51 protein-coding genes, 3 tRNA genes and 1 other RNA gene (2 of these 55 cut by a window edge) are annotated in these 57,671 nt (G+C 34.4%); 26 read left to right on the forward strand and 29 right to left on the reverse strand.

Annotation, left to right across the window (positions count from 1 at the left end; translation table 11 throughout):
* A protein-coding gene (locus OO712_RS10045) for an RNA-guided endonuclease InsQ/TnpB family protein (RefSeq protein ID WP_109877792.1) crosses the window boundary here: on the reverse strand, nucleotides 1–291 show its 5' end (the start). Its footprint begins 960 nt before the window's first position; 291 of the gene's 1,251 nt are visible here — the first part of the coding sequence; its start codon is at nucleotides 289–291; its stop codon lies beyond the left edge, outside the window.
* A gap of 167 nt (nucleotides 292–458) precedes the next feature.
* Here OO712_RS10045 and OO712_RS10050 point away from each other — a divergent pair, with 167 nt between their 5' ends.
* Together OO712_RS10050 and OO712_RS10055 are read left to right on the forward strand one after the other, a co-directional pair.
* Nucleotides 459–875, forward strand: coding sequence for a hypothetical protein (locus OO712_RS10050; protein ID WP_109877793.1), 417 nt, complete (start codon nucleotides 459–461; stop codon nucleotides 873–875).
* A 32-nt stretch (nucleotides 876–907) separates the two neighbouring features.
* A complete protein-coding gene (locus OO712_RS10055) occupies nucleotides 908–1,948 on the forward strand; it encodes an mRNA surveillance protein pelota (RefSeq protein WP_109877794.1) in 1,041 nt (346 codons plus the stop codon).
* Here the strand turns inward: OO712_RS10055 and cutA are convergent.
* Complete coding sequence (gene cutA, locus OO712_RS10060; protein WP_109877795.1) at nucleotides 1,945–2,256, reverse strand: divalent cation tolerance protein CutA; 312 nt, start codon at nucleotides 2,254–2,256, stop codon at nucleotides 1,945–1,947. The genes OO712_RS10055 and cutA overlap by 4 nt on opposite strands.
* 88 nt (nucleotides 2,257–2,344) lie before the next feature.
* Here cutA and OO712_RS10065 point away from each other — a divergent pair, with 88 nt between their 5' ends.
* From OO712_RS10065 to OO712_RS10080, 4 genes are all read left to right on the forward strand, one after another.
* On the forward strand, nucleotides 2,345–3,496 hold the full coding sequence (locus OO712_RS10065) for a site-2 protease family protein (protein WP_109877887.1): 1,152 nt from the start codon (nucleotides 2,345–2,347) through the stop codon (nucleotides 3,494–3,496).
* Nucleotides 3,497–3,539: 43 nt separating this feature from the next.
* Nucleotides 3,540–4,454, forward strand: coding sequence for a TIGR00269 family protein (locus OO712_RS10070; protein WP_109877796.1), 915 nt, complete (start codon nucleotides 3,540–3,542; stop codon nucleotides 4,452–4,454).
* A 34-nt stretch (nucleotides 4,455–4,488) separates the two neighbouring features.
* An RNA gene (gene ffs, locus OO712_RS10075) (signal recognition particle sRNA) lies at nucleotides 4,489–4,800 on the forward strand.
* A 31-nt stretch (nucleotides 4,801–4,831) separates the two neighbouring features.
* Nucleotides 4,832–5,164 carry a DUF5655 domain-containing protein gene (locus OO712_RS10080; RefSeq protein ID WP_109877797.1) on the forward strand — a complete coding sequence of 111 codons (333 nt, stop codon included), beginning with the start codon at nucleotides 4,832–4,834 and terminating at the stop codon, nucleotides 5,162–5,164.
* Here OO712_RS10080 and OO712_RS10085 read toward each other — a convergent pair.
* Both OO712_RS10085 and OO712_RS10090 read right to left on the reverse strand, forming a co-directional pair.
* Entirely contained in the window at nucleotides 5,161–5,439 is a 279-nt protein-coding gene (locus OO712_RS10085) for an acylphosphatase (RefSeq protein ID WP_109877798.1), read from the reverse strand. The genes OO712_RS10080 and OO712_RS10085 overlap by 4 nt on opposite strands.
* A 49-nt stretch (nucleotides 5,440–5,488) precedes the next feature.
* Nucleotides 5,489–6,181 carry a 50S ribosomal protein L2 gene (locus OO712_RS10090; protein WP_264953694.1) on the reverse strand — a complete coding sequence of 231 codons (693 nt, stop codon included), beginning with the start codon at nucleotides 6,179–6,181 and terminating at the stop codon, nucleotides 5,489–5,491.
* A gap of 145 nt (nucleotides 6,182–6,326) precedes the next feature.
* On the opposite strand from OO712_RS10090, the gene OO712_RS10095 reads away from it, so the two are divergent.
* Genes OO712_RS10095 through gatE form a run of 3 tightly spaced genes read left to right on the forward strand, consistent with a single transcriptional unit; the run spans nucleotide 6,327 to nucleotide 11,762 of the window.
* Nucleotides 6,327–8,513, forward strand: coding sequence for a CDC48 family AAA ATPase (locus OO712_RS10095; RefSeq protein ID WP_109877800.1), 2,187 nt, complete (start codon nucleotides 6,327–6,329; stop codon nucleotides 8,511–8,513).
* A 32-nt stretch (nucleotides 8,514–8,545) separates the two neighbouring features.
* Nucleotides 8,546–9,835 (forward strand): Glu-tRNA(Gln) amidotransferase subunit GatD, encoded by a 1,290-nt coding sequence (gene gatD, locus OO712_RS10100; protein WP_109877801.1) that lies wholly within the window; start codon nucleotides 8,546–8,548, stop codon nucleotides 9,833–9,835.
* A 13-nt stretch (nucleotides 9,836–9,848) separates the two neighbouring features.
* Entirely contained in the window at nucleotides 9,849–11,762 is a 1,914-nt protein-coding gene (gatE, locus tag OO712_RS10105; RefSeq protein ID WP_109877889.1) for a Glu-tRNA(Gln) amidotransferase subunit GatE, read from the forward strand.
* Here the strand turns inward: gatE and OO712_RS10110 are convergent.
* Nucleotides 11,763–11,847 (reverse strand) — tRNA-Leu (locus tag OO712_RS10110).
* A gap of 77 nt (nucleotides 11,848–11,924) precedes the next feature.
* Here OO712_RS10110 and OO712_RS10115 point away from each other — a divergent pair.
* Nucleotides 11,925–12,089, forward strand: coding sequence for a hypothetical protein (locus OO712_RS10115; RefSeq protein WP_200829121.1), 165 nt, complete (start codon nucleotides 11,925–11,927; stop codon nucleotides 12,087–12,089).
* On the opposite strand, the gene OO712_RS10120 is transcribed toward OO712_RS10115, so the two are convergent.
* Genes OO712_RS10120 through OO712_RS10140 form a run of 5 tightly spaced genes read right to left on the reverse strand, consistent with a single transcriptional unit; the run spans nucleotide 12,086 to nucleotide 17,368 of the window.
* Nucleotides 12,086–12,625 carry a 5' nucleotidase, NT5C type gene (locus OO712_RS10120; protein WP_109877802.1) on the reverse strand — a complete coding sequence of 180 codons (540 nt, stop codon included), beginning with the start codon at nucleotides 12,623–12,625 and terminating at the stop codon, nucleotides 12,086–12,088. The genes OO712_RS10115 and OO712_RS10120 overlap by 4 nt on opposite strands.
* Nucleotides 12,626–12,629: 4 nt before the next feature.
* A complete protein-coding gene (gene dnaJ / locus OO712_RS10125) occupies nucleotides 12,630–13,715 on the reverse strand; it encodes a molecular chaperone DnaJ (protein ID WP_109877803.1) in 1,086 nt (361 codons plus the stop codon).
* A gap of 48 nt (nucleotides 13,716–13,763) precedes the next feature.
* Complete coding sequence (dnaK, locus tag OO712_RS10130) at nucleotides 13,764–15,626, reverse strand: molecular chaperone DnaK (RefSeq protein WP_109877804.1); 1,863 nt, start codon at nucleotides 15,624–15,626, stop codon at nucleotides 13,764–13,766.
* 6 nt (nucleotides 15,627–15,632) lie between these two features.
* The gene (locus OO712_RS10135; protein ID WP_109877891.1) at nucleotides 15,633–16,193 is read right to left on the reverse strand and encodes a nucleotide exchange factor GrpE; all 561 of its coding nucleotides are present in this window, start codon (nucleotides 16,191–16,193) and stop codon (nucleotides 15,633–15,635) included.
* 35 nt (nucleotides 16,194–16,228) lie between these two features.
* Nucleotides 16,229–17,368, reverse strand: a complete 1,140-nt coding sequence (locus OO712_RS10140) for a hypothetical protein (protein ID WP_109877805.1) — start codon at nucleotides 17,366–17,368, stop codon at nucleotides 16,229–16,231.
* A 63-nt stretch (nucleotides 17,369–17,431) separates the two neighbouring features.
* On the opposite strand from OO712_RS10140, the gene OO712_RS10145 reads away from it, so the two are divergent.
* The 3 genes from OO712_RS10145 to OO712_RS10155 all read left to right on the forward strand — a co-directional run bounded on the left by OO712_RS10145 (nucleotide 17,432) and on the right by OO712_RS10155 (nucleotide 19,403).
* Nucleotides 17,432–18,460, forward strand: coding sequence for a DUF354 domain-containing protein (locus OO712_RS10145; protein WP_109877806.1), 1,029 nt, complete (start codon nucleotides 17,432–17,434; stop codon nucleotides 18,458–18,460).
* Nucleotides 18,461–18,527: 67 nt separating this feature from the next.
* Nucleotides 18,528–18,600: transfer RNA gene (locus OO712_RS10150), tRNA-Gln, on the forward strand.
* Between the two features lie 65 nt (nucleotides 18,601–18,665).
* Nucleotides 18,666–19,403 (forward strand): nucleotide sugar dehydrogenase, encoded by a 738-nt coding sequence (locus OO712_RS10155; protein WP_109877807.1) that lies wholly within the window; start codon nucleotides 18,666–18,668, stop codon nucleotides 19,401–19,403.
* A gap of 9 nt (nucleotides 19,404–19,412) precedes the next feature.
* Here the strand turns inward: OO712_RS10155 and OO712_RS10160 are convergent, their stop codons facing one another.
* Together OO712_RS10160 and OO712_RS10165 are read right to left on the reverse strand one after the other, a co-directional pair.
* Entirely contained in the window at nucleotides 19,413–20,090 is a 678-nt protein-coding gene (locus OO712_RS10160) for an ABC transporter permease (RefSeq protein WP_264953695.1), read from the reverse strand.
* A 67-nt stretch (nucleotides 20,091–20,157) separates the two neighbouring features.
* Nucleotides 20,158–21,096: an ABC transporter ATP-binding protein gene (locus tag OO712_RS10165; protein WP_109877811.1), complete on the reverse strand. Its 939-nt coding sequence runs from the start codon at nucleotides 21,094–21,096 to the stop codon at nucleotides 20,158–20,160.
* Between the two features lie 233 nt (nucleotides 21,097–21,329).
* On the opposite strand from OO712_RS10165, the gene OO712_RS10170 reads away from it, so the two are divergent.
* Nucleotides 21,330–22,706, forward strand: a complete 1,377-nt coding sequence (locus OO712_RS10170) for a single-stranded DNA-binding protein (RefSeq protein WP_370684803.1) — start codon at nucleotides 21,330–21,332, stop codon at nucleotides 22,704–22,706.
* Here the strand turns inward: OO712_RS10170 and OO712_RS10175 are convergent.
* Together OO712_RS10175 and OO712_RS10180 are read right to left on the reverse strand one after the other, a co-directional pair.
* Complete coding sequence (locus OO712_RS10175; protein WP_109877816.1) at nucleotides 22,703–25,444, reverse strand: DEAD/DEAH box helicase; 2,742 nt, start codon at nucleotides 25,442–25,444, stop codon at nucleotides 22,703–22,705. The genes OO712_RS10170 and OO712_RS10175 overlap by 4 nt on opposite strands.
* Nucleotides 25,445–25,543: 99 nt before the next feature.
* Entirely contained in the window at nucleotides 25,544–26,203 is a 660-nt protein-coding gene (locus tag OO712_RS10180; protein WP_109877893.1) for an ATPase domain-containing protein, read from the reverse strand.
* A gap of 87 nt (nucleotides 26,204–26,290) precedes the next feature.
* On the opposite strand from OO712_RS10180, the gene OO712_RS10185 reads away from it, so the two are divergent.
* Nucleotides 26,291–26,557: a U6 snRNA-associated Sm-like protein LSm6 gene (locus tag OO712_RS10185; protein WP_225866942.1), complete on the forward strand. Its 267-nt coding sequence runs from the start codon at nucleotides 26,291–26,293 to the stop codon at nucleotides 26,555–26,557.
* A gap of 16 nt (nucleotides 26,558–26,573) precedes the next feature.
* On the forward strand, nucleotides 26,574–27,740 hold the full coding sequence (gene metK, locus OO712_RS10190; protein ID WP_109877818.1) for a methionine adenosyltransferase: 1,167 nt from the start codon (nucleotides 26,574–26,576) through the stop codon (nucleotides 27,738–27,740).
* Here the strand turns inward: metK and OO712_RS10195 are convergent.
* Entirely contained in the window at nucleotides 27,717–28,586 is an 870-nt protein-coding gene (locus OO712_RS10195; RefSeq protein WP_109877895.1) for an SDR family oxidoreductase, read from the reverse strand. The genes metK and OO712_RS10195 overlap by 24 nt on opposite strands.
* Nucleotides 28,587–28,665: 79 nt before the next feature.
* On the opposite strand from OO712_RS10195, the gene OO712_RS10200 reads away from it, so the two are divergent.
* Genes OO712_RS10200 through OO712_RS10215 form a run of 4 tightly spaced genes read left to right on the forward strand, consistent with a single transcriptional unit; the run spans nucleotide 28,666 to nucleotide 32,230 of the window.
* Nucleotides 28,666–29,769, forward strand: coding sequence for a cobalt-precorrin-5B (C(1))-methyltransferase (locus OO712_RS10200; protein WP_109877820.1), 1,104 nt, complete (start codon nucleotides 28,666–28,668; stop codon nucleotides 29,767–29,769).
* Between the two features lie 31 nt (nucleotides 29,770–29,800).
* The gene (locus tag OO712_RS10205) at nucleotides 29,801–30,853 is read left to right on the forward strand and encodes a cobalt-precorrin 5A hydrolase (protein ID WP_109877897.1); all 1,053 of its coding nucleotides are present in this window, start codon (nucleotides 29,801–29,803) and stop codon (nucleotides 30,851–30,853) included.
* A complete protein-coding gene (locus OO712_RS10210; RefSeq protein WP_109877822.1) occupies nucleotides 30,850–31,602 on the forward strand; it encodes a sirohydrochlorin chelatase in 753 nt (250 codons plus the stop codon). The genes OO712_RS10205 and OO712_RS10210 overlap by 4 nt, the downstream gene beginning before the upstream one ends.
* Nucleotides 31,592–32,230: a precorrin-8X methylmutase gene (locus tag OO712_RS10215; protein WP_109877824.1), complete on the forward strand. Its 639-nt coding sequence runs from the start codon at nucleotides 31,592–31,594 to the stop codon at nucleotides 32,228–32,230. Before OO712_RS10210 ends, OO712_RS10215 begins: the two co-directional genes overlap by 11 nt.
* On the opposite strand, the gene OO712_RS10220 is transcribed toward OO712_RS10215, so the two are convergent.
* Nucleotides 32,219–33,574 (reverse strand): cobyrinic acid a,c-diamide synthase CobB, encoded by a 1,356-nt coding sequence (locus tag OO712_RS10220; protein ID WP_109877825.1) that lies wholly within the window; start codon nucleotides 33,572–33,574, stop codon nucleotides 32,219–32,221. The genes OO712_RS10215 and OO712_RS10220 overlap by 12 nt on opposite strands.
* Before the next feature lie 86 nt (nucleotides 33,575–33,660).
* On the opposite strand from OO712_RS10220, the gene cobO reads away from it, so the two are divergent.
* From cobO to OO712_RS10235, 3 genes are read left to right on the forward strand one after another with little or no spacing between them, the layout of a single operon-like run.
* On the forward strand, nucleotides 33,661–34,191 hold the full coding sequence (cobO, locus tag OO712_RS10225; protein ID WP_109877827.1) for a cob(I)yrinic acid a,c-diamide adenosyltransferase: 531 nt from the start codon (nucleotides 33,661–33,663) through the stop codon (nucleotides 34,189–34,191).
* 39 nt (nucleotides 34,192–34,230) lie between these two features.
* Entirely contained in the window at nucleotides 34,231–35,028 is a 798-nt protein-coding gene (locus OO712_RS10230) for a translation initiation factor IF-2 subunit alpha (protein WP_109877829.1), read from the forward strand.
* 1 nt (nucleotide 35,029) lies between these two features.
* Nucleotides 35,030–35,185, forward strand: coding sequence for an RNA-protein complex protein Nop10 (locus OO712_RS10235; RefSeq protein ID WP_109877831.1), 156 nt, complete (start codon nucleotides 35,030–35,032; stop codon nucleotides 35,183–35,185).
* 4 nt (nucleotides 35,186–35,189) lie between these two features.
* Here the strand turns inward: OO712_RS10235 and OO712_RS10240 are convergent, their stop codons facing one another.
* From OO712_RS10240 to OO712_RS10265, 6 genes are all read right to left on the reverse strand, one after another.
* Nucleotides 35,190–37,325 carry an STT3 domain-containing protein gene (locus OO712_RS10240; RefSeq protein ID WP_109877833.1) on the reverse strand — a complete coding sequence of 712 codons (2,136 nt, stop codon included), beginning with the start codon at nucleotides 37,323–37,325 and terminating at the stop codon, nucleotides 35,190–35,192.
* A gap of 73 nt (nucleotides 37,326–37,398) precedes the next feature.
* Nucleotides 37,399–37,845 carry a YbhB/YbcL family Raf kinase inhibitor-like protein gene (locus OO712_RS10245; RefSeq protein WP_109877835.1) on the reverse strand — a complete coding sequence of 149 codons (447 nt, stop codon included), beginning with the start codon at nucleotides 37,843–37,845 and terminating at the stop codon, nucleotides 37,399–37,401.
* Between the two features lie 37 nt (nucleotides 37,846–37,882).
* On the reverse strand, nucleotides 37,883–38,251 hold the full coding sequence (locus OO712_RS10250; protein ID WP_109877836.1) for a type II toxin-antitoxin system VapC family toxin: 369 nt from the start codon (nucleotides 38,249–38,251) through the stop codon (nucleotides 37,883–37,885).
* Nucleotides 38,244–39,506, reverse strand: a complete 1,263-nt coding sequence (locus OO712_RS10255) for a translation initiation factor IF-2 subunit gamma (RefSeq protein ID WP_109877838.1) — start codon at nucleotides 39,504–39,506, stop codon at nucleotides 38,244–38,246. The genes OO712_RS10250 and OO712_RS10255 overlap by 8 nt, the downstream gene beginning before the upstream one ends.
* A 31-nt stretch (nucleotides 39,507–39,537) precedes the next feature.
* Entirely contained in the window at nucleotides 39,538–39,936 is a 399-nt protein-coding gene (locus OO712_RS10260) for a S6e family ribosomal protein (RefSeq protein WP_109877840.1), read from the reverse strand.
* A gap of 197 nt (nucleotides 39,937–40,133) precedes the next feature.
* A complete protein-coding gene (locus OO712_RS10265; protein ID WP_109877842.1) occupies nucleotides 40,134–40,307 on the reverse strand; it encodes a zinc-domain-containing protein in 174 nt (57 codons plus the stop codon).
* Between the two features lie 52 nt (nucleotides 40,308–40,359).
* On the opposite strand from OO712_RS10265, the gene OO712_RS10270 reads away from it, so the two are divergent.
* Nucleotides 40,360–40,433 (forward strand) — tRNA-Gly (locus OO712_RS10270).
* Here OO712_RS10270 and OO712_RS10275 read toward each other — a convergent pair.
* From OO712_RS10275 to OO712_RS10295, 5 genes are read right to left on the reverse strand one after another with little or no spacing between them, the layout of a single operon-like run.
* The gene (locus OO712_RS10275; RefSeq protein ID WP_109877844.1) at nucleotides 40,434–41,393 is read right to left on the reverse strand and encodes a tetratricopeptide repeat protein; all 960 of its coding nucleotides are present in this window, start codon (nucleotides 41,391–41,393) and stop codon (nucleotides 40,434–40,436) included.
* Between the two features lie 34 nt (nucleotides 41,394–41,427).
* Entirely contained in the window at nucleotides 41,428–41,970 is a 543-nt protein-coding gene (locus tag OO712_RS10280) for a type 1 glutamine amidotransferase (protein WP_109877846.1), read from the reverse strand.
* On the reverse strand, nucleotides 41,971–44,829 hold the full coding sequence (locus OO712_RS10285; RefSeq protein ID WP_109877848.1) for a UPF0182 family protein: 2,859 nt from the start codon (nucleotides 44,827–44,829) through the stop codon (nucleotides 41,971–41,973). It abuts the gene before it with no gap.
* A gap of 47 nt (nucleotides 44,830–44,876) precedes the next feature.
* Nucleotides 44,877–45,998, reverse strand: a complete 1,122-nt coding sequence (locus OO712_RS10290) for a DNA primase small subunit domain-containing protein (RefSeq protein ID WP_109877899.1) — start codon at nucleotides 45,996–45,998, stop codon at nucleotides 44,877–44,879.
* Nucleotides 45,998–47,023 carry a DNA primase gene (locus OO712_RS10295; RefSeq protein ID WP_109877849.1) on the reverse strand — a complete coding sequence of 342 codons (1,026 nt, stop codon included), beginning with the start codon at nucleotides 47,021–47,023 and terminating at the stop codon, nucleotides 45,998–46,000. Before OO712_RS10295 ends, OO712_RS10290 begins: the two co-directional genes overlap by 1 nt.
* 78 nt (nucleotides 47,024–47,101) lie before the next feature.
* On the opposite strand from OO712_RS10295, the gene OO712_RS10300 reads away from it, so the two are divergent.
* The gene (locus OO712_RS10300; protein WP_109877851.1) at nucleotides 47,102–47,941 is read left to right on the forward strand and encodes a deoxyribonuclease IV; all 840 of its coding nucleotides are present in this window, start codon (nucleotides 47,102–47,104) and stop codon (nucleotides 47,939–47,941) included.
* A gap of 31 nt (nucleotides 47,942–47,972) precedes the next feature.
* Complete coding sequence (gene glyS / locus OO712_RS10305) at nucleotides 47,973–49,430, forward strand: glycine--tRNA ligase (protein ID WP_109877853.1); 1,458 nt, start codon at nucleotides 47,973–47,975, stop codon at nucleotides 49,428–49,430.
* Nucleotides 49,431–49,450: 20 nt separating this feature from the next.
* Here glyS and OO712_RS10310 read toward each other — a convergent pair whose 3' ends face one another.
* Together OO712_RS10310 and OO712_RS10710 are read right to left on the reverse strand one after the other, a co-directional pair.
* A complete protein-coding gene (locus OO712_RS10310) occupies nucleotides 49,451–52,852 on the reverse strand; it encodes a MopE-related protein (RefSeq protein WP_264953696.1) in 3,402 nt (1,133 codons plus the stop codon).
* Between the two features lie 146 nt (nucleotides 52,853–52,998).
* Nucleotides 52,999–57,671, reverse strand: the 3' end of a protein-coding gene (locus OO712_RS10710) for a hypothetical protein (RefSeq protein ID WP_425342916.1). The gene runs 10,927 nt beyond the window's last position; the window shows 4,673 of its 15,600 coding nt (coding positions 10,928–15,600); its start codon lies off the right edge, out of view; its stop codon occupies nucleotides 52,999–53,001.

Here is a 57,671-nt window from a genome sequence, read left to right on the forward strand (position 1 = left end):
TAATTGTCCTATCTTGTGGCCTTTTTTGCTTAATTCAATGAGGGCTTTTTCAGATCCTTCAATTTGTGTCGATACCATTTGAAGCATTTTAGAATGATAGTTGTAAAGCCATGGTTCTGATTGCTTTAATTCTGTTAGAATGTAATTCATGTCGTTTCTACTAAGAAATGATTTTTGGGTTTGTTCTACAAATTTGTTGTATAACCACCTACACACTGCCAAGTTGTTTTGTAATTTGTATTCTTGGTTAGAATTTGGATATAGTCTAAATTTGTAATTTCGAATTGGCATTATCTATTTTTGGCGTTATTGAATTTAAAACATCTATGATAGAAACGAAGTAAATCTTAGCTCAACTCAGATAATTTGTACGTAAAAGATACAACTCACATATCAAGTTAGATCAAAACGACTTTTTTCCATAATATTATAAATGGCTAAGAGTTCAATCTTTCAAAATGGTTGCAATTGATACTCCTGCTTCATTGGAAAGTTTTAGAAGATTTATCATTTCAAGTACCTGTAAATCTTATGCACCACGAAGCTATTTGGAGGATTCAGAGGTATTTGCAGAAAGAGAAGATAATCTGGGTGCAATTTATGTTGAAGCAGCCGATAAAGTGACTTTGAAAAAAATAAGAGACATCACATTTGTCAATGCAAGAGATATTCTAGGAATAATCTATAATTCAAAAAGTGGAAATACATCTTTGAAATGGCGTCAGTTAAGACGAAACAACGGAAAGGTTTCAGGAGAAGCTTCAGCAAATTCTCTTACAAATCTTGCAGAATCAGGTGTCCTTACTTTGGATTGGGTTGAAAATTATCTAAAGAAAAAAACAGAAGAGACAAAGACAAACGAAGTCACAAGCTAAACTCTTTTCTTTTTGTAGATTAGAATACTATCATGATTACAAAGACTATTGATGAGAATTCAATTTCGGTTATGCCAGAAGATTCTGATGACCTTTTGAATCTACGTCGAATAATTAAGAAAGATGACAAAGTAATAGGCGATACAACAAGGGTCCTAAAACAGGACAAGGACTATTCTAGACCAGATAAAGGTGAAAGGATCAAAGTCAGAATTGCATTAACTGTGGAAAAAATTTCTCTAGATGATGTATTGGATAGGTTAAGAGTTGGAGGGACAATTTATGAATCAAGTAATGAGGCAGTGCCTCATGGATCACACCATTCGTTTATTCTGAAAATAAATGACGGAATAACAATTTCAAAGAAAAAATGGTCACCCATAGAGAAGAAACTTTTAGAATCAAATAGTCAAAATGGTTTTGTACTTGTAGCCATTGATACTGCTGATTGCGGAATTGCAAGACTGAAAGGAACTCATCTAGAATTTATGCCAAATATTTATTCAGGCTCTGGAGGTAAAAGATACAAGACAAATTTCAATATTGAAAAATTCTTTGAACAAGTACAACAAGCAATATTTTCTATTTCTAAAAAAGAAGATTTGATAATAATTTTTGGTCCTGGTGAAACAAAGAAAAGATTTGCAAATTTTATTGAAAAATCTCAAAAATTCAAAATCAAAGTTGTAGAGGGAATTGATTCTGGCGGAGAAGATGGAATTTACACATTTACAAAATCTAAAGCAATGCAGAAGATAATGTCAGATAGCAAATTAGCCAAGGCCTCAACAATAATTGATGAGGTAATGCTTCTTGCAAATAAAAAAAGTAACAAATTCACTATGGGATTTGAAGAAACTTTTAAGACAAATCAGATGGGGGCAGTTGAATCTCTGGTGTTCTCAGATAGAATCATACAGGAAAATGATGAACAAAAGATCATGGATTTTCTCAATGATGCTGAGAATAAAGGTGTAAAGATTTACAGTGTTGATTCATCTACAGACATTGGATTAAGAGTTACTGGTTTGGGTGGAATAGTTTCATTGTTACGATATGCAATAGAAACCTAATTGGTAGATTCAATCAACCAGTTAAGATATGATTTGTTGAGCGAGGAAACGGTTAGTTCGGCTATCTCTGGGACTTTATATGGATGAGTTTCCAAAATTTTCTTTTTTAATAGTTTCTTGTTTTTTGTCACAGTTTTGAAAATTGCAATGTATTCAGATGAGTTTTCAATTTTTCCCTTCCAAGAATAAATTGATGAGATTTTTGAAACATTGACACATGCAACAGTCTTATTTTTTACAAGTTCATTTGCAATTTTTGAAATTGATTTTTTATCAGGATATGTTGAGACAATTATTACTGGTTTCATAGTAACCGATAAATGTACGTTCTTTAAAAAATTAACAATTAGTTTGGAACTTGATTTTATTACTCAGAATTCGATCATCTATGTCTTAATTGCATGGGTTGTGATAGTGATTATCGCAAAAGCTCTAAAAGTAGAAAAATATGGTTTTGAAATAAAGGCGTACAGTCTAGTATACAAAAACAAGGGAGTTAATGTAGTTCTGAATAAAGTTCTAAGCAGGACTAAAAGAGGAATAAGAGTTTTTGCTGATACGAGTGTAATTGCAGGGTTTGTTATGATGGGATTTGCATTTTGGTTTTTGCTAAATAATGTTTCAAACTTTTTTGTTGCACAAGATGAATTCTCAGAATTAACAGTACTTATTCCAGGAATCACTTTAACGTCGGCATCATCAATTGCATTCTTTTTACTTTCAATCCCAATAGTTCTAGTAGTTCATGAAGGAGCGCACGGAATAGTGGCAGCATTAGAAAAAATAAAAATCAAGACAGGTGGCTTTGCAATATTTATCGCAATGTTCGCAGGATTTGTAGAACCAGATGAGGAAGAATTTGAAAAAGCGAAAAAGATTTCAAAGTTAAGGGTTATCGGTGCAGGAGCTACGGCAAATGTAATTTTTGCATTTGGTTTGGGGTTGATTTTATTGACAAACCCATTTTTTGCAATGGTTTTGCCTGAACCTCTTCTAACTATATTCTATGAATTACCAAGTGGCGTTTTGATTCTTTCAATAATTGAAAATTCGGGAGCTGAGCAAGCAGGGTTATTGGCAAATGACATCATCACATCCATTAATGGAATACAGATCTACAGTCCGGCGGATTTTCCCAGTTTGAGTCCGGGTGAAACAGCAAGTGTTTCGGTAATTAGAGACGGTCAGGAATTAGATTTTGGTGTTGAAATTATTCCATCACCCGAAGATCCTGAAAGAGGATTAATTGGAATTATGAGAGATAATACATTTGCTTACAAACCATTAATGAATTTCATAGAATGGAATGATCCCAATGTTTCAATGTTTTTGTTATGGTTATGGATGATTTCATTTTTCATAGGAATCATCAATATGCTTCCTCTTCCAATATTAGATGGTGGAAAATTTATCCATACAATAATTGATAAAAAAATATCAGACAAATCAGTTAATATTGTAATGTGGGGAATTTACGCATTCACATTTGTTCTGTTTGGGCTTAACATTGCTTTATCATATATGAAATCTGGCTGGTTTACAATTTAGAAATCACCTAAAGAATCATTAATGTAAAAACAATAACAAGTGTATGATCTGCGATAAATGTGAAAATCCAGCAGTATACACACGAAAATATTCAGGACAAAAATTATGCTCAGTTTGTTTCTCAAACTCCATTGTAAGAAAAACAGCCAAAACTATTTCAAAACATAATATGATAAAATACAATGAACTAGTAGCAGTTGCAGTATCTGGCGGAAAGGATTCCTTAGCATTACTAAAAATTATTCATGAAATGGCATTAACACATAATTTTAGAATAATTGCAGTTACGATAGACGAGGGAATTCCAGGATACAGGAATGAAGCTCTGGAAATTGTTGAAAAATTTTGTGAGAAATTAAATGTAAAACACAAAGTTTACTCTTACAAAGACTTGTTTGAATTAACATTGGATGAAGCATTAGAATTAAGAGAAAATGAAAAAACTTCTTCCTGTTCAATTTGCGGTATTTTAAGAAGACGTGCAATTGATTTTGCAGCAAAAGATGTTGGAGCTGATGTTATTGCAACAGGCCACAATCTAGATGACACATTACAAACATTTATCATAAACATGCTTTCAGGAGACACAACAAAGATTGGATGGATGGATCCTGATACATCTTCAAATTCTTTAAGAAAGATAAAACCATTTTGTGAGATATATGAATCTGAAATAGTATTTTATGCATTTACAAATGACATTCCATTTCAATCAGAGCCTTGCCCACACATGAATGAAGGGATCAGGACAGATATTCGTGAATTTCTAAATTCTCTAGAAAACCAGCACAGTGGAATTAAAAATAATTTGTATCAATCAATTCTCAAAGTTTCTCAAAGTGTAAAGACTTTGAATTCAAAAGAAAAAACAGTTTGTGAAAAGTGTGGAACTGAATGTACTGGTAAGATATGCTCAGTTTGCAACATGGTTTTAAAACTGAAAGAAAATCAAACCTAATGCAAATATAACATACTTTCTTTAGAAAAAACGGTAGTAGGTAGGATTAGGGTGCCAGCCGTGCCCTGTTCTGAAACCGGCTATATGCAGAGATCAGCAACTGTTGGGTAAATCTCTAGATGGGTAATTCCCGCTTGGTGTGCGGAAATGAAATCACGCCGAGGCGGGTGGTTGCAGGACTAGAAATATCCGAAGGGATAACTTCTAAGACCGAACCATCGAAAGGGATGAGGTCCGGGAGGGAGCAATCCTAAGGTGGAGCATCCACGCTTCCTCGTCAACGTGGCGGATCTTGTATGCCTTGAAATGGGGCTATTCGTCTAGACTGGAGCCAGCAGATCTACTACCTTTATAATTTAAATCAAAACTGCTACAGCATGGAAGGAATCATCTCATTTGGAAATAAAAGAAATTATGAGGATTTTAAAAAACAAATTCCAAGTTCAGTGCTACCTCTTTTTGATTCCATTAGAGAATTTTGCTTTTCTTTAGGAGAAAATGTTGTTGAGGACATCAGGATGCATAGAGTGGTTTTTTGTAAATCAATTACTTTTAGATGGTTTGCAGATGTAGAACCTCAAAAAGAAGGAGTGATTATAAAAATTCAAAAAAACAGAAAAGAACCAATACATATTATTCAGATAAGCAAAGAGCAAAAAATTTCAGAGTTTGGAAATTTGATTAAAGAAGCATTTGAGAAAATTCACTAGTATGCGACATCAAATTTTGTGAATTCCCCTGTGAATTTTTCATTTCGTATTTCTACATCTTCAACTATTGCATTTGCAGGCCCACCATGAGCCCATTCAACAAGTCTAGTAACTTTTTCTGTGTCTCCTTCTAAAATAGCCTCAACACGACCATCCTTCAAATTTTTAACCCACCCGTAAACATTATTTTGTTTTGCTTTAGCTTTTAATGTCTGACGAAAAAAAACCCCTTGTACTCTACCTGTTACAAAAATTCTAATTCGTTGCTTTGACATTAAAGGTAGATTTTATAGAGTTATTAATCAATTTTAGGTTAAAGATAAACTATCTTCTTTCTTTAATTCTAGCTCTACCAGTCTTTCTTGCAGCGATGCTACCTACCTTTGCACCAGGTGGGGCATCTCTTGAAACAGTTGAGCTTTGACCGACGTGTTGATGACGGCCACCACCGTGTGGGTGAACATATGCTGCTTGAGCAACACCTCTGACAATTGGATACTTCTTTCCTTTAGCTTTAAAGCTACGCCATTTGTTACCTGCACTCATAAAGTGTCGTTCACTAGCTCCGCCACCAGCAAGAGTGCCAATCATTGCTCTATTTTTTGGATTTAATGTGGTAAATCTTCCAGATGGTAGTTTAACAGTAACGCCCTCATCACCATGAGAGAAAATAGTTGCGTTGGTGCCTGCTGACTTTACTATAGCGCCACCATCTCCAAAATGCTTTTCAATATTACATACAATTGTACCGTCAGGAATGTTTTGAACACTGATTACATTTCCTTTCTCAATCTTTGATTTTAATCCAAATTGTAAAGTCTCTCCTACTCTGGCTCCGAGAATTGCTGGAACGTACGAAACAGAGCCATCCTCAAATCTGATTTTTGCTAAAGGTGCTTCTCGTCCACGTTCATGAACCAAATCAATAATTTTACCCTCATGTTGTTCTGCAAGTGGAAAACGAGGATAATTTGCCTTGGAACCTACTTTACCAGTAGATGTAGACCTAAACTGCATTCCTCCGCGGCCACGTCTTCTTACTAATGGTCTCTTACCCAAGTTGATCGTTTCCTACGTAAAGAGGATTTTAAGCTTGTGATATCTATTGTAAGTTAAGAAAATTACCACAAAGGTATAAAAATTAGACAAAGGGCATTTCTGTATGAGCCAAAGCGGTCTTTCTCTCAAAGTTCTCGAAGCATATACCAGAGATGTTGGGAGAGGCGTGGCAAGAATCGATTATGATTCTATGGATACTCTAAATGCCTCTACAGGCGATGTTATAGAAATAAAAGGTAAAAGAAGAACAGTTGCAAAATGCCTTCCTTTGTACCCATCTGATGAAGGAAAAGGAATTATTAGAATTGATGGACTCGGTAGAAATAATTCAGGAATTGCAATTGGAGATACAATTTCGGTTAGAAAAATAAAAGCAGTGGCTGCAGAAAAAATAGTAGTTGCTCCATTAGAAGCAATTCCTCCAATTGATGAAAGATATCTTGCAGATGCACTGGAGAGTGTTCCGTTGATTAAGGGCGATAATGTAATGGTTCCATATTTTGGTGGACGTTTAACTTTTCAAGTTATTGGAGTTACCCCTGCAGCTGATGCGGTTTTGGTTACTCAAAAAACTGTTTTCCATATTGCAGAAAAAGGAGAGACATTGCGTGGAGTTCCACAAGTAACCTATGAAGATATTGGCGGTTTAACAGATGAGATTAAAAAAGTCAGAGAAATGATAGAGCTTCCATTAAGACATCCTGAAATTTTTGAAAAGTTGGGAATTGAAGCACCAAAAGGTGTGTTGCTGTATGGTCCACCAGGAACAGGTAAGACATTACTTGCAAAAGCAGTAGCAAATGAAAGTAATGCACATTTTATCAGTATTTCAGGTCCAGAAATCATGAGCAAGTTTTACGGAGAGAGTGAAGCTAGATTAAGAGAAATTTTCAAAGAGGCAAGAGAGAAATCTCCATCAATTATCTTTGTTGATGAAATAGATTCTATTGCACCAAAAAGAGAAGAAGTTACTGGAGAAGTTGAAAGAAGAGTAGTTTCTCAAATGTTATCGTTAATGGATGGTCTAGAAGCTAGAGGAAAAGTAATTGTAATTTCTGCAACAAACAGGCCAAATGCAATTGATCCTGCACTTAGAAGACCTGGAAGATTTGACAGAGAAATTGAGATCAAAGTTCCAGACAAAAAAGGAAGAAAAGACATTCTTGCAATTCACAGTAGAAACATGCCACTATCAGACGATGTCAATATAGATAAGATTTCAGCAGTAAGTCATGGCTATGTTGGAGCAGACTTGGAATATCTATGTAAAGAGGCTGCAATGAAATGTTTGAGAAGATTATTACCTATTCTTAATTTAGAAGAAGAAAAAATTCCACCAGAAACTTTGGATAAACTAATTGTGAACAATGATGATTTCCTCAAAGCTTTGATTGAAGTAACACCATCCGGTATGAGAGAAGTTTTCATAGAGAATCCAGATGTAAAATGGGACGATGTTGGAGGATTGGAAGATGTCAAGCGTGAGCTGCAAGAAGCTGTTGAGTGGCCAATGAAATATCCTGGTCTTTACGATAAATTAGGACATACTATGCCAAGAGGGATCTTACTTCACGGTCCAAGTGGAACAGGCAAGACATTACTTGCAAAAGCAGTAGCTACACAAAGTGAGGCAAACTTTGTTTCAGTTAGAGGTCCTGAGCTGCTATCAAAATGGGTAGGAGAATCAGAGAGAGGAATCAGAGAGATCTTCAAAAGAGCACGTCAGTCTGCACCATGTGTCATATTCTTTGACGAAATAGATTCGATTGCACCAATCAGAGGCGCAGGTGGAGAAACTGCAGTTACTGAAAGAGTTGTCAGTCAATTACTTACCGAATTAGACGGAATGGAAAATATGCATGGCGTTATTGTATTAGCTGCAACAAATAGAGCAGACATGATAGATCCTGCATTACTAAGGCCAGGAAGATTTGATAAAATTATCCAGATTCCACTTCCAGATAAAGAAAGTAGAAAGAGTATCTTGAAAATTAATGCAGCAAAAATTCCAGTAATTGACGATGCAAGCGATCCTCAACACGTAGATATTGAGAAAATTGCCGATCTAACTGATGGACTCAGTGGTGCAGATACAGCATCCATTGCAAACACTGCAGTATCTCTTGTTATTCACGAATTTTTAGATTCACATCCAGATGAAAAAGACATTGAAAAAACCACCATTGATGCAAAGGTAACTATGAAGCACTTTGAGGAAGCAGTAAAAAAAGTCAGAGAGCAAAAAGATCTAAAGTTAGGTGAAAAACTAGTGGCATCCTATTACAGGTAGTTTTAATAAAATAACAAATCTAAGTCTCGTAAATGTCAGAGTACAGAGGGTATGAAGGTAATTCGCTAGAATTCTTAAAGACAAATCAAATTGCAGTAGGGGATTCTGTCAAGATTACTGCTGATATCACTTATTCAGGCATAATAATGCCAAGGTACGAGCACAGTGACGATAAGCATATTGTTTTGAAATTAAAAAATGGATACAATATTGGATTAGAAATTGCCAATATTGAAAAAATTGAGAAAAATCAAGTCACAGAAAAAATAATAGAAAAAGCTGAAAGTGTAGAAAAAACTGAAGGATTACCAAAAATTTTACTGTTATCAACTGGAGGAACAATTGCAAGTAAAATAGATTACAGAACAGGTTCGGTGACTCCTGTGTTAACAGCTACAGAATTAAATGCGTCTGTTCCCGAACTTGCAAAGATTGCAAATATAGATGCGGAGGTCTTATTTTCAGAATATTCTGAAAACATCATGCCAGAGCATTGGCTAAAAATTGCTGAAAAAATAAATGAATATTCTGAATCAGATTATTCAGGAATAATTATTGCACATGGCACAGATACGATGCACTATACATCATCCTTTCTTTCATTTGCACTAGCAGGATTTTCAATACCTATTGTACTTGTAGGTTCCCAACGATCTTCAGATCGTGCTTCATCAGATGCAGCATTAAATTTGATTGGAGCAACAAAATTTATCACTACAAGTAATTCCAAAGGCGTCTATATTGTGATGCATCATGATGAAAATGATGAAACAATTGCATGCCACATAGGAACCAGAGTAAGAAAAAATCACACTAGTAAAAGAGGTGCATTTCAAACAATTGGTGATGTTCCTGCATTCATAATTGCAGAAAATCAGATTCAGAAAAACATTAAAGAAGATTTTTTTAAAACAAATGAATTTCAACCAAGAATCAATTTGGATACTAAAGTTGCGCTAGTAAAATATCATCCAGGATATGATTCAGATTTATTAGAAAAAATAATAGAGATGGGATACAAAGGAATAATTTTTGAAGGAACAGGATTAGGCCATATTGGAAGAACAATGTATGATAGTGTAAAAAAAGCAAATGACAAAGGGATTTTTCTAGGTATGACTTCACAGTGCATTTATGGCAGAGTTAGAATGACAGTTTATGAAAGTGGTCGTGATTTACTTAATTTAGGCATAATTCCACTGGAAAATATGATTCCAGAAGTTGCACTAGTAAAAGCAATGTGGGCTCTAGGAAACTCTCAAAATATTGAGCAAGTAAAAAAAACTATGCTTGAAAATATAGCATCAGAGATATCAAATTAAGAGGATGTACAAGGTGTCAGAATTTTCTATTGACAGTATTGGATTAAAAGTAGGACTGGAAATTCATCAGCAACTAGCAACTAATAAAAAATTATTTTGTAATTGCAAACCAATTGAATCAGAAGAATATTCCATTAAATTTCAAAGAAAATTGCGTGCAGTTAAAAGTGAATTGGGAGAATATGATCCAGCAGCTTTATTTGAAAAATCAAAATCAAAAACAATAGTCTATTATGCAAATTCAGAAAGCAGTTGTTTGGTTGAACAGGATGAAGAACCACCACATAATTTAGATAATAATGCAAAAGAACTTGCATTGATAATTGCAACATCACTTAATTCAAAAATCTTTAATGAAATTTATCCAATGAGAAAATCTGTAATTGATGGTTCAAATACAACGGGATTTCAACGAACCATGTTAATTTCACAAGGAGGAAAAATTGAAGTTAATGGTGAAACTATAGGCGTGCAATCAATTTGTCTTGAAGAAGATGCAGCAAAACTTCTTGGAGACAAAGGGGATATCAGAGAATACAGTTTAGATCGTCTAGGTGTTCCTCTGTTAGAGATTGCGTTAGATCCAGTAGAAGGAGATCCAAAAAAAATTAAAAATATTGCATTGGCTTTAGGTAGACTATTACGAAGTACTAAAAAGGTAACCAGAGGAATTGGATCAATTAGACAGGATGTCAATGTTTCAGTTAAAGACGGAGGAGGAATAGTAGAAGTCAAAGGAGTTCAACAATTAGATCAATTAGAAAAAGTAGTAGAATTTGAGGCTAAAAGACAGTATGGATTAGTAAAAATTGCTGAAAAACTGAAAAATTCAGATTTTAAAGGAATTTCAAAAAGCGAAAATGTTTTTGACATCACTGAAGATTGGAAAGGTTGTCAATCAAAAATTATTCAAAAAGCGTTAAAAGATAATTCAACAATCAAAGCAATTAAAATTGAAAATTTTTCTGGAATGTTTGGATACACACCATTTGAAGGAGTCAGATTAGGAAAAGAAATCGGACAGTTGGTAAAGTTTTATGGTATTGGGGGAGTTTTCCATTCAGATGAATTACCAAATTATGGGATTGAGGAAAAAGATGTTTTGATTGTGAAAAATATTTTAAAAGTTAAACAAAATGATGCATTTTTAATTATTGCAGCGCCATCTTCAAAAATAGATTTTGTAATAGATTCAATTATCAGTAGACTGTTAGAAGCCAAAAATGGTGTTCCTGCAGAAACCAGATTAGCTACGCAGACAGGTGAAACAGTATTCTTAAGACCACGCCCAGGCGCATCAAGAATGTATCCTGAAACAGACATTCCACCAATTTCAGTTACAAATAAAGAATTAGAAAATGCCAAGAAAAATATTCCAAAATCATGGGATGAATCTCTTTTAGAATTACAAAAAAAATATGAATTGAATCCCCAGCTTTCTGAGCAAATTTTTGATTCACGATACATGGAATTGTTTGAAAAAGTTATTGAACGAATTAAAATCAATCCTACGTTTGTTGCATCAATTTTATGTTCTACAATAACTAATTTAGAGAGAAATGGGATGAATTCTAAATTATTAACAGAAGAGAACATAATAAAATCATTTCAGCTGTTAGAAGAAGGAAAGATTGCAAAAGAATCAATTGAGATCATCTATGAGAGCATCATGTCAGGTAAATCGCAAACAATTGATGAAGCATTGAAAAATGCATCGATAGAGGCTGTTGATGAAACAAAAGTAGAGCAAATCATCATAGACATTATTGAAAAAAATCAAGAAATAATTAAAAATCAAAAAGAACGATCAATTGGACCACTAATGGGAATTGTCATGAAGGAATTAAGAGGAAAAGCTTCGGGCGAAATAGTGAATAATCTTCTTTTAAAAAACATCAAGAAAAAATTAGAAAATATGGGATTATAATGCGGGAAGTGGGATTTGAACCCACGAACTCCTAGAAGATAAGGATCTGAACCTTACACCGTTGACCAGGCTGGGTGACTCCCGCATTGTAAATTTTTGAAATCCAGAATAAGTTTCTTTATTATACCATAAAAAAAGTAATTTGATTAGTCAAGAAAGAAAATGGAATTTAACGAAGTGTATTGTTCAAATTGTAAAAAAGTCCTTGGACAGTATAATGTAAAGTTCTACAATGATGAAAAAGTAAAGGAGTTATTGAATACTACTCATTCTTCTCATATCAGAAACGGACATCAGATAAACATTAGAAAACTTGTAAAAGACTAGACAGATTTAATTTTTTCAACAGCTTCTGAAAGAATTGAAATTCTGTGAATTTCATTTTCAGAAATGTGTTTATTCCATGGTTGAGAGTATAAGATTACTTGTTTTTTATTTTCAAGAAATTTTAGTGCATTAAGTGGTGAATCGTCTATAAAAACATCATAATCTAAATCGGCTTTCATAGGCCCATCAATTACAGATACATAATTATCAAAAGATATGTTATGATGATTAAGCCAATTTTTTACAAAAGAATCAGTCGAACGTTCTCTTGCAGTAACTATATCTACTTGACCAATTTCTAAAAGATTTTTTGTTACAGATGATAGATTCTCTTCAGTAGGAGGTATGGAATTCCAATTTTTCCAACAAGAGCTTAGTTCGGCATAGAAATCATATGGATTTATTTCATGATTCTTCCAAAAATCCCAATCAGTTATGTCGTTTTTTGAGATTTTAGGTCTAATTGTATTATTATAATTTAACCAAGGAACTATTACATCAGCAAGCACGCCATCAACATCTAAAGCAATTTTCATTTATTTAGTCACTATCTTTTTGAAATTCTTCTAGAAGCTTTTTTTGATGCCTGCTAAGTTTTTGTGGAATATTGACTACAATTCGAACATATTGATCTCCTTTTCCTCGAGAATTGATATGTGTGACTCCCTTTCCCTTTAATTTGATTATAGTATTTGGTTGACTACCAGAATCGACTTTAATTTTTTCTGTTCCATCTAAAGTTGGAACGACGATTTCACATCCCAATGCCGCATCAATCATTGAGATATCTTGATCATAAAAAATATCTTTTCCGTCTCTTTTGAATTTTGAATGTGGTTGTACTCTTACTCGTACTATCAAATCTCCATTAGAGCCTCCTGGAACCTCATTTCCTTCATTTGGCACTGTGTAATCTCCAGAATCAATTCCTGGCGGAATTTCAAAAGTAATTTTTTTGTTACCTTTTTTCTTTCCTTGACCCTTACATTCATCACAAGGAATCTCAATAATTGAACCTTGACCATTACATGAAGAACATGGTGCAGCTGTTACAAAAGAAGCAAAACCCATATTTCTTGTTTGTCTTATTTGTCCTTGACCATTACATGAAGAACATGTTTTTTTGTTAGTTCCTGGTTTGCAACCAGTTCCATTACAATTGTCACATTGAAGTTGTTTTTGCAAATCAATTTCCATTTTTTTTCCATGAAGAACATCTTCTAATGTGACTGAGGTTTCATAGAGAATATCAGAGCCCCTTTGTTGATTAAAGCCAAATCCACCTCCACCGCGACCAAATATGGATTCAAAAATAGAATCAAAGCCGCCTCCACCGCGACCAAATATATCACTAAAATCTCCACGAGCACCTTGAAAAATATCTTCGCTTGAATATCTTCCATCAACGCCAGCATGACCATGCTGATCGTAGAGTTGCTTCTTTGCAGGGTCTGAAAGAACAGCATAAGCTTCAGAAATTTCTTTGAAATGTTCCCCAGCGTCAGAAGACTTGTTACGATCCGGGTGGAATTTTAGAGCTAGTTTTCTATATTGTTTTTTTATTTCATCTGTAGAAGATGTTTTAGATACTCCTAAAACTTCATAGTAATCACGTTTTGCAGCCATGAATCATACCTTTACAATAATTGTCGTATAAATGATTGAATTTGAATTTTAGTTAGTTTTGGTTTCATCAGTTGTGGATGACTCATTTGGTTGACTTTCGGCATTTTGTTGTTCTTCAGCACCAGCACTCTGTTGTCCCTCAGCGCCTGGAGGAGGTGAAGCATTTTTGTAAAGTTCTGTAGTTACTTCATTGACCAAAGATTGTAGTGCCTCAAGCTTGGGCTTTAGTTCACTTGGTTCTTTATCTAAAACTTCTTTGACTTCTTTTACCGCATCAGTAATTTTTATTCCCTGTTCTTGAGAGATTTTCTCCTTTAGATCATGATTGACCAATTTTTCTGTAGTGTAAATGTAACTTTCTGCTTCGTTTCTTAGATCAATTTTTTCCTTTTTCTTTTTATCTTCATCAGAGAATTTTTCTGCATCCTCTTTTAATTTTTCAATTTCTTCTTTGGATAATTTTGATGTAGATTCAATGGTAATCTTTGCTTCCTTCTGTGTACCAAGATCCTTTGCAGTTACATTGATAATTCCATTTGCATCAATATCGAATTTTACTTCAATTTGAGGAATCCCTCTTGGAGCTGGCGGCAAATCAGTTAGATTAAAACTTCCTAGTGAAACATTATCTGTTGCCATTGGACGCTCACCTTGAACAACATGAATTGTCACAGCTGTTTGATTATCAGCTGCAGTTGTGAAAACTTTACTCTTAGAAGTTGGAATCGTTGTATTTCTTTCAATTAATGGCTCTCTCACACCGCCCAAAGTTTCTATTCCTAATGTTAGTGGAGTAACATCAAGTAAAACTATGTCGCTGGTGACATCTCCAGCAATAATTCCTGCCTGAATTGCAGCTCCCATGGCAACTGCTTCCATAGGATCAACACCAGATTCAACTTCTTTACCTATTATTCCACTTACAAATTTTTTAACTAATGGAATTCTTGTAGGCCCACCAACCATGACAATTTTATTGATATCCGAATTCGAAAGTTTTGCATCTTCAAGTGCTTTCAGTATGGAAGGTTTACATCGATCAACTATTGGTCCAATTAACTCATCTAGTTTAGCTCTAGTCAATCTAAATTCAAGATTTTTTGCACCTGTTGAAGGATCATGAGAGATAAAGGGTAAATTAACATCAGTTTCCATTACTGTTGATAATTCAATTTTTGCTTTTTCCGATGCTTCTCTTATTCTAGTCATTGCAGTAGTGTCTTGTGAAAGATCAACGCCTTCTTTCTTTTTGAATTCGTCAACAATGTAATCAATTAGGACTTTATCCATATCGGTTCCACCTAATTGAGTATCTCCTGATGTACTCATTACTTCAAAGACTCCTCCCCCCATTTCCATTATAGTAACATCTAGTGTACCGCCACCAAAATCAAAGACAAGAATTTTCATATCTTCCTTGGCTTTATCCAACCCAAATGCCAAAGAAGCCGCGGTTGGTTCATTGATAATCCTAACTACATCTAATCCAGCTATTGTCCCAGCATCTTTAGTTGCTTGACGTTGGTTATCATCAAAATATGCAGGAACAGTAATCACTGCTTTCTCAACTGGTTCACCAATAAATGCCTCAGCGTCTTTTTTGATTTTTTGGAGAATAAATGACGAAATTTGTTGTGGTTTGTATTCTTTATCTAAAATTTTAAAAGTGTAATCAGTACCCATTTTCCTTTTAGCAGCAACAATAGTCCTGTCAGGATTAGTAACTGCCTGTCTTCTTGCAGGCTCACCAACCAAAAGTTCACCATCTTTTGAAAATGCTACAACTGATGGAAACGCTTTTCCTCCAACAGTAGAACCTTCAGCAGCTGGAATAATTGATGGCTTGCCACCCATTATTACTGCAGCAGCAGAGTTACTTGTTCCTAAATCAATACCGATTATTTTAGCCATTTTTTATCATCCTTTTTTTGAAATTTCTACTAGTGTAGGCCTTATAACTCTCTCATGAGAAATATATCCTTTCCTGATCTCTTTTGTAATTGTGTTATCATCTAAATCAGGATCATTAATAATTGAAATCGCTTCATGAAAATTTGGATTAAAGATTTCTCCTAACGCATCGATTGGAACAACATGATATTTTTTTAATAAAGAATCCATATGTTTTAAAATAGAATCCAGACCATCTGAATTAATTTTATTGTTAGAAAAAACTTCTTTTGCTATAACAAAATCATCATAAATTTTCAGAAAATCCAATACAAATTCATCTATTTTTGCATTTACACCTTTTTCTATGTCAGATTGTGTTTTTCTATTAAGATTCTGAAAGTCAGCTAAAACGTGTTTTAATTTTTCTTCATATTCAGATACTTTTTCTTTTTCTGTATCTAATAATTTTGCTAGTTCTTCAACATTTGTCGATAAAGTTTGTGATTCTTCTGATTCATCAGAATCGATTTCATTATCGGATTTAACATTTACTGGAATTTCATCAGAGTTAGTTTCACTTGTCAATTCAAACAAAATAGTAGTTTAGCTAATTTATACTATTATTGAATTGTTTCGCATAAAGGATTAGCTTTGACGATGATTAATTCAGAACCTTGTTTAGTTTTTTCAATAATATCAAAATCGTTTTTTGAACATGCTACAATAATTGTGGTTTTATCACTATGAAACAAATCAAAATTTGGATCTTCGTAGGCTTCAACATCACCAATATAATCACGCAATCTAGAAGTTAAATTTTGCAGCATCTCTATTTTATCTCCACGCATTGCATGTTGATCAAGAGTCCAAGACAATGCAATTTTTGTTCTGCTTGCTTTGAGATCTTTCTTCTTCAAAGTTGCACGAATTTCATCTATTAATCGTTTGATATATCCATCAATTCCCTTTACGCTTCCATTAATAAGATACATTAGGGAATTTGCACCTTCAAATGATGAACCTAATGCTTTTAGATCAAATAGACCGCTGACCATATTATCTAAAAAGATCTCCTGAAAATCATCTGAAGAAAGATCATGTTTAGTTACATCGTCTTGGGCATATTTACAAACTTCTAAAACACTACATAAACTAGAAAATCTAGATAATACGTTAATTGCATGAAAATGTTCTGATGATGAAATAGCTACAAATTTTTTCTCCTTTTTGCCTACGGTAAGTAAATCATGAAGTACAGGATCTTCCTTTCCATTAAAGGAGCCTATGATTTTCGGTTGATGATTTAGATCCTCTAAAGGATAATAAAAATAAGAGATGTGCTTTCCAGCCTCAAGACCTGTAACATGTTCAAGTAATGAAATATTTTCATTATTTCCACCAAACCCAGTTGGAAGAGTAAAGACTACAGAGCTGTTTTTCTTTAATGATGTTACTGCATCCTTGAATTTAGAGTGGATTTCAGTTTTGATGTCTTGTCCTGTTTTTCTAATTCTTGGTGTGAAGAAAAGATATTGTGCTTTGGAAATAGCCACGTCAATTGGCTCCATAGCTAATAGAGGTTCATCTTCTTTTAGTGATGCTACATTAGGATAAGTTTTAGCAATTTCCGCTTTCAATGATATTGCCGATGGTGTGGATTCGTCTATTATGTAGACATCTGCACCTTTAATTGCCATTTGTGATGCAATAGCATATCCCTCAGTACTAAGACCATAAACGACAACTTTTGCTCCCCCCATTACATTTACACTAGTATTAGACTAAGAAAAACTTATTGAACTAACTCGAATTATGGAAATTACTTGAAAATATGGATAGATATTCTCACTCCAAAACAATTATTGTTTTCTGAACCAATAATTGAAAAATTAGGAAAAAAACACAATATTTTATGTACATCAAGAAACTATAACGAAGTTTCAAAATTAGCAAAAATACGTGATTTTGACCTCGTTTTTATTGGAAAACATGGTGGGAGTGACAAAAAAAGCAAGCTTCGAGCCAGTATTGATAGAATGGGAGAACTTTCCAGAAAAATTGATAATTTTTCACCAGATGTTGTAATTAGTTTTTGTTCTCCTGAAGCAGCGAGAATTTCATTTGGTTTAGGAATCAAACATATAGCATTTTGTGATTCCCCACATGCTTCTGCAGTAATGCGATTAACATTGCCACTAATTCAAAAACTATTGATACCCAGTATAATACCTAAAAATGAATTTTCTAAATATGGAATTGATAAAAAAGACATCACCTCATACAATGCCATAGATGCGGTTGTAACTATCAAAAGAAAAATTAATCAACAAAGATCATTACCATTTAAACAAACTAATAGGAAAAATATTTTGATTAGGGCTGAAGAAGAAGAAGCAGCATATGCTTCAAAATCAAGCAAGATAATTCCAATTATTAAACAAATTGTAAAAGAGCATGAAAAAGAAAACATTGTGATTTTAGGCAGATATACAAAACAGATTCAAAATATTCAAAAGATAATTGGTAAAAAAGCCAAAGTTGTAAAAATGACATTTGATGGAAAATATTTACTGAGTAATACAGATATTTTTATAGGATCTGGGGGAACTATGACGGCTGAATCAGCATTAATGGGAATTCCAACAATTTCATATAATGCTGTTCCAAACATAATTGAAAATTTTTTAGTAAAAAAATATTTAGTTAAAAGGGAAACAAATCCAAAGAAAATTTCTAGATATATCAAGAATGTTTTTGAATCATCAAACGCAGTTAATCAAAAAAGAGCAAAAAGAGTTGTAGAACAAATGGAAGATCCCATTGAAAAACTAAATAAAATTATCAATGAATAATTAACTAATTTTAAGAGTCAAATTAAGATAAAAAGTTCATTAAGGGAATGAGAGTGCTCGATTTAGCAGCCCGGTAGTGTAGCGGTCAAGCATAGAGGCCTTTGAAGCCTTTGACCCCAGTTCGAGTCTGGGCCGGGCTACCTTATTTTAAAACAGTATTCTTGTAACATGAATATAATATAGGTAGTTTTTCTGAAATTAAGTAATGACAGATATCGTGTTAGGAATGGGTGAAGTAGGAGAGACATTATTTGATTTACTTGTAGAAAGGAATTTTGAATGTGTGGGAATTGATCTTGAAGAATCAAAATGCAAGAATTATTCAGAAAATACAGTAATTAAAAATCCAGAGTATCTTCATGTTTGTATTCCTGGAGAATTAACAGAGTTTGTAAACATTACAGTGAATTGGGTTGATAAGATAGAAGGTTTGAAAGGTGTCCTAGTTCATTCTACGGTAAAACCGGGAACAACTAAAAACATTCAAACAAAAACTACAGTCCCTATTTTGTTTTCACCAGTTCGTGGAGTACATAGAAGATTTTTAGATGATATTAAAAAATATACAAAATTTATTTCATCAGATCATAAACAAATAGATCCAAAAATTAAATCAGATGTGGAAAAAAGGTTTGAGAAAATTGATTGGATGTCCACTACTAAAACTGCTGAACTTGCAAAGATATTAGTTGATACAACATATTATGGATGGTTGATTAATTATGCTCAGATTACAAAAATGATTTGTGATAAAGAGGGCGTTGATTTTGATGAGATGTGGAAATTTGCAGATGAAATTCATGCGAATTTAGGCAACAGACCAAAAATGTATCCGGGAATCATTGGTGGGCATTGCGTAATACCAAATTTGAGTTTGGTTGAATATGAAAATTTGGATATTGTCAAAAAAGTTAACGAGTTATTTGAAAAGTCCAAAAATTAATTAAATTTTCTAGAAATCTAATTTTGTAAGCAGTTTTGAAGCAATAACAAATAGAATTGACGCTATACCTACAAGAATAATCATTTCAAAAATCACAAATTCAGTAATGTTTCCAAAAATCCCTGCTCTTATTACATCTACAAGATAAGTTAGCGGATTCAGATAGAATGCAGATTTTAGTGGTTCAGGAGCACCAGCAGCTGGATAAAATGCAGTACTTACAAAAGCAAAAAACAGAAAAACAGTGTTAATTATTACATTAAATCCCTCACTTGAGCGTAATCTGGTAGAAATAATTGATGCCAACGAACCAAATAGAACCGAGCCAGTAATTGCACCAAAAATAATTATTGGAATTGTAATTAATGAGAATTCTACCGATTCAAAAAATACTGGATAGCCAACAAGAGCTATCAAAGTTGCACTTACTAACCCAACTATTCCTATAGTACAGATGTTGCTAAGAATGTAATGACTTCTAGTAAAGGGACCAGACATTATTTGTTCAAACATTCCATGTCTTCTATCGTTCCAAATAATGATACCAGAAACTAAAGTACTATTCATGATGTTAAATCCAATCATACCTGATGCTAAAAATGCCGGATAATCAAGGTCTTTTGCTCCAAATGGAACTTGATTAATTAATGGTGCATATGCAAATCCTGCAACAAAAATGTAGATCAAAGGAAAAATAACCTGCCAAATTAGAAAGCCAGGATTAAGAGAAATCGTGAGATTTCGGTTTACAAGTCTAACTATTGGATGCATTGTCTCTCATCATTTTTAAAAATATTTCTTCAAGATTTGTTGGGACGGCTGAAAGATCTTCAATTTCAATTGTGTTATCATTAAGTATTTTCAATACTTTTAACAAAACTAATTCAGATTGTTCCGAATGAATTATGATGTTGGTTCCATTTTCATAATCAATTTTAAAATCAGAAATTCCAGTAAGAAGAGATGAAATGTTAGTTTGTTTTTCTGATAAATGAATTTTAATAGTTTTTTCTTTTCCAAATTTTTTCTTCAGAGCATCAGGAGAGTCTACAGTAAGAATTCGACCTTTATCAATTATAGCTATTTCGTCACAAAGATATTCAGCTTCGGTTAGAATATGGGTTGTATAAAAAATTGTCAATCCTGTTTTTACTTTATTTTTTAAGTAATCCAATAGATTTCTTCTGGCACTTGGATCTAAACCTACGGTTGGCTCATCCAAAAATAATAATTCCATGTCATGCATAAATTCACGAGCAACCTGAATTCTCCTACGTTGACCAATTGAAAGATCTTCGTTTCGTTTTTTTCTAATCTCTACAAGATCAAAATCTATCAAAAGTTGTTCCATTCTTTTTTTACGCTCAGTTTTTGGAACATTCCACATCATCCCATATTTATCAAGAGATTTTTCAACTGATAAAGTAGGCTCGTAACTTGGTTGTTGCAGGACCACTCCTATTTTATGACGGACTTGAAGAGGATTTGCTACAGCATCAATTCCCAAAATAGAAAGATTTCCATTTGAAGGAGGAATTAGAGTTGTAAGAAGTTTGATCGTGGTGGATTTTCCAGCACCGTTAGGTCCCAAAAATCCAAAAACCTGTCCTGGTCGTACTAATAGTTCAAGGTCTTTTACAGCATGAACTGAGCCATATGATTTTGAGAGATGTTTAACGTCAATGCAAGACATAAGAAAACTGCGATCATCCTATTAATTTAGTTAATGAGAAAAATTCTGTAAAAATGGAATTTGTAAGTACAAACCATGAAGAAACAGTCCGAAAAGATGTATGTTTGAATTTTAAAATTAAAAAATGATGTGTAAAGCGATCTTTTTTTTAAAGTGAAAATTTTAGGAACTAGTGAAATTTTTATTAATACATCAAGTTTACAAAAAATGAATTGTCTGAACTAGAAAATTTAATGAGTAAATTACTTGAACTAAAACCAGAATTAACAAAAGAAGATGTTGAAGAACAGATTAAACTGAAAAAAGAGAAAATCGGTGCGGGATACTTGACTGATCAAGGGGCATTATTTTTGATTGCATCTGATTTTGGTGTCACTTTAGCTGAGCCACTAAAAGTTGAAATGAGTTTAAAAGATCTCTATGCTGGAGCAAAAGAAATTTCATTAGAGACTAGAGTTTTGAATCTTTCACCTGCAAAACAATTTTCAAGAAAAGATGGTTCTCCATTTTATCTTAGAACAATGACTGTATATGATGGAAATTCAACTGCAAGTGTAAAATTATGGGATGAAAAAGCAAACCTGCCTGGTGTTGAAAATCTAAAACCAGGAGATTTAATTAAAATCATCAAGGCTTATGTTAAATCAGATTTTGATGGGTCTCCAACAATAAACATTGGTTCTGGTTCAAATATTGAAACAGCTGATAGAGAAAGCGAAATTCCAACTATTGAATCCATTACAAAGGATGTTAGTGAATTGCAGGAAGGACAAAAAGATCTTGTTATTTCAGGCATGATTGATGGCGTAATCAGCGGAATGGAATTTACTAATTCTCGAGGCCAGCCTGGAAAAGCACTCAGAATGCGACTGAAAGGAAAAGACGGAAGTGGAATGAGAGTAGTGCTTTGGGGTAAAGATGAATCATCAATTCCAAATATGATTTCCCAGTCTGCAAAAGTAAGATTGCTTGGTGTCAAAGTAAAATCAGGAAACCAAGGTTTAGAAATTCATGGAAATGATGCAACAATTATCGAAATTGAAGGAGGAAAAGAAGCAGAGCCAGTAATTGCAAGAATTCTTTCCATGTCAACATCTGAGAATGGGAAGAATATGATTTTGGCAGTTGATAATAAGAAGAATCTATACAATATCAGTGATTTTTCAAATTCAACCAGTATTTGTGCAGAAGGTGATGTGATAGAATGTATGCCATCAAAGATATATGGAAATTCAATTACGCTGGACGATAACTCGTTTGTAAGAAAATTAGACAATGATGAATCTATTCCATCATTGTCTCAGATTAGAACAAAAATCAACGATGTCAAAGTTGATGGAAATTACTGCATTGAAGCAATAATCTTAAAAGTTCCTGAAAGACGCGAAGTTCAAACAAAAACTGGAGAATCAATATCACTTTCAGAAATGTTTGTAGAAGATGATACAGGTCAAATTTGGGTCAAAGGTTGGAGAAATCAAGCAAGACTAATTGACAAATGTGAATTAGGAGAAATTGTTTCAATCACAGGATTAAATGCAAAAGCAGGTCTTGAAGGTAGAATTGAATTATTTGTAACTGCATTTTCTAAAATTACCAAGAAAAATTAAGAATCCCAAAAACCTCTCGTTACAACATATTGTCTCTCTGCCTCGTAGATTTGTTTAAAGAGATGTTCTTCATCAACCATATTGCGTAAAATTCTTGCGGCAGTATCTGCGCCGACTCCATATCCAGACATTACAGTAATGGCAATTTTACCAAAATTTTCCACCAGAGATGAGACTTTCCAAGCACGATCATACTTGTGTTTTTCATCAGCAGATAGTTTTTTTCCTTCATGTTTTTTTCGAATAATTTTTGGAAGATCATAATCAGAGTGATAGGTGGCTGTGATTTGCCTTCCTTTACAATAAGGACAGATAAGGATATTTTTTACTTCATGTGTTTCAACTAAACGCTCCCATTTACCACACCGGGCACAAATTAGGCGATGTTTTGTTTTCTGAAGGCGAGTTTTTACAAGATCAAGAATGCCTTTATCAAGATTAGCAGGAGATGAGTAATATTTCGTTGTATGATCCAATATCGGCTCTGCTAATTTAGAAAATTGATCAACTTCTAACCACTTTATATGAATTTCATTCTCACGAATTTTTTTTAATATTTTATCAGAGTTTTTAAGATCATATTTGTCATGAAACAATTCACGTAGTGCTTCACGTACAAGTGCAGTTTTGGAATATCGCTCATACAAAAATCGGGCAGATTTTCTTTCATAGATTGCTCCACGTCCCACGATGCCAAATTTTTTAGCAACACACCAAGTTCGCCAATTTATATTATGAGTTCCTGCTAAAGATGCACCAATAATAGAGTGTAGATCATAGTCATCTTTTATAACTTCAGTGAAAAGTTTTTCTGAAATACGTGATCTTGAAGATAAAACAATTCTATAACCATCAGAACGTGAATCAACTATTGAACCTAATAATGAAGAAAGAAATGAGGAAAGCAGAGTAGATAAAGTAGAATTGATTTTAGTTCCAAAACACGAATGAATTACTATTGAACCTTGAGATCTGCTTGATTCAACAACAATGTTATTTTCGTCAGGTATTATATCAAAATTTAATTTCTCAATAAGTTTATTGTTTAACACAAGAGAACCATTCTTTGTTTTACTACGGAATTCACCTACTTTTCTTGCAGTTTTATAATCAATAGGAATACTTTCACCTTCCCAGTAAGGTACAGTTATGCCACCTCCTCGAAAGGGCTCAACATTTACAGTGAATGATTTTTCATCGACGTTCAAAATTCTCCACTGCGATCCTTTTAAAACAAAAATATTTCCAGAATCCCCAAAATCGCCAACAAATCTTTGATCTAATGATCCAATGATTTTTTTACCCACACTGTCAAAAACTTTGAATTTTAAAATATCTGGAATCGTAGAAAGATTCTCAAAATAATATTTGAATGAACGTCCCTTCTTCCAAAAAGTCATTTTTGTTCGATCAAAAAATATCAAATAATTGGAATCAAGCAAATCTAGCACATCTATAAGATCTTTGATTTGCAAATTCCTGAACGGATATGCTTTTGTAACTAAATCAAAAGCTTGTTCGATTGAAATTTCACCACATTGCATTGTCAGTCCAACTAAATGATGAGCTAAGACATCAAGTGAGCCATCATGAATTTTTTGTTCTTCAATTGAACCTTCTTTAATACGATCAAGTATTGCTTGTGCCTCAAATTCATCATCAGAATTATTAGTTATGATTAATCCTTGAGCTGACGCATCACGATTATGCCTGCTTCTTCCTATTCTTTGTACAAATTTTGAAACTTGTCTAGGCGAACCGTAATGAATTACTAATTCAACAGAACCAATATCCAGGCCTAATTCCAATGAAGAGGTACAGACAACAATTCCACGTTTTCCTTCACGCAAAGTAGATTCAGTTTCCTCTCTAACCTCTTTTGAGAGTGAACCGTGATGTAATTCAATAGGGATTGAAGATTTATCTTTCAAAATTGAAGCCAGAAATTCTGCCTCTCCTCTCGTATTAGTAAATAAAAGCACAGGGGAATCTAATTCTAACTCTAAAACATATTCAACAATTTTTTCAGCAACATCAGAGATTGTGCCTTCCACATATTTTATTTCAACGTCATATTTTCGTACAGATGTATCTCTAATAATCTCACACTTTCTTTTAGTACCAACAACAAATTTTCCCGCTTCTTCAAAATTCCCTACTGTAGCAGATAAACCTATTTTTGTGAGAGGGAATTTAGAGTTAAATTCCAATCTTTCAATACTAAGTGATAGTTGAGCGCCTCTTTCACTAGAAAGTAGTTCATGAACTTCATCAATTATTATCCATTCCAAATCAGATAATGCATCAAGCATTTTAATTTGGGTCAAAAGTATGACAAGAGTTTCTGGTGTTGTGATTAGAATGTCTGGAGGATTGTCAGTGATTTTTTTCCTATCTTTTTGTGTTGTATCCCCATGCCGGATTTCAATAGACAGTTCATTTTCGTGGGCATATTTTGTAATTCTTCTAAAAACATCGCGATTTAATGCGCGCAGGGGAGTAATATAGAGAGCTTTGATTTTGCCTTGTTTTTTTGATTTTTTCAAAATTGAAAAAATAGGAATGACAGAACATTCTGTTTTTCCGGAACCAGTTGGGGCAACAACTAGACAGTCTTTTTTTTGTAGAATAAAAGGTGAAGCTTGCTTCTGAATTTCAGTTAATTTAGAAAATCCAAATTTTGTAAATAAAGATTCAAGAATCTGATTTGTCTGTTGTGTTTCTTTGTAATCTTTCATAAGCAATAACACCTACCAATCCAAGTGCAAATAATACAACAGTGATTATTGGAATTGAATCAAAGATTCCTGCCATTAGACAAACTTTACGATTGACCGTTAAATATCTTCAGAATTATTAGTTAGTCCCAAGGTATTGATTGAATATGAAAAGTACTGTTTATCAAATGCTGAGTAGATTTGACCTTCAAATTTTGAGGATTTCTTAGAAAGATGGATTTTGATATGTGTAAAAGGATCAATGGCACTTTTCATATTTTCAACTTCTTGACCTTCAAGAATTCTAATCATATTAGTAATTACAATTGGAATTTTATTATTAATTGCAAATTTTGATAGTTGATTCATGTATTTCATAAACAACGAATTTTTTTCAAATATAGATTCTTCATTTTTGTATTCATATGAAAATAAATCAGTGATATTATCAATGACTATTAATGAGAAATGATTTTTTTTAAAATTATTAATTGATTTAATTTGTTCCGAAGTATTTCTTATTCTAGAGACTGTAATTTTGTCAAGAAAATCAAATTCTATTTCAGATTGTTTTTGAATTTCCAAAATTCTTTCAGGTCTAAACCCTCCGGTAGTATCCAAATACAAAACATTTCCACCATTTTTGATTGAATTCATACATAATTGTAAGAGAAACTGAGTTTTTCCAGTCCCATTGCCACCAAAAATATCAACAATTATGCCACCAGAAATTCCTCCAGACAAGAATTCATCTAATTTTTGTAAACCAGTAGAGATCATTTGTGTAATTATTAGAAAAAGAAGAAAAAATTTAAGGAATTTCAATTTTCACAAAGGAGGTAAGGCTTTTATTCTAGAGAAAAAAGTTTGAAAACAAGTGAACAATTAGTGTCCCAATCAAATAGTGCAAAAAGACCTCTAACAACTCTTCAAAAAAGTACAAAGAAGAAAGTTACAGTAAGACTGAAAAATGAAGTAGAGTACAAGGGAAAAATGGATAATGTTGATTCATACATGAATCTGATTATGACTGATGCTGAAGAGCTTCATGATGGTAAAACAATTGCAAATTATGGAAGAGTAATCGTAAGAGGCAACAACGTATTATTCATCAAACTAGAAAATGAACTCTAGTTAACAGTGTGATTTTATGACCAATAGTTTTCTATTTACATCTGAATCAGTAACAGAAGGACATCCAGATAAAATATGTGACAATATTTCTGATGCATTCTTAGATGAGTTTCTAAAACAAGATCCAGATTCAAGAGTGGCAGTGGAGACAATGGTCACCACAGATTTTGTAGCAGTTGCAGGAGAGGTAACATCTAAAGCAAATTTTGATAAAAAAGCTCAAGAAGAATTAGTTAGAAAAACAATTAGGGATATCGGATATAACAACAAAGACTTGATGTTTGATACAGAAACTTGTGAAGTGACTTTGCGTCTTCATTCCCAAAGTCCAGACATCAGTCAGGGCGTTACAGCTACCAAGGAAAAAGAACAAGGTGCAGGAGATCAAGGATTAATGTTTGGATATGCTACAAACGAAACAAAAGAACTCATGCCAATGCCAATTTTACTTTCACAAAAACTTGCACAGAAATTAGCAGAGGTCAGGAAAAACAATATTCTTCCTTGGGCTAGACCTGATGGAAAAACACAAGTCTCTGTAAGGTATGAAGACAACAAACCAATAAGAATTGAGACTGTTGTAGTTTCAACACAGCATGCTCCAGAAATTTCTCAAGAAGAGATTGCAAAGGAAGTCATCGACAAAGTAATCAAACCTGTTCTAGGAAATCTTTGGAATGATGAAATTAAAATCCACATAAATCCAACAGGGAAGTTTGTAATTGGCGGCCCACATGGAGATGCAGGTTTAACTGGAAGAAAAATTATTGTTGATACCTATGGAGGATTCGGAAGACATGGGGGAGGAGCTTTTTCAGGAAAGGATCCATCCAAAGTTGATAGATCTGCATGTTACATGTGTAGATATATTGCAAAAAATCTTGTTGCAGCAGAACTAGCTGATAGGTGTGAAGTACAACTTGCATATGCAATAGGAGTTGCAGAACCAGTATCACTTTATGTCAATACTTTTGGAACAAATAAGATTCCAGAAAATGAAATAGAAAAATTAGTCAGAAAGAATTTTGATATGAAACCATCAGGTATTATCTCTCAATTAGATTTGAAAAGACCAATTTACAAAAAAACGGCATCATACGGTCACTTTGGAAGAAATGAGCCTGAATTTACTTGGGAAAAAACAGACAAGGCTGAAACATTAAAGCAGTCTGCTGGACTCTAATAATTCTACAACAGACTCAAAATTTATTCCAGTTAATTTTTTTAGTTTGTTGTGATTGCCCCTGAAATTACCAATAAGAATATTGAGATCATCTATTCCAAAATCTGATTTTGGGTTAGTAATAGCATCATGATAAGAATCTTCTAAATTTATTTTTTTAATCCTGGTGTTTGTTCTTTTTGAGAATAATCTAACATATTCTTCAAAGCTGATATTATCAGGACCTACAAGATCAATTATTCTGTTTCGGTACTTTGTTTCAGTAATTGATTTGAAAATAATTTTTACAACATCATTAATGTGAATTGGTTGAATTTTATAATTTCCAGAACCAGGAATTTTAATTAATCCTTTTTTGATCTGTTTGTGAAGAGATTTTGTAAGCAAGTCATCTTTTCCTACAATAAACGAAGGCCTGAAAATAGTATAATTAATTCCTGAATCGATAATAATTTTTTCAGCTTGATACTTAGAAATGAAATACCCTAAAGAAGTAGTTGCTGATACGCCTAAACCACTAAGATAAACAATTTTTTTGATTTTTGCTTTTTTACTCAAATTTACCATATGACTTGTAAATTCAACATTTGTTCTTTCATAATCAATGTTTACTGATTGCTTTCCAATTCCGATGAGATGAACCAGGGCATCAGAATTTTTGATTTTTTTTAAAAGTTTTTTTTCCTCATAATTTTCTGAAATAATTTTAGTCTCATTTTTGAATTGATTAAAATTCTTTCTAGATATTGAAACTAATTCAATATTTTGTTCAGATAAATACTTTCTAAGATTTCTTGAAACAAAACCGGTTGCTCCAGTAACAACTATCTTTCTAAGTTTATTCATAATATCTTTCATCGAGTTTTAATTTTAAATCTATTTAGCTAAATTTGAAAATTTATCAAATAAGAGTTAATACAGCAAAATAAATACAATTAATGTGGAAGAAGATAAAACAAAATTAAAGACTGGCTATACCACAGGCAGTTGTGCAACTGCTGCAGCTAAGGCAGCATTATTATCAATTATTGCTCAGAAAAAAATAGAAAGTATAGAGATATTGTTACCCAAACGATCTTTTATTCAGATTCCAGTGCATTCATGTGAATTTGGATCTGATAAAGCAAAATGCTCTGTAATTAAAGATGGCGGGGATGACCCTGATGTAACACATGGTGCCGAAATTATTGTAGAGTTGTCACTTACAGATAAAATAAACCAACTAGAAATAGACGGAGGTGAAGGTGTAGGTATTGTTACTAAACCAGGCTTGGGTTTAGAGATTAACAAAGCTGCAATTAATCCTGTTCCAAAAAAAATGATTAATGAAAATTTAAGAGAAATAGGAGAAAAAATTCTTGTGCAAAAAGGAATTAAAGTAATTATTTCTGTTCCCAAAGGAAGAGAGCTAGGCCCTAAAACAGATAATCCAAGATTAGGAATCATTAATGGAATTTCTATTTTAGGAACTAGTGGAATAGTAATTCCATTTTCTACAGCATCATATGCAGCATCAATAAGACAAAATCTAGATGTAGCAATTGCAATGGGAAATGATACAGTTGTACTTACAACTGGTGGAAGAAGTGAAGATTTTGCAAAAAAAATAGTAAACTTGCCTGATCATTGCTTTGTGCAAATGGGAGATTTTTCAGGATATACAATTCAACAATGCGCTAAAAAGAATATCAAAAAAGCATATGTTGTAGGATTCATCGGGAAACTGGCAAAAATGGCTGCAGGTGTTAAACAGACTCATGTTAAAGGTTCTAAAGTAGATATGATGTTTCTATCAAAATTAGCAGAAAAAGCAAATGCCAATGAGAATGTAATAGAGAGTATTAAAAAAGCAAATACTGCAAGGCATGTTTCTGAAATTATTATGGAAAACAGAGTAGATGGATTTTTTGAGTTGATTTGTACTGAAACATACAAGCATATGAGAAATCATTCAGAACAAAAAGTTCCAATCGATGTTATTTTATTTGATTTTGATGGAAATATTTTGGCGAGAAAATCAGAAGAGTAAGGTATTTTATTAAAGTTGGAAGGTTTTGATTATGGATAAAACTTCAGTTCTTGCAATTACTAAAAACGGAGTAAAAATTGGAGAGAATCTTAAAAAAATATTTCCTGACTGGAATATCTTTGCACCCTCAAAATTTTCAGATGAAAAAAATGATATTATTTGGTATCATGAATCCACATCAGAGAAAATAGTTGAACTTTTTAAGAACAGCAATGCCCTGATATGCCTCTTTTCTTTGGGTGCCGTAATTAGGCTAATTGCACCTCATTTGAAAGACAAAAAAACAGATCCGGCCGTAATTGTAATTGACGATAAGACAAATTTTGTAATTAGCGTATTATCAGGACATATTGGAGGGGCAAACGAGCTAACTCAAGAAATCGCAGATAAATTACAAGCTTTACCAGTTATCACTACGGCTGCAGATGTTAACAAAACCATAGCAGTGGATCTGGTTGGAAGAGAATTTAATTGGAAAATAGACGATGATGCAACTGTCACAAAGATTAGTGCACACATGGTAAATGAAGAGCCAATAGGGATATTTCAGGATGCAGGTAACAAAAATTGGTTCAAGGAATTACCAAAGAATGTTTCAATTTATAAAAATCTAGATGATTTAAAAAAATCAAACTCAAAAGCGTATCTAATTATTTCTGACAGAGTAGTTGACGAAGAAATATCTAAAGAGTCTGTGATTTATCGTCCTCCAAGCTTAGTCATAGGAATTGGATTACATTGGGATACCACAAAAGAAACAATCAAAGAAGGAATCGAAAATTGTTTAGAAAAGTTCAAGCTCAGCTCAAAATCTATTGCAAAATTAGTCTCAATCAAAAAACCTCAAGACGTGCAAGGATTGATTGATCTTGGAAAAGAAATGAGAATTCCAGTCGAATACGTAAACAGGGAGGATTTAGCTGAGATATCTGCACCAAACCCATCAGATGCTGTCAAAGCATTTGAGGGAACCGCAAGTGTTTCAGAGGCTGCCGCAATGAAAGTTTCTGGAGGAGATTTGATTGTAGAAAAGCAGAAATTCCCACCTAATTTGACCATAGCAATAGCGAGGATTGTGAATTGAAGCGAGGATTATTACTAATTGACAGAGGAAGCAGAGAAAGGGAGGCATCTGAAGAATTAGAGGCCATTTGCCAGGGAATTAAGAAGAGAGGAGATTATGTTTTTACTGATTTTTGCTTTCTCGAGGTAGAACCACCATATATTGAAGATGGGATTTCCAAATGTCTCAAAGAGGATATTGATTCATTAACTATAGTTCCTTATTTTTTGTATCCAGGTAAAAAAGTAAAAAATGCAGTAACAGATGTAATGAAGTTCCAAAAAGACACGAATGTGAAATTTGTTGTTACAAAACCAATGAGCATGCATAAAACTCTAGTTGACATTGTAGAAAATAGAATATCTACAACGTTAGAAGAGAATAACGTGGAACTTTCAAAAAAAGAAGTAGATGTAATGATAATTGGGCACGGTAGTAAAGATCCTAATGCACAAATGTCATTGAATTACATTGTAAATGAATTAAAAGATTTGTATAGAAATGTAAGTAGATGTTGGTTAGAAATAGAACAACCGGATATTGTTGAGGGAATCAAAAAGTGTGAAAAAGACAATCCCAAAGTGTTGATTATTGTTTTTTATTTTCTTCATGAGGGAGCTCATGTAAAAACAGATATCAATAATGATTTGATTCCCGCATTGGAAAATTCCAAGATGAAAAAAACTTTCATCACCAAACATTTGGGAAGCGATCAAAAAATGATAGACTTGATATTAGAAAGAGCAAAGGAAGTAGAAAATGCAAACTAAGAAGGGTCAATCTATTGAAGATGCAAGCATGCAAATGATTGAAGATGAAATTGGCGTACACCAATATAATGAAAAAGAATGGCCCATTGTAAGAAGAATAATTCATTCAACGGCAGATTTTGATTTTGCGGATAAAAATAAAATAATTTTTCACAAAGATGCGATTCAAAGTGGCATGAATGCTTTGAGAAACGGTTGCAGCATAGTAGTTGATGTGAATGGAGTGATAGGCGGACTGAATAAACAAAATCCCAAAGATTTTGGAAATAACATAGTTTGTAATATTTCAAGTCCTGAAATTATGGAATTGGCAAAAAAAGAAGGAAAAACACGCTCTCAGGTATCAATGAGAGCCGCTATATCGGATATCGAGGGTGGAGTTGTGGCAATTGGAAATGCGCCTACCGCCTTGCTGGAAGTGATTCAGATGGTAAAAGAAGGCATAGTCAAGCCTGCATTGATTATTGGAATTCCAGTAGGATTCATCTGTGCTGCAGAATCAAAAGAGGAGCTATCAAAGTTAGAAATTCCATTTATCACAAATATTGGTAGAAAAGGTGGAAGTTCATCAGCTTCTGCAATAATTAATGCCATATTCAAGCTTATTAGAGCAGAATCATCGTCTTGAATATTCCAAGCAATTTTTAACAAAAATTTGGGCATAGTTAGAGCTATCAAAATAGAGATGACCGTATGATGCAAGTGTATTGTATTCAATCATTCCATCCTGATGTTTTTGTATTCCCTCACCAATTTCCAATGTATAGGCAAATTTAGAATCGTTAGAAATTGAATCTAATTGAGAATAATGAAATTCGTGACCTTGAAAATTGTGTAATTTTTCTGAAATTAGATTTTTCTTACAAATCCTTCCTTTTGTATAGTTTAGTCTCATTTTTTTGGTCATTTTTGTTTCAGCATCGAATATGCCCACCATTTTGTGTTTTTTATTATTAGATAGAATAGACTTTGTCAGATACATCAACCCACCACATTCTGCATAAATTGGTAAATTATCTTCAGATAATTTTTTAATGGTTTTTTTCATAATTTGATTTTTTTCTAATGAACTACCTAAAATCTCAGGAAACCCTCCTCCAATGTATAATCCATCACATTTTGGAATTTCTCTATCTTCCACTGGACTAAAAAATTTAAGATTAGCCCCTTCACGTTGCAATGCTTTTAGATTATCTTGATAATAGAAATTAAATGAAGTGTCAAGTGCTACTGCAATTGTAGTTTTTGTTTTTTTAGCTATAGGTTTTGGTTTTTTTTCTAAGGGAGTTGCACTTTTTGAAATTTTAATTATTTGTTGAACATCCACATACTGTGAAATGATTTTCGAAATTCTTTGAATTTTAGTTTTTAGTGATTTATCATCTAGTGTTGAAATCAATCCAAGATGGCGCGATTCTAAATTTAATTCCGGATTCTTTGGAATAACACCTATGATTGGAATTTTAGTTTTTTCTAATGCACTTTTACACAAAAGCTCATGCTTTTTGCTTCCTATTTTATTTAGAATTATGCCTACAATTCCTGAATTTCTGTGAAATTTGATAAAGCCAAGTGCCGTTGCAGCAATTGAACGTGATGTTTTGCTTGCATCTAAAATCAATATGACGGGAGATTTCGTAATGGAGGCCACATGATGTGTACTAGCATAATTTGTATCTCCACCAAATCCATCATAGTATCCCATTACGCCTTCAATCACAGATACGCTAGAGTTTGAATTTAAAACAAAACTATCTAATAGCTGGTTTTTTCCCATTAACCATACATCCAAGTTGTACGTTTCTTTTTTTGAAACGCTTGAAAGGTAACTAGGATCTATATAATCAGGACCCACTTTAAAGGGTTGAACAGAATAACCTTCTTTTTGTAAAGAATGAATTATCGAACATGTAATGGATGTTTTTCCAACTCCACTTGTTGCACCTGCAATTACAATTCTAGGAATTTTCAATTTGCATGACTATAATCATTTTTTATTTAAACTGATGCCTTTGGGTAATACTCAATGTTTTTAGCAAGATTGTTTGGATAGGAATTATGAAAGATGGATTAATCATTGTGTATACAGGAAAAGGTAAAGGAAAAACTACTGCAGCACTAGGAATTGCATTAAGAGCAGTCGGATATGAAAAGCGGATTTGTATGATTCAATTTATCAAGGGATCATGGCATTACGGTGAGATGGACTCATCAAAAAGACTAGAGCCCGAATTTGAAATGGTTGCAGTTGGTAAAGGATTTGTAGGAATCATAGATGATAAAAGCTCAAAAGAAGAACATAAAGAGATTGCCAACGAGGCCATAAAAATTAGCAATGAGAAAATACAATCAGGAAAATATGATATTGTAATTTTGGATGAGATCAATTATGCAGTTAATCTTGGTTTAATTCCAGTAAATGATGTTTTAAATTTAATAAAATCAAAACCGCAAGAAGTAGACTTGGTATTAACCGGAAATTATGCCAAAGACGAAGTAATCAATCTAGCTGATCTAGTTACTGAAATGAGAGAGATAAAGCATCCATTTCAGAAGGGCATTAAGGCTAAGAAAGGTATCGATTTCTAGCCAGCAACATTAATTTACGCATGAAAAGTTTTAGAAGAAATGTCCACTGAAATACAAGAAATGCCAGAGCAGGGAGAAATTGTTCTTGCTACTGTTACTAAGGTAATGGATCATGGAGCATATGTTACACTGGATGAATATGATGATATTCAAGGGTTTTTGCATATTTCAGAGATTGCCCCAGGTTGGATTAGATCAGTTAGTAGATTTGTCAAAGATGGGGAGAAAAAAGTACTACTAGTAAAAAAAGTAAATTCCAAACGAGGAGACATAGATCTATCATTAAAACAAGTATCAAAAGATCAGAAAAAGCAAAAACTGAAAGAAGTCAAAAAATTTGAGAAAGGTAAAACTCTATTACAGAATGTTCAGGAAAAAGCAAAACTAACTGATGAAGAAATTGAAAAATTAGAAGACAGCATTTATTCCAGATTTGATTCTGTGTATGATGCATTTATAGAGATTGGAAGAAATGGGATAGAGTCTGTAAAAGATCTTAAACTTGCAAAAAAGACTGCAACTGCAATTGGAGAAATATGCTCCAAAATTAAACTTCCATCAGTTGAAATTAGAGGAATAATGGAAATTACAAGTGATAAATCAGACGGAGTTGAGATAATTAAAAAAATATTACTGGATGCAATCAAAAAAGATCCTACAATAGATATTACTTATTTGGGTGCGCCAAAATACAGGCTGTCAATTACTGCAGAGAATTTTAAATCTGCAGAAAAATCGTTAAAACCAATCATAGAAGAGATTCAAGATAACATAGAAAAGAAAAAAGGCGCATTCAAATTCACTAGAGAAGAATCAAAGAAAACAAGAGAGAATTAAAATGAAATTTCAATTAAGAAAATGTATTAAATGTAATCAGTACACTTTGAAAGAAAAATGTCCAAGATGTGGTGAAAAGACAATTTCGGCACACCCAGCTAAATTTTCACCTGATGATAAATACATGAGATATAGGTTAGCTGAGAGATATAACTAGAAATTTAATTTAATGGTGCATAATCCTTGTTTATTTCATAAACAAATACTCCAATTACTTGCCCACCCTTTTCGGTGTCAAAACTTGGTGAAGAATACACCAATCTTAATGGTCCATCTCCATCTTCAGGAAATTTGATATCTTTTGTGTAAATTCCAGTGAAGCCAGGTTGATAGGCTTGCGATTGCTGATTGTTTGCCAAGTTGACATATCCTAATGGGGTAAACGGAGTCATTTTGCCCAATAGTGTCTCATTCCAAAAATAATCGGTCCCACTTACACCGTCAGAATGAAGATATTTTGGCAAGGGTTCGCTAGCAATTCTCATGAACCATTGTTTTTTTGATTCATCTCCACCTCCACCAAGAGTATAAAGTGGTTGGTCGCCATTATCGATTCCCAGTCTTTGACCAACTATAAAAATAACAACATAGTCAGATTCCATTTCAAGTAACATTTTTGCCCCATTATCAGGAGAACTTAGAAAAGCAGAAGCTATTTTTTTAATTATACTATCAATTAAAGTAGAATTGTCTGCAAGAGAGGCTCTTTCTGCTTTGGTTTGAATCCAATATCCATAATCCCACCAAGTTGCAATGACTGCATCTTTTTCAGTATTATTTTTAATCCACTCCAAAGTATCAGTCCAATCAGTTGTACTAATTCTGTAGGTGCTTCCCCCATTAAGGATTGTAGGAGGATTGTTTGAAGTGGAAAAAACATTTCCGTTAGCAGGAAAAACTACCGGGACGGTAAGGAGCACTATAATACCGATTAGAAATGATGATTTTATGAAAATATTTTTGGATAATTTGATTTCTGTTGTATGGGAAAATAATTCTTTTATTAATACAGAAAGTCCTATAGAAGATAAAATGATTATGGATATTGATGCAAATACTTCCAATCTTACAAATGCAGAACTAACATAAACTCCAATTAATCCCATGATTAATGCGAATGAAACCATATCATTTTCTATAAATTTTGATTTGTTGGAATTTTTCAGAATCATCCAAATTCCTAATCCAGCAAAAATCATCAATATTGAATGAAAGAGAAATGACTGCCCAATTGTGGTTGTTGCGTGTTCAGAAACAGAATCAACAAGTGGATCCGAAGTTATCAAAAATGGATTAATTGCATTCAGATATCTATGGCTAGGAAGCGGAATAAATTGCGAATCTGCGTTTACAATAAGAAAGCTTGGCCCAATTATCAGTATTGCTGCTAGAAAAATCAGTCCGTTTCTATTTTTAGATCTTTCATTGCTTTTGTTTTGAATTACTATACAAGAAACTAAGAAAACAGTAGGAATAATTAGCGATAGTCCTCCCAGTCCCAAAACAAAATTTGTTCCCAGTCTTTCAAATCCAAGAGATGTAATAACAGCAGAAGATGTGAAAAGTGGAATTGCCCATAATAGAAATTTATGATCAGTTCGTAAGAACGGTAATGTTAAAAAGAAAATTCCTATAGGGATGATGAAAAATTGATCCCCGCCCCATGCAGATAGGCCAAGTATCATAAAGATTCCAGAACTAATTATTTTTGGAATGGAGATTTTAGGATTTTTTGATTTTATTCCACTCAAAAGAAGATAGATTGCTAAAACGCTAAAAAATAATCCCAGTGGTTCTGATTTGAACCAACCAATTTGACCACGAATGATGATAGGCAATGAAATTGAAAAAAGTAATGAGGCAAACAGTCCAGCTGTCGTTCCTCCAATAACTCTGACTAAAGCAAACACAACTACTGCAGTTAAGGATCCAAAAATTACTGGAAACAAAATAGTGAAATCATAGAGACTTCCACCCCCACCAAAAATCCAATAAGTTGTTGCAGCTGTCATATGTAACATGACTTGAGAAGTTTGTGATACATCTCTTCCATGAGGATACCAACTGAGATCATCGTTCCACTCAAAGTATGAATTAATTCCGTTTTCTACAACATATTGTGTTGCTCTATAGTTAAAGAAAGGATCAAATTCATTTAGTTCCCATCCGTAACTTGCAGGCTGTGATCTAATCAAGAAGGAAATCGAAAAAGAAAGGGACAAAATTCCAATGATTAAGAGATGATGTAATTTAAAATCAAATGTTCCAATCGAAAATAATTTGGCGTGTGAATTCAATATTTTGAATCGTTTGTGTGTGTTTATTACTCTTTTTAAAAAAATTAATGTCTATTTCAAAAAATAAGTGTAGTTATGGAGCATATCTCCCCTCAAGCTTTGCTTCAGCAAGTATATGATTTTTCATTGATTCTTCTAGATCAGTTTTTATTGAATTTTGTCCCAAATCTAATTTAGTGTCTAATGCATAAAGTTTGAAAATATAGAGATGTTCTTTATCCGGTGGAGCTGGGCCACCATAACCAATTTCACCAAAATCAGTCTTACCTTCAACTGAACCTTCAGGTATTGAATTTTCTTTAATTTCTTGTGTGTTTGAAGGAATATTCCATAAAACCCAATGAACCCAAACTTTGCCAACTGCTTTCATTGCATCTGGATCATCCATGATTAAAGCCAACGACTCTGTTCCTTCTGGAATTTTATCAATTAATAACGGAGGGCTAGAATTTTCGTTTTTATATCCATACTTTCTTGGAATGCTTTGCCCATTTTTAAAAGCAGGACTGGTAATAATCATATCAACAATCTTTGAAGAAAGTCTAAGTTAAATTTTTCTAAGATTCTAATACAATTTTGTCACTTGATAAGGAAATTACTGATCCTCCAGCTTGTTTGATCTGTTTTTTTAATGCCTTATCCATTGTTCCAATAATTGAATGATTAATTTTTACATAATCCAACAGTTCCTTATCTGCAAAACTTCCACAAATGGGCATTGTTTTTAAATTTTTTATAAAATTCAGAGTCATAGTAATGTCTTGTTTTTTTTCAGCGATTTTTTGCAGTTTATTTAACTCTGCCAGTACTACTTCCGGAACAACAAATGAAATTGTTCCTATCTCAACATCAAGATTGTCAATGTTTTTGATTCGCTTGGTGGCTAAATGGATTAGAAAGTTAGTATCACAGATTACTTCAACCAATTATTCCTGCACCAATTAGTCTCCATCTTTCATCAATTCTTCTACTGATTGCCACATTACCGCCTTCAAATATACATGCAGGTCTTCGAAGTTCAATTTCTATATTTTTGGATTTAATTTTTGTGACTTTGCCCAATACGGGAGCAGTTCCAATGTTGAGTCTCAATAGTTCTCCTGCTTGAATTGGCTGGACTTTGGTATCCTCAGTAATTCCTACAGCAACATCAAACAGATTTACTTCAAGTTTTAATTCAGTAGAATTTTCTGGGAGTGTTCCTGGCTTTCCAATAACGGAGCCAATAAACGAATCACTTCTAGTCATTGAAGGATCTAATTTTGTACCAATAGCAACCAAGCCACCAGGTTTTACGGATTCTACTATTCCTGCCGCAGTGCCCAAAGATGTGATTTCTGTAAGTAGTGGTTCATACGTCTTTTTTTTCTCGTTCATAATACCGGGTTTAATCTCAATTTCATCTCCAATTTTAAAAACCCCCTGAGTCAAACTGCCACCAATCACGCCACCTTTGATATCTTTTAATTTTATACCAGGTTTGTTTACATCAAAAGAACGCAAAACGTGCATTACGGTATCTTTCTTTTCATCTCTTTCGGGAGTTTTGATTGTTGATTCAATAGAACCAATCAATGCATCTATGTTTAATCCAGATTGAGCTGAAATTGGAATTATTGGTGCTTTTGCGGCAAAAGTACCCTTTACAAATTTAGTGATATCCTGATAGTTTGCCATCACCTCTTGGTAGGGAAGCAGATCAACTTTGTTCTGGACTACAACGATTTGTTGAATTCCAAGTGTCTGAAGAGCTAAAAGATGTTCTTTGGTTTGTGGTTTTGGAACTTTTTCATTTGCAGCAACCAATAACAAAGCACCATCCATCAAAGCAGATCCTGAAAGCATGTTTGCCATCAAACTTTCGTGTCCAGGACTGTCTACAAAACTTACAACCCGAGATAATTCACTTTCTTTTCCACAATTATTACATTTTGGAGTTGTAGAAAATCCCAGAGGTTCCTCACAGCTTTTACACTTGTAAAATGCTGCATCAGAATATCCCACACGAATTGTAATTCCGCGTTTTAATTCTTGGCTATGAACACTGGTCCATGAACCAGTCAATGCTTGAATCAGAGTAGTTTTTCCATGATCTACATGTCCTGCAGTTCCAATGTTAACACATGGCTGATATCCATATTTTTTGATGTACCAATCAGGAAGTGTTTCTCTCCAATGCATGACTCAAAATGTAGAACCGGTATATGTTAAGTTATTCTTTTTTATCTTCAGTTTTTTCTTCTGTAGATTCAGCAGGTGCTTCAACTGGCAATTCTCCATCAAATTTACAATTTACTTGGTAGATTTCTTCAGATACTGTATTTCCACGCATTAGTTTTCTTTTTCTTTGTCCAATCTCTGCATCTTGCAGACCTACACCTTTAGAAAGAAGAACTTTTTTTCTTGCAGAACCATGAACGTCATTTCTCATAGGAACTCCAGATTTGTCACTTCCGCCAGTGATTTTTAATTTTCCAGATAATCCAACTATTGATGCATCAGTTTCATTTCCAAGTTGTAATCCTAACAGTGGATTAGCATCACTATCTTTAAGTTCCTTTGAAACTGATTTTCCTTTAATGTCAGATATAGTAAGTTTGAAGTTTGTCAATTATTCCAAAAAAAAGTTGAACGACTAATTAACCTTTGGACATTATTTTTAAATCAAGATTTCCCAAGTTAGGTATGGGAGAAGAAATCAGATGTCCAAGATGTGATAAAATTATGGTAGACATGCAAGCATGTCATATGTTTTGTCCCAATTGTGGCGCCCATTTAGATTGCTCTGATAAAGGAAATTATTGGTGATTACATTCCTGGTCGATCGGGAATATAGTCTGTTGCCATATTGATTGCCTGATCTTTCATGATTTCAAGATATGAATCATAATCTGCTTCAAAGTTGCAATGGGGACACTTTACATTGGTAATATCATCATCTAATATTGCAACTTTTTCACATTCAGGACATCTTGCATCCATGTATTAGTTTTCAAATTAAGATATTTAATCATAGTCAGTTAATTCCCTCTAGGCGGAGTTAGTTTAGTCTGGTATGACGTCAGCTTCCCAAGCTGAAGGCCGCGGGTTCAAATCCCGCACTCCGCATTAAATCTCTCTAATTGCTTGCTCTATTACTCCTCTATCAGGAGCTTTTGGATAATACTTCAAGTAGCTCCTGAGATCATCTTTTGCCTCAGAGTTTTTGTTTTGTTTCTCTCTAAGATAAGCCCGATTTTTGTAAATTTTAGCAGATCTTTTTGGATTAATTTCAATTGCTTTTGTGTAATAGTTTTCCGCCTTTTCAAATTGGTTTGTTTTTAGATAAAAATTTCCTAAACCATTGTAAGTCAAATATGATCTTTTATTGATGTCTAAACATTTTTCATAAAATTTTACACACTCAGAAGAATTTTGTTCATTCATCATAGAACCCAATTGATGCAAAGCTGTAGAATTATTTGGATAAATTTGTAATGCCTTGTTTAATGATTCAAGGGCATCAGACGAGTTTTTGAGAATGTTTTCTCGTTCAGCCATAATGCACAATCGATTTGATTTATCACTAGAATCATTTTCAAGTTTAACAGCAGACAAAATGTCTGGCGGGGCCAGCAATATCAACAGTCTTCCTTCTTCGGACCACTCTTTCTCAAAAATCTCTTCAGGTATTGCTCCTTCTTGTTGTTCACCTTCTTGGTTACCTTTTTGGATGTAGTGTAGAATTGTCTTTTCTTCATCATCATATCCAGTAATTACAGATGCATGTTGAGTAATTTCTGGAATTCCCGGAAGAATAACAATTGGAGGAATACCAGAATCAATAATTTTTTTCAACTCAGACAAAGAAGAGTTAATTATCTTACAAGTTAGGCCATGTCTTTCTGCTGATTCTATTCCTTCAACAAGTATACTTCCATTAAATCCAGAATACTTTTTTGCAGTTTCTATAGCTTCGGCCATTGGTAATTCAATATTCCAATATTTTGATACAACGTTAATTGGCAATGGTAGACAAATATTTTCTTCTTCAACAAGGGGCAATAGTAATTCATGATCTTGTACCACAAATCAAAGATGTTTTTAGAGTTATTAAAATCAATCAGAGCGAACAGAATTTTTCAATTAAACTGTTACCGTCTTTGGTCATTTCTGGATGAAATTGTGTTCCAAAAATTGGCTTTTTTTTATATTGAATGATTTCATATTTACAGTAATTTGATTCCCCAAGCGAGACGAAAACATCAGGCAGTTTGGATATCTCAAATCCATGACTCTCAAATACATCTAGAGAATCACTGCAAATAGGATTGTCAGTTAATATTTTGATCTTTTCGTTTCCCTTTTGAAGCGAGGAGGATTTTCTAATTGTTCCACCCAATGTAAGGGCCAAAATTTCAGCACCATAACAAATTCCAAGCAGTTTGACATTATTTTTAAGAGAATAATTAACTATTTTTGAATTAATTTCATTTGTCTTTTTTTCGTTCTTTCTTCTTCCAGATAAAATAAAACAGTCATAATTCCCAAGCGAATTTAAGTCAAGAGATTGAGGAGTTTGTTTTTCAAACGGAATATTTTTGTTTAATAAAAAATCAGTTAAATTTTTTGTATAAACAGAGCCGTTATCAACTACTAAGAGCAATTAGTTGCCTACCTCAATTGAAACATAATGTATCTCAGATATTCCATCTTTGACAAAAATTGTTCCAATGTTGAGATTATTTTCCTCTTGCCACATGAATACTCTATCGCTCCGTGGTTTTACAAAGTCATCAATGAATTCATTGAGGAATTCTTCCGTATTCTCACGATCACTTTCAGTAAAGAAGAACAACTCACCCTCATTAAATGAAAGTGGAATCTGGATTGATGTAGGTTCAGATACTGTAATGCCATTTTCTTTAAAGACACGTTTTATAATATCAACTCTTTCATTTCTGACTAGTTCAACATAATTATCATCTGCAGTTGTTATGGTTGGTGCAACACCTGAAACTTTCTTCAAGTATGATTCAAATGCCTTTTCTTGAGTATCACCCAACCCAACAAAGTATTCTCCGTTAAATGCAGCCCCTACCGCTGCAATTGTACCTAGTTGTGCAACTACACCGCCAGCTCCGGCTGTATATACAGGAATAAAGTAAACATCATGATCACCTACACGATACAAAATGTTATCACCAATTCTTGGGTTTCGCAAAAGTGTCTTTAGTTGAGCAAATTCCGGATCTCTATCTAGCGCTTCGCTAACTGCTGTAGGACCAATCAATTTGGTAGTGGAGTTTAGCGGGACTTCATAGAATTGCAAGTTTCCCAGATTAGTAAGATCATTTTCAACTACCATGTATCCAGCAAGATTTCGTCCTTGAGATCCTCTTAATTCAAGTGAAAGTAATCCTAGGAATTCAGTTTGTGCAAAGCCAGGAGGTTTGGCTTCAATATAGTAGGTATCTAATCCGCGTGGGATTTCATAGAATTCATTTGCTTGAATGAATGTCTCAACGTCATCTACATGGTAGACGTTATACATCTCTGTTTTCCAATTGAATAATTCAACAGGGTATCTGATTTGTTCTTCCAACCAAGATGGCATAGGCTGGAATTGCTCAGAATATTGACTGGCAAACATTTCTGAAAAGAAATCATCGCCAGTCTTTAGTAATTGAATGTCACCATTGTAAGTGTCTACTAGTGCATATCCTACCAAACGCAAGTATGGATTTCCAACAGACCAAGGTACATCACGAGTGTCAAATCCAATAATTAATGGAACTAACCAGTAAGAGTTTGTTCCATCAGTTACAGGAAGTGAATCCAATTCGTTTCCAAATAAATTGTAGAGGAAGTAAGGGTACAGTGTTTCCATTCTATCATGTACATCCTTGTATCTCATGATATGCACTGATTCAGCTGGAAAAGAAAGCAAAAAGTTTGGCTCAAATATCCAACTTAACGGTGGTGAAACATCTAATCCACCAATTCCCGAATAAGACACCCCGCCTAGTTCGGCACTATTTTGACTATCTCGTGAATTCGGATAGCCAGACCAAGTTTGCTCGAATAATCCGCCTTCACCATAGTAAATCTCTCTTTGTTTGAAAAATTCGCCACTATCAATAATCTGACCATCTGTAGCTTCAAGTGTTAGGAATCCGTTTGGGACATGTGTATATACCAAATGTTCGTTGTACCATCTATTTTCAAGGCTAACAGATGTTGGGAGAATTGGTTTCATGGATGCAGTCCAATAAAGAGTATTGTTAAAGCGGAGAATGTCGTTGTCTTCAAAGTCTACATATGGGATAAGACCAATCTCAGGCTTTAGTTTTGCAAAGGCTGCTTCCCAATCCCAAACGCGTATTACATCAAGCACATCACTATGTTGATTCATGTAATTTTTGATGTTGTTTGCAGAGACAGATGTTAGTTTGACATTATGAGTATTTTCTTGAATATCATTTAATTCACCAAGATATCTATTTACTCCTATTTGTTGAGCTGTGTATGGCCCCAAAAATTCAATTTTTTTAGCATCAGCTATACTATTATTTACAGATACTACTCCTGCAACAATGATTGCAATAGTAATAATACTTAGAATTCTAATGTAGACATCTCTCTTGAACATATGAGTTAGAACACGTGCTCTAATTCTATCAACTACAGAGAATGCAATTAGTGCAAATCCTATGAATAACGTTCCACCAATAATATATCGCGTATTGTAATCAATTTGATCTGTAAAAAAGAGATTGAATCCTAACCAGATTATTCCAATGCCGATTATTCCCTCTATTGTTGAAACATAGTTTAGATATCTTGGCTTTCCGTCGTTTGAATCTTGCAAAAATGAAGTGATTACATTGATTATTCTATGAATTCCCACATACAGAACTAGACGTAATCCAATTGCTGCAAGTAATGGAGGAATTAAAATTACCAGTGCAGGGATCATTGGAACAACATTTTCAGCTGCGTAGTTTGGATTATTTCCAGGAGTAACAAAAGGCAAAGAGAACAATTTTGGTAGATTTTCAATACCCAAGTAATTTCCATCAATAAATGATACTGCTGCAAATCCAAACATGATATTTGCAAAAAATGCGCCAAAAAGCAAGATTTTGGTAACTTGCCAAATTACAAATTGTAGAGACGATAGTTTGTATTCTTTGAAACTTGAGATGTTATTTGAAATAGATTGTTGTCCACCGCTTCCAATAAATCCGATTCCAGTTCTAATCACATACCAAAAAATTGAGGATCTTCCAAAGATATTTACTCGAACTAGTGCAATAGCAGCAAGAATTATTGTAGAGACTAGCGTGTAATAGAGAGGTTTGGTAAACTGATCGCCAAATTCAGTGAAATTCATTGATAAAATTACTGCCTGGTTTCCCACCATGGCAAAAATCACTATTCCAATAATGACTACAATGCCTAATCTGATGAATTTTCCAGCATCAGGAGGTGGAGCTTGCTTATCAGTAGAGGCACTATACATAGTTAAAGTTAGTTGAGATTTGGTAAATTAATGTCTTATCAGCAAAATTAAGCGATTCTTGCCAATTTTTTGCAAATCATATAGACTGCAGCAAATGTCGGAATTGTTACTTTTTCATTTTTGTATGGTCCGAATTTTTTGTTTTTTAGTTTGAATTCTATTGGAGAATTTGCAAAAACTTCCACCGTATCATCACTAAGGAAAGACGCTTCAGTATACGGATCAAACTTTGCTAGATCTTTGCAAAGAATTTTTGTAAGACCACTCTTGCTGTTAATAGAGCCAGGAAGTCTGAAGATTCTATGTACATCCATTGTAACATTTGGATCAATTTTGACTCCAATGTTTTCAGATACATCATCTAAAGTTTTTTGAAAAGACGAATAGCCATTTACAAGTAGCTCTGAGATGATTTTCGAACGTTTTGATTTTGTTCCAAATACGTACTTTGAGAATCTTCCTTTCCATCCACTATCATCAAAGTCTGGGAATGAGGATCTGTTTGATTTGATTTTCTTCATTCCAAATGTTTCAGGTATTGCACCACGCAGCATGATGTAATCGGATAGTTCTGATCTTTCTCTAGAACCAATCTTCTGGAATTGAGAATTATACACATAAACATGAAATCCTTCATTACCAGAGAAATAAACATGAATGTTTTCTTTATCTATTGCAAAATCATCAACTAAAATTTCAGATAACTTTTCCACTTGGATTTTTGAGGAATCAATGCAATTTTTACACGGTAGAGATTTTTTTTCCAGTTTTGTTGAATTACATTTTCTGCATTGCCCAGAATCATTTGAGACTTGACTGCATTCATTACATATTGATATTGTATGATTTTCCCTACATGGTAAATTGAGATCCTTGGCGTCAATATCAAAAATGAGATCTGCTTCTTTCCAGTCTTTTTCGTTCATTGGTAGATTAGGAAATGAATAGTAAGCATTTGAGCAATAAACATCAGATGGGATATTTTGCATGAATAGCAAATGCAACTCCCTGTCATCTTTGATTTGAATATGACGAGTCATTCCTGAATTGAATTTCTGGTAGCCGAATTCTCTTTCAGATGTTCGTTCTTGTACCCGAATTAGATCAAAATGTTCAAAATAATATTTTTTGAACGAGTCTTCCAGGAATTTAATATCAGAGTCTTGCATCATTTTCTCTTTTTTCCAAATTGTAATGGGTTGATAATATTATCACATTCGGATGTTGCAAAACAGAGACTTTGTGTTTTTAATTTTTCACAGGAAGGACAAGAATATTGTGTTCCGCTGCCGGAAGTTCCAGCTAGATGATTAAGTTGGTAAAGAGTGACACGTGGATTGTAATCTGGCGCATTTTTGAAAAGTGGTGCTATTTGCTGAACGGATTGTCCCTTTGAGAGAAGAAACGTAGCTAGCATAAATCGTCCTGAATGTGGCAGGTTTTCTCCTTTCTCAAGTATTTCAATTGCATGTTTGATGCATGGGGGATACTCGCCAGTTGTTACAGTAAAAGTTGCAAATTTTTTAGACAGTAAAGCAAGTTTATTTACGGAATCTTCAAAACCAGGAATCATTGTAGGAGTTTTTGCATTAATAATTTTTGAATTGATGTATGTTCCCAATTCTTTTCTAATCAATCGGACAGTTTCATGCGGAGTTAAAAATACCAATCCTTTTTCCACATGTCTGTTAATTAGCTTCCATTCTCTTTCATGAAAATTTATTGAATGTTTCAGATAATCAGATATTGGTATTACAAAGTAATCATCCTGTTTTTCAATCTGAACTGAAAAGAGATCATCAATTACTTTGATTGCAAGTTCTTTTTTTGATTCATCTGAAATGTTTGACAGATCGCGTTCCAGATACTTTTCTGCACGTCTAGCTTCTGCCAGTGCAAATCTCTTGATTAGAGTATGCATACCACACAGTTTTAGCAACACTATTGCTAGAAGAAACGAGAAGACTTCTCTTGGGAGCGCTGCCTCTTTTGACACATGATCACCTGTTATATCAGATTTGTAGATCTTCCCGTCTGCTGCCACCAGTATCCTATCATATGCTTTGTCGATGAGCTGCTTTAGATCAGGATCTGTTCCAAATTGTTCTAGCGAAAATCCTTGATCTTTGAGATATTGACCCGCATCTGCCAAAAATGGATACTTGGCAATTTCATCTTGACCTAGTGCAATCATGATAGTGATTCACTTGATTTACTTAAAAATCTGGTTTTTGATGCTGGTTTAAATTATGTTTTAAGAAATTGATGAAATATGCAGATCGGCTGTCACGTTTCAATTTCCGGTTCAATTGACAAAGCAGTAGATAATGCAGTTGAAAGAGAATGTACTGCTTTTCAGATATTTACCAGAAATCCAAGAGGATGGCATGCAAAAGAACTATCAAAAGAAGATATTACAAATTTTAAAACAAAACTAAAGGCAAGTAAAATTGACAGATTTGCGACATGTGCACATATGCCATATTTGCCAAATCTTGCTACTCCAAAAGATGACGGATTTGAAAAATCAATCAGCACTTTGATTAATGAAGTAGAGAGATGTGCACAGCTAGGAATACCATATTTGGTTACACATCTGGGTAGTCATTTAGGAACAGGAGAAGAAGCTGGAATTAAAAGACTGGTTGAAGGACTAACAAAAGCTGGAAAGACAAAAAACGACGTAATCATATTATTGGAAAATACTGCAGGCCAGAAAAATTCTGTTGGTTCTGACTTTAAACAGTTGGGTGAAATCTTCAGACAATTAAAGCCTGCAAAGAAATTTGGCATCTGTATTGATTCTTGTCATGCATTTGTTTCAGGATATGACTTGAGAACAGAAGATAAAGTAAAGGAAACATTTGATGAATTTGATAAATATGTGGGATTGGAGAATTTGAAAATTTTGCATCTAAATGATGCTAAAGGTGAGCTTGGTTGTAATTTGGACAGACATTATCATTTGGGAATGGGAGGAATTGGAGAGAAAGGAATTTCAGCTTTGGTAAAGTTTGCAAACAAGAAGAAGATTCCAATAATTTTAGAAACACCAATTGATGATGAAAGAGATGACTTTGAGAATATCAGAATAGCAAAGGAGCTTGCGTAGAAATTTATTTCATGGTTAAGTGTATTGTGTAATGAACTATGAAGAAGTAATGAAATTAGCACTTGAGCGCGGATTTTACTTTCCTAGCTGTGAAGTATATGCTGATGCTCAGGCTGGATTTTGGGAATACGGGCCATCAGGGGTAGGACTAAAAAATAAATTTCTAGAATTATGGAGACGTGAACTAATCAGGCGAGACGGGATGCTTGAGATTGATGGCTCTCAGATTATGTCGAAATCAGTATTTGAGGCATCCGGACATCTTGGAAACTTTGCTGATCCAATAATAAAATGTACAAAGTGTAATTCTACATTTAGAGCAGATAGGACAATAGCAGACATTTCACAGATTGAAATTCCCGAAAGTGCAGATTTGGAAGAATTTGATAATGCCATTATTCAAAATAACATAAAGTGTCCAAAGTGCAAAGGTGATTTTGAAAAGACCAAAAAATTCAACATGATGTTCAAAGTAGGTATTGGTCCTCAAGAGGAAGAAGCATATCTTAGACCAGAAACGTGTCAATCGATCTTTGTGGATTTTCCCAGACTATTCAAAACAATGCGAGGGAAGCTTCCTCTAGGAATTGCTCAGGTTGGAAAAAGTTTCAGAAATGAAATAGCTCCAAGACAGAGCTTGCTGAGATTGAGGGAATTTTATCAGGCAGAAATTGAAGTGTTTTGCAATCCATCAAAGCTGGAAGAAGTGGAAAACTTTGCAGAAATTGAAAATACTGTAATTCGAGTTCAGACAGACGCAGAACCAGTCTCCATGACTTGCAAAGAAGCAGTGGAATCTGGAATCATTCCAAACAAGTTTGTTGCATATTACTTGGGATTATTGACTGAGTTTTATGAAAAGACAGGAATTGACATTGCAAAAAGTAGATTCAGAAAACTTGGAGACAAAGAAAAGGCATTCTATGCTGAAGTTGCATTTGATTTTGAAGTGGAAACAACAATTGGGTGGCTTGAACTTGTTGCATGTAATTATAGATCTGACTATGATTTGTCCAGTCATGCTACAAAGAGCAAGGAGAAATTTGAGGTTATGGACAATGATGATAAAGTATTACCTCATGTCTTTGAGATTTCAATGGGAATTGATCGTAGTCTTTACACAATTTTAGAACATAGTCTCAAAGAAGATAAAGAACATGAGAGAGTGGTACTATCTATCAAACCATATCTAGCTCCAATTCATGTAGGAATTCTATCACTAGTCAAAAAGGATGGACTAAAAGAGAAAACAGATGAGATTTATCTTCAAATCAAGCGTAAATGTGATGCGTTTTTGGATCATTCAGGAGCTATCGGTAGAAGATACAGAAGACTGGATGAGATTGGCGCACCATTTGCAGTAACTATTGATCATCAGACTTTAGAGGATGAGACAGTTACTATAAGAAAACGAGATTCTATGGAACAAAGCAGAATAAAGATTTCAGAATTAGAGTCAATTGCTGTAGAATCTATCGCATTTCCATAGAGTTTAAAAATTTAGAATATTTACTTTCGTCCTTTTCCTTTGTTGTCATCTTTTCTGTCATCTTTGTCATCATGTTTGTCATCTTTTCTGTCATCTTTGTCATCATGTTTGTCATCTTTTCTGTCATCTTTGTCATCATGTTTGTCATCTTTTCTGTCATCATCTTCACAATTAACAATAGTGTTTACTCCGTTGTTACCTTTACAATAATCATAATCATTTCCGCCATCAATCACGTCATCACCATTATTACCAGTTATACGATCATCACCGTTATCTCCAAATAATTTATCATCGTCTTGGTTTCCTACAATTTTGTCGTTTCCATCTCCACCGTGAATTTCATCCATTCCATTGTTTCCAGTGATATTGTCATCACCGTTATCTCCAAATAATTTATCATCGTCTTGGTTTCCTACAATTTTGTCGTTTCCATCTCCACCGTGAATTTCATCCATTCCATTGTTTCCAGTGATATTGTCATCACCGTTATCTCCAAATAATTTATCATCACCAGCATGTCCTCTAATCTTGTCATTGCCGTCTCCACCGTGAATTTCATCATTTCCGTCATGCCCGTTAATGTTGTCGTTTCCGTCTCCACCATAGATACAATCATTACCTTTCTTTCCATTAATTTTGTCATTTCCACCCAAGCCTAGAATCAAGTCATCATCATTACTGCCGTTAAGATTGTCTTTCGAGTCTGTTCCAACAATCACATTATCAAATTCACTGATGTCCTTTCCACAGAATTTCTGTGTCAAGTTAACAGTTGAAATGTCACTCTGAATTAGTTCATTATCAGAATTTAGATATGATATGGAATATTCAAACGAGTCAGAACCAAAGAGAGGATCGGTTGGAGAATAAGTAAAACTTCCATCTGAATTTAATGCGGCATTACCTTTGGTTGATTGAGTTTCCAAGTTGACATCTACAGGAAGAAGTGCAGATACTGGATACACTACAGGTACTGTTTCTGTATAGAATGGAATTATGTCATTTTCTAATATTCCAATTGCAGGTATAGAAAGTACAGAATCTCCATCTGAAACATAAGAATCACCAAAAGTAATCAGAACTATTTCATCAGTGGTGTCATCACAGTTGTTATCAACATTATCACCAATGATTTCAGCAGCATCTGGATTAATTTCTGCAGGATCTATTCCAAAATATATTGATTCAGGATCAGTTTGAATCCTATCATGACAATCAAATCCTAGTCCTGGTCCAGTAACCCAACCATCGCCATCTTCATCTACACCATCATCTATAGTTCCATCACAATTATCATCAATTCCATTTCCGCCTATTTCGGTTGCACCTGGGTTGATTGCTGCATTGTTATCATCACAGTCAGTGAATCCTGATAAGACGTTTAGTGTTTCCTCTACATAACCATCAGAGTCACCATCGGTGAATCCATTATCAATACTGCCATCACAGTTGTTGTCTATTGCATCACCAAATACTTCGGTTGCGCCGGGGTTGATTGCTGCATTGTTATCATCACAGTCAGTGAATCCTGATAAGACGTTTAGTGTTTCCTCTACATAACCATCAGAGTCACCATCGGTGAATCCATTATCAATACTGCCATCACAGTTGTTGTCTATTGCATCACCAAATACTTCGGTTGCGCCGGGGTTGATTGCTGCATTGTTATCATCACAGTCTATTGCTTGAGGACCTGCAGTTGTTGTAGCGTAGCCGTCCATATCAAAATCGGTGAATCCCTCATCAACTACCCCATCACAGTTGTTGTCTATGTCGTCAAATACTTCGGTTGCGCCGGGGTTGATTGCTGCATTGTTATCATCACAGTCTATTGCTTGAGGACCTGCAGTTGTTGTAGCGTAGCCGTCCATATCAAAATCGGTGAATCCCTCATCAACTACCCCATCACAGTTGTTGTCTATGTCGTCAAATACTTCGGTTGCGCCGGGGTTGATTGCTGCATTGTTATCATCACAGTCAGTGAATCCTGGTAAGACGTTTAGTGTTTCCTCTACATAACCATCAGAGTCACCATCGGTGAATCCATTATCAACTACCCCATCACAGTTGTTGTCTATTGCATCACCAAATACTTCGGTTGCGCCGGGGTTGATTGTTGCATTGTTATCATTACAGTCATTGCCATTTGGTGCAGATAGGTATCCATCCCCATCAACATCATTGAAAATATTTATTGTGATAGTAGTAAATTTTGTATTGCCGCCAGAATCTGTAACAGTTGCTCTGATAGTATTAGCGCCAATAGTGGTTATTTGGTTGGAAACTGAGCCGCCATTTTGATTAGTTAGTTGTGGCAAAGGTGTTTTAGTCCAGATAATTGATGATGTAACAGGAACTTCATTACCATAGGCATTAACATCGATAGCAGTTCCAGTAAAAGTTACAGGAACTACATTGCCATGTTTACTGTTAGTTGCTGGAGAAGATATGGTAATTGATTTGATTGGACACTTGTCCACTGGAGGAGTTCCAGAAACTGTATTTCCTATAATCTTTCCACAAAGTGCTGCTGGAGATATAATTTGTCCATTTTGTAGAATGCCATCATTTTGTAGAGTACCAAAAATTTCAATCCTGCCAGGATTTTTTAGTTTAATTTCTGCTTCGTTTAAAAATTCGCTATTTTGTAAAATTCTTAGTGTTCCTTCAACGTTAACTTTTGTAGTTATAAAAGGATTACCAGATGATAGGTGAAATTGCCCACCAGATGAATCAGATGCATAGTTTTCAACTAATCCTTTGTTTGTAAATATGCCTTGTGACTGGATAAAATTTCCAGACTCTGTGTTATGCAAAAAACCCGATATGGTAAACTCCCGATCATCATCGGTATTTATTGTACCAAAATTTGTCAATTTACCATTTAATCCAATATTATATCCCCCAAAATTTTGTAGTTCACCATAATTGTTTAATTCACCAGATATGCCTATGGGTGTATCCTGATTATTAATAATGCCATCAGCTAAATTCTCAATGGTTCCAGTTGCAGATACCTCAAAACTAGAATCTGACATAGCGATGGTTCCAGAATTAATCAGATCACCAGAGATGTTAAACTCAACGGTAGCAAATTCCATCTCTGCTAAATTATTCAAAGTTCCATCTACTGTAAGACCGGCCTCATCCATGAATATTGATCCACTGTTTTCAAGCGAGATAGAATTTGGTATAACAAGTGTAACTTCAGTAATCTCCAACTCATCATCGCTAGTAAGGACAAAATCATTATCAAGTTCACATACTTCGTTATCATCATTCCATGATCCAGGAAATCCACCAGATGCGCCACAATCATCATCTTCAACACTATAATCAGCAGCGAATGAATCATGAATTCCAACCATACTAAAACCGACTACAGTTAACAATAGTAATGAAAGCATCAACTGTGTCATGAAGTGCTCATGATATTTTATAATAAAAGAGTTATCGAAAAATCCCAAAGATGGGTATTGCCAAAATGGAAGATTTGGGAGCTACAGGTACCAAATTGGAGTGTTTAACGATAATTTTATGAATATAAAATCACGGATTTGTTCCATTATTGTGATTTTACAGTAATGATTTCAGAGTGATATCTGTATTTTACCTTCACTAAAGGATCATCAGCTGCATGTGCTTGTGGAATAAATCCATCTTCAGTCTCTAGGGCCACAATCCATTTACCTATAATTGGATCAATTGAAGTAATTGAGAATCGCTCTAGCATGTTATCTGCACCACTGTATCTGACTCTAAGTATTTGATCGCCATATGGAATACTCTCTAAGCCACCACGATTTTCTCTAGTGTTGTCATTGATAAGACATTCTTCTGTTCCACCAATTATGCATTGTCCTTGTGGATCAGTTACTCTGAATCTCAAATCAGAAGCAGAGTTAGATGCATAGATTAATGCAGGATCAGCTAACACTTGACCATCTTTTTCTATTACTTGTAATGATTTCATGTCATATGCTGAGATTGTAATGGTCTTTGGATGTATGGAAACTTGTGCAGGTACTGTAACGGTAGAACGATCATACAAGTCAACTCTTCCCTGCAAGTCTAAAGTTGAATAACCATCAGAACTTGGAACATTCCAGTTAAAGATTACTTGGGTTTGTCCTATTCCAAATATTTGTGATTTCTTTGAAACTACTTTTCCATCAACTACCAGTGACACAATTCCATATGATGGGGCATCATCATTAAAGATGTATAATTCTGGTTTGATTAGAGATCCTGATGGAATAATATTTGGAACATCCATCTCAACTGAAATATCAGATACTATGGTTGGTTTTACACCAATGTTATAGTGTTTTGATTCAGATCTATTATCGTTCTCATCAATGATGTGTAACCAATATTGCATTCCAGGTTCACTCATTACGAATGATGGAATATCAGCACTAACTAGATAGGTAGAATTTGAAATTGGTAATGCTTCCACATTCATATTAATTCCAACGTACTGATCTTCTGTTTGTCCCATGGTAATTGATCTGAGCTCTACTCTTTGCAGAGGAACAACACTGTCAATAATTGCAGATACTTTCATGTCCTGATTGTCAATGTAAAGGAACTCTGATTCCAAATCAGCACTGTATCTTGTGCCGTTGGCAATTTGGATTGTAGCATCAAAGATTCTTGGAATTCCTTCTACAATTTCTGGCAACTCATCTGGAATCTCAACAATTACTGTAGTTCCCTCACATGAGAGTAATCTAACTGATGCCTGTACAACATTCTTTGTTGTACCCTTTTCTTCTGTAACCACTATCATCAAGAATGTCTCATCTGAGGAAATTGGAACCTCATAGAGATATCTATCAATGCTGGTTAGTTTGTTCAAGTCCTCATATGGCTGAACTTCGGCTAATGTTGCATATACAATTCCGGACTTTGAGGTGGCAAGTTTGACTGCTGGTGGAGTATCTGCATCACTTGAGACTATGATGCGTGCCATATTTTCATTACATTTGTCATAGGATACCTCATTGATTGCAAGTGGTGTTGATAGAATTCCTCCAAATCCTACAGATGCGCCAGATACTGAAGCACCTGCACTAGTTCTTCCTCCACCTCCGCCAAGTCCTGATGTACCTGCAGAACTTTCTCCTGCAGCAGACGATGTAGATCTCTTGGAAGATATGGATTTCTTGGAATAGTGATCAGACTCTACCACTACATCACAGAATCCACTCTTTTCAGATGGTGTATTTGACAAGATTTTATCTATACCAGATGTCCATGTTGTTCCCACTAGAGTATGTGCTTCTACATCTGCACATCCATTAGCAAGTGTAATGATATCAGAAGATGTTGGTTTTGGAACAAGTACTGTCATTTGTGGCTTGGATGCAAAGTTATTCTCATCATTATAGTTGAATCCAACAGAATCTTCTTCATAACGATACTTTACATCAATTTCTAATTCCAATTCATTTGTAATTCCACTACTAGCTAAAGTTGGTGAGTTGATATGGTCATCATCAGTTTCAATCACTATCCAGTCTTTGTCAAATACCCCAACTGATGATGAAGAATCCTTTGATGTGATGTCAAGTTTTAACAAACCACCAAAGCTTGGAATGAGTGAAAGTTGGATTGGGAGTATCATCTGTTGACCTGAAGTAATTTTTTTGATTGAAGTAGATATGACTTGATGAGTGGTCGTTTCTGTAGAAACAAAGACAGGGATGACTGCAGTAGATGATTTGTTTGTTGGAAGTACATATGGTTGCATCTTGAAGGAGTTGATTACGTCAGAACCTTTGATGCCTTTACTCCAATCTTTTACATATTTGATGTTAGATTGTGATGATGTTGCAGTAGTTTTTCCTGAGGGATTATTTACACCAACTGTAGTAATTTCTGGAAGTTGATTAGTTTTTGATATAGTAGTTTGAGTCTGACTATTAACAATAACTGCATTGAATCCTTGTAAAATATTCAGTCCAGTTGAGTTTAGCAATGGTGCAGATGAACCTTTCTTTGAATCAGCTGTTGATAGATCAGTGTTTTCATCAATTAAAGTAAAGATGGTCAAAGGATTTACGTTAACACAGCAGACAGGCGCAGAGGTCTGATCAATTGTAACTACATAGCCTGTTGGAATGGTCGTCATAGTGACAGTATAATCGTCAAATGGTACAGATGTAATTCTTATCTCGCCACTTGTTGCATTTACATCATTGATGCCATTGTCAGTAATATTTAGACTTCCAGTTCCTGTTAATGGATTTGGTGAGATGGTAAATGAAGCACCACCTTTCAATTGATCATCGTCTACAACTCTAATATTCAATGAACCTGCAAATGTAAAGTTATCAGAGAAAGAGAGCGTTTCCTCAAGAATTCTTGTGAATAATGATTGTAATGATACTACATCAGTAATTGTTAGAGACTCTAAGAGGACAGCAGTTTGAGATCTACTTGTAGATACCACATCAGATGAGGTCAAGGTCTCAGATAGTGTTGCTGATTGAGCTGCATTTGTGGTGATCACATCAGATGGTGTGAGTGTTTCTGTGAGTGTTACAGTTTCAGATGTTGCAACAGAGTCAGATGGGGTCAAGGTCTCAGATAGTGTTACAGTTTCAGATGTTGCAACAGAGTCAGATGGTGTGAGTGTTTCTGTGAGTGTTACAGTTTCAGATGTTGCAACAGAGTCAGATGGTGTGAGTGTTTCTGTGAGTGTTACAGTTTCAGATGTTGCAACAGAGTCAGATGGTGTGAGTGTTTCTGTGAGTGTTACAGTTTCAGATGTTGCAACAGAGTCAGATGGTGTGAGTGTTTCTGTGAGTGTTACAGTTTCAGATGTTGCAACAGAGTCAGATGGGGTCAAGGTCTCAGATAGTGTTGCTGATTGAGCTGCATTTGTGGTGATCACATCAGATGGTGTGAGTGTTTCTGTGAGTGTTACAGTTTCAGATGTTGCAACAGAGTCAGATGGTGTGAGTGTTTCTGTGAGTGTTACAGTTTCAGATGTTGCAACAGAGTCAGATGGGGTCAAGGTCTCAGATAGTGTTGCTGATTGAGCTGCATTTGTGGTGATCACATCAGATGGTGTGAGTGTTTCTGTGAGTGTTACAGTTTCAGATGTTGCAACAGAGTCAGATGGTGTGAGTGTTTCTGTGAGTGTTACAGTTTCAGATGTTGCAACAGAGTCAGATGGGGTCAAGGTCTCAGATAGTGTTACAGTTTCAGATGTTGCAACAGAGTCAGATGGTGTGAGTGTTTCTGTGAGTGTTACAGTTTCAGATGTTGCAACAGAGTCAGATGGTGTGAGTGTTTCTGTGAGTGTTACAGTTTCAGATGTTGCAACAGAGTCAGATGGGGTCAAGGTCTCAGATAGTGTTACAGTTTCAGATGTTGCAACAGAGTCAGATGGGGTCAAGGTCTCAGATAGTGTTACAGTTTCAGATGTTGCAACAGAGTCAGATGGTGTGAGTGTTTCTGTGAGTGTTACAGTTTCAGATGTTGCAACAGAGTCAGATGGTGTGAGTGTTTCTGTGAGTGTTACAGTTTCAGATGTTGCAACAGAGTCAGATGGTGTGAGTGTTTCTGTGAGTGTTACAGTTTCAGATGTTGCAACAGAGTCAGATGGTGTGAGTGTTTCTGTGAGTGTTACAGTTTCAGATGTTGCAACAGAGTCAGATGGGGTCAAGGTCTCAGATAGTGTTACAGTTTCAGATGTTGCAACAGAGTCAGATGGGGTCAAGGTCTCAGATAGTGTTGCTGATTGAGCTGCATTTGTGGTGATCACATCAGATGGTGTGAGTGTTTCTGTGAGTGTTACAGTTTCAGATGTTGCAACAGAGTCAGATGGTGTGAGTGTTTCTGTGAGTGTTACAGTTTCAGATGTTGCAACAGAGTCAGATGGTGTGAGTGTTTCTGTGAGTGTTACAGTTTCAGATGTTGCAACAGAGTCAGATGGTGTGAGTGTTTCTGTGAGTGTTACAGTTTCAGATGTTGCAACAGAGTCAGATGGTGTGAGTGTTTCTGTGAGTGTTACAGTTTCAGATGTTGCAACAGAGTCAGATGGTGTGAGTGTTTCTGTGAGTGTTACAGTTTCAGATGTTGCAACAGAGTCAGATGGTGTGAGTGTTTCTGTGAGTGTTACAGTTTCAGATGTTGCAACAGAGTCAGATGGTGTGAGTGTTTCTGTGAGTGTTACAGTTTCAGATGTTGCAACAGAGTCAGATGGTGTGAGTGTTTCTGTGAGTG

The sequence above is a fragment of the Nitrosopumilus zosterae genome, assembly GCF_025998175.1.
GTDB classification, from domain to species: Archaea; Thermoproteota; Nitrososphaeria; order Nitrososphaerales; family Nitrosopumilaceae; genus Nitrosopumilus; species Nitrosopumilus zosterae.

Bases quoted from the DNA above. Each gene is read 5' to 3' on its own strand.
- OO712_RS10265 (WP_109877842.1), bottom strand. From the start codon at position 40,307: ATGGATGCAAGATGTCCTGAATGTGAAAAAGTTGCAATATTAGATGAT.
- OO712_RS10120 (WP_109877802.1), bottom strand. From the start codon at position 12,625: ATGAAAATTGCTTTAGATGTTGATGGCGTGCTTGCTGATGTAATAGTT.
- OO712_RS10180 (WP_109877893.1), bottom strand. From the start codon at position 26,203: ATGATCTCTACTGGTTTACAAAAATTAGATGAATTCTTGTCTGGAGGA.
- dnaJ (WP_109877803.1), bottom strand. From the start codon at position 13,715: ATGGCTGCAAAACGTGATTACTATGAAGTTTTAGGAGTATCTAAAACA.
- OO712_RS10055 (WP_109877794.1), top strand. From the start codon at position 908: ATGATTACAAAGACTATTGATGAGAATTCAATTTCGGTTATGCCAGAA.
- OO712_RS10090 (WP_264953694.1), bottom strand. From the start codon at position 6,181: ATGCAGTTTAGGTCTACATCTACTGGTAAAGTAGGTTCCAAGGCAAAT.
- cutA (WP_109877795.1), bottom strand. From the start codon at position 2,256: ATGAAACCAGTAATAATTGTCTCAACATATCCTGATAAAAAATCAATT.
- OO712_RS10170 (WP_370684803.1), top strand. From the start codon at position 21,330: ATGAGTAAATTACTTGAACTAAAACCAGAATTAACAAAAGAAGATGTT.
- OO712_RS10115 (WP_200829121.1), top strand. From the start codon at position 11,925: ATGGAATTTAACGAAGTGTATTGTTCAAATTGTAAAAAAGTCCTTGGA.
- OO712_RS10310 (WP_264953696.1), bottom strand. From the start codon at position 52,852: ATGACACAGTTGATGCTTTCATTACTATTGTTAACTGTAGTCGGTTTT.
- glyS (WP_109877853.1), top strand. From the start codon at position 47,973: ATGAACTATGAAGAAGTAATGAAATTAGCACTTGAGCGCGGATTTTAC.
- OO712_RS10245 (WP_109877835.1), bottom strand. From the start codon at position 37,845: ATGATTATTACCAGTCCTGCTTTTAAAAATGGGCAAAGCATTCCAAGA.
- OO712_RS10215 (WP_109877824.1), top strand. From the start codon at position 31,592: ATGCAAACTAAGAAGGGTCAATCTATTGAAGATGCAAGCATGCAAATG.
- OO712_RS10285 (WP_109877848.1), bottom strand. From the start codon at position 44,829: ATGTATAGTGCCTCTACTGATAAGCAAGCTCCACCTCCTGATGCTGGA.
- OO712_RS10205 (WP_109877897.1), top strand. From the start codon at position 29,801: ATGGATAAAACTTCAGTTCTTGCAATTACTAAAAACGGAGTAAAAATT.
- OO712_RS10175 (WP_109877816.1), bottom strand. From the start codon at position 25,444: ATGAAAGATTACAAAGAAACACAACAGACAAATCAGATTCTTGAATCT.
- OO712_RS10155 (WP_109877807.1), top strand. From the start codon at position 18,666: ATGACAGATATCGTGTTAGGAATGGGTGAAGTAGGAGAGACATTATTT.
- OO712_RS10300 (WP_109877851.1), top strand. From the start codon at position 47,102: ATGCAGATCGGCTGTCACGTTTCAATTTCCGGTTCAATTGACAAAGCA.
- OO712_RS10080 (WP_109877797.1), top strand. From the start codon at position 4,832: ATGGAAGGAATCATCTCATTTGGAAATAAAAGAAATTATGAGGATTTT.
- OO712_RS10070 (WP_109877796.1), top strand. From the start codon at position 3,540: ATGATCTGCGATAAATGTGAAAATCCAGCAGTATACACACGAAAATAT.
- OO712_RS10165 (WP_109877811.1), bottom strand. From the start codon at position 21,096: ATGTCTTGCATTGACGTTAAACATCTCTCAAAATCATATGGCTCAGTT.
- OO712_RS10095 (WP_109877800.1), top strand. From the start codon at position 6,327: ATGAGCCAAAGCGGTCTTTCTCTCAAAGTTCTCGAAGCATATACCAGA.
- OO712_RS10290 (WP_109877899.1), bottom strand. From the start codon at position 45,998: ATGCAAGACTCTGATATTAAATTCCTGGAAGACTCGTTCAAAAAATAT.
- OO712_RS10085 (WP_109877798.1), bottom strand. From the start codon at position 5,439: ATGTCAAAGCAACGAATTAGAATTTTTGTAACAGGTAGAGTACAAGGG.
- OO712_RS10235 (WP_109877831.1), top strand. From the start codon at position 35,030: ATGAAATTTCAATTAAGAAAATGTATTAAATGTAATCAGTACACTTTG.
- OO712_RS10195 (WP_109877895.1), bottom strand. From the start codon at position 28,586: ATGAATAAACTTAGAAAGATAGTTGTTACTGGAGCAACCGGTTTTGTT.
- OO712_RS10255 (WP_109877838.1), bottom strand. From the start codon at position 39,506: ATGCATTGGAGAGAAACACTTCCTGATTGGTACATCAAAAAATATGGA.
- OO712_RS10050 (WP_109877793.1), top strand. From the start codon at position 459: ATGGTTGCAATTGATACTCCTGCTTCATTGGAAAGTTTTAGAAGATTT.
- cobO (WP_109877827.1), top strand. From the start codon at position 33,661: ATGAAAGATGGATTAATCATTGTGTATACAGGAAAAGGTAAAGGAAAA.
- OO712_RS10230 (WP_109877829.1), top strand. From the start codon at position 34,231: ATGTCCACTGAAATACAAGAAATGCCAGAGCAGGGAGAAATTGTTCTT.
- OO712_RS10140 (WP_109877805.1), bottom strand. From the start codon at position 17,368: ATGGGGGGAGCAAAAGTTGTCGTTTATGGTCTTAGTACTGAGGGATAT.
- gatD (WP_109877801.1), top strand. From the start codon at position 8,546: ATGTCAGAGTACAGAGGGTATGAAGGTAATTCGCTAGAATTCTTAAAG.
- OO712_RS10295 (WP_109877849.1), bottom strand. From the start codon at position 47,023: ATGATTGCACTAGGTCAAGATGAAATTGCCAAGTATCCATTTTTGGCA.
- metK (WP_109877818.1), top strand. From the start codon at position 26,574: ATGACCAATAGTTTTCTATTTACATCTGAATCAGTAACAGAAGGACAT.
- dnaK (WP_109877804.1), bottom strand. From the start codon at position 15,626: ATGGCTAAAATAATCGGTATTGATTTAGGAACAAGTAACTCTGCTGCT.